This is a genomic window from Pseudomonas sp. 18-147 (assembly GCF_051048045.1).
In the GTDB taxonomy this organism is placed as follows: Bacteria; Pseudomonadota; Gammaproteobacteria; order Pseudomonadales; family Pseudomonadaceae; genus Pseudomonas; species Pseudomonas aeruginosa.
On the sequence record NZ_CP182296.1, the window covers coordinates 6,325,983 to 6,383,089 of the forward strand.

Annotated in this window: 46 protein-coding genes, 2 tRNA genes and 3 rRNA genes (2 of these 51 cut by a window edge); 16 read left to right on the forward strand and 35 right to left on the reverse strand. The window is 65.6% G+C overall.

What is annotated here, in order from left to right; translation table 11 throughout:
• The 3 genes in view from glcF to glcD are tightly spaced (at most 9 nt apart) and all read right to left on the reverse strand, a layout consistent with a single transcriptional unit that may run on beyond the window.
• Positions 1-916, reverse strand: partial view of a glycolate oxidase subunit GlcF gene (glcF, locus tag ACM0M4_RS29855; protein ID WP_016264032.1) — the 5' portion only. Its footprint begins 311 nt before the window's first position; 916 of the gene's 1,227 nt are visible here — the first part of the coding sequence; it begins with the start codon at positions 914-916; its stop codon lies off the left edge, out of view.
• A gap of 9 nt (positions 917-925) precedes the next feature.
• Positions 926-2,005 (reverse strand): glycolate oxidase subunit GlcE, encoded by a 1,080-nt coding sequence (glcE, locus tag ACM0M4_RS29860; RefSeq protein WP_221345457.1) that lies wholly within the window; start codon positions 2,003-2,005, stop codon positions 926-928.
• Positions 2,005-3,504, reverse strand: coding sequence for a glycolate oxidase subunit GlcD (glcD, locus tag ACM0M4_RS29865; protein WP_034001972.1), 1,500 nt, complete (start codon positions 3,502-3,504; stop codon positions 2,005-2,007). Before glcD ends, glcE begins: the two co-directional genes overlap by 1 nt.
• A 204-nt stretch (positions 3,505-3,708) precedes the next feature.
• On the opposite strand from glcD, the gene glcC reads away from it, so the two are divergent.
• From glcC to ubiA, 3 genes are all read left to right on the forward strand, one after another.
• Complete coding sequence (gene glcC / locus ACM0M4_RS29870; protein ID WP_003096643.1) at positions 3,709-4,464, forward strand: transcriptional regulator GlcC; 756 nt, start codon at positions 3,709-3,711, stop codon at positions 4,462-4,464.
• Positions 4,465-4,543: 79 nt separating this feature from the next.
• Positions 4,544-5,080, forward strand: coding sequence for a chorismate lyase (locus ACM0M4_RS29875; RefSeq protein ID WP_003114374.1), 537 nt, complete (start codon positions 4,544-4,546; stop codon positions 5,078-5,080).
• A gap of 26 nt (positions 5,081-5,106) precedes the next feature.
• Positions 5,107-5,997 (forward strand): 4-hydroxybenzoate octaprenyltransferase, encoded by an 891-nt coding sequence (gene ubiA / locus ACM0M4_RS29880; protein ID WP_003104612.1) that lies wholly within the window; start codon positions 5,107-5,109, stop codon positions 5,995-5,997.
• 23 nt (positions 5,998-6,020) lie between these two features.
• On the opposite strand, the gene ACM0M4_RS29885 is transcribed toward ubiA, so the two are convergent.
• Complete coding sequence (locus ACM0M4_RS29885) at positions 6,021-6,404, reverse strand: COG4315 family predicted lipoprotein (RefSeq protein ID WP_275234160.1); 384 nt, start codon at positions 6,402-6,404, stop codon at positions 6,021-6,023.
• 176 nt (positions 6,405-6,580) lie between these two features.
• Between ACM0M4_RS29885 and phoB the strand changes: the two genes are divergently transcribed.
• The 3 genes from phoB to ACM0M4_RS29900 all read left to right on the forward strand — a co-directional run bounded on the left by phoB (position 6,581) and on the right by ACM0M4_RS29900 (position 10,117).
• The gene (phoB, locus tag ACM0M4_RS29890) at positions 6,581-7,270 is read left to right on the forward strand and encodes a phosphate regulon transcriptional regulator PhoB (RefSeq protein ID WP_003096653.1); all 690 of its coding nucleotides are present in this window, start codon (positions 6,581-6,583) and stop codon (positions 7,268-7,270) included.
• Between the two features lie 72 nt (positions 7,271-7,342).
• On the forward strand, positions 7,343-8,674 hold the full coding sequence (gene phoR / locus ACM0M4_RS29895) for a phosphate regulon sensor histidine kinase PhoR (protein ID WP_003121316.1): 1,332 nt from the start codon (positions 7,343-7,345) through the stop codon (positions 8,672-8,674).
• 102 nt (positions 8,675-8,776) lie between these two features.
• Positions 8,777-10,117 carry a hemolysin family protein gene (locus ACM0M4_RS29900; RefSeq protein WP_003096655.1) on the forward strand — a complete coding sequence of 447 codons (1,341 nt, stop codon included), beginning with the start codon at positions 8,777-8,779 and terminating at the stop codon, positions 10,115-10,117.
• Between the two features lie 34 nt (positions 10,118-10,151).
• Here the strand turns inward: ACM0M4_RS29900 and ACM0M4_RS29905 are convergent, their stop codons facing one another.
• The 13 genes from ACM0M4_RS29905 to ACM0M4_RS29965 all read right to left on the reverse strand — a co-directional run bounded on the left by ACM0M4_RS29905 (position 10,152) and on the right by ACM0M4_RS29965 (position 26,427).
• Entirely contained in the window at positions 10,152-11,051 is a 900-nt protein-coding gene (locus tag ACM0M4_RS29905; RefSeq protein ID WP_003096656.1) for a peptidoglycan DD-metalloendopeptidase family protein, read from the reverse strand.
• Between the two features lie 115 nt (positions 11,052-11,166).
• Entirely contained in the window at positions 11,167-12,069 is a 903-nt protein-coding gene (locus ACM0M4_RS29910) for a response regulator (RefSeq protein WP_003096657.1), read from the reverse strand.
• 118 nt (positions 12,070-12,187) lie between these two features.
• On the reverse strand, positions 12,188-12,916 hold the full coding sequence (gene phoU, locus ACM0M4_RS29915; protein ID WP_003096661.1) for a phosphate signaling complex protein PhoU: 729 nt from the start codon (positions 12,914-12,916) through the stop codon (positions 12,188-12,190).
• Between the two features lie 95 nt (positions 12,917-13,011).
• Positions 13,012-13,845, reverse strand: a complete 834-nt coding sequence (gene pstB, locus ACM0M4_RS29920) for a phosphate ABC transporter ATP-binding protein PstB (protein ID WP_003096663.1) — start codon at positions 13,843-13,845, stop codon at positions 13,012-13,014.
• Positions 13,846-13,860: 15 nt separating this feature from the next.
• Positions 13,861-15,537, reverse strand: a complete 1,677-nt coding sequence (pstA, locus tag ACM0M4_RS29925) for a phosphate ABC transporter permease PstA (RefSeq protein WP_003096667.1) — start codon at positions 15,535-15,537, stop codon at positions 13,861-13,863.
• A gap of 19 nt (positions 15,538-15,556) precedes the next feature.
• On the reverse strand, positions 15,557-17,590 hold the full coding sequence (locus ACM0M4_RS29930; protein WP_003121319.1) for an ABC transporter permease subunit: 2,034 nt from the start codon (positions 17,588-17,590) through the stop codon (positions 15,557-15,559).
• Positions 17,591-18,012: 422 nt separating this feature from the next.
• Positions 18,013-18,984, reverse strand: a complete 972-nt coding sequence (gene pstS, locus ACM0M4_RS29935) for a phosphate ABC transporter substrate-binding protein PstS (RefSeq protein ID WP_003096673.1) — start codon at positions 18,982-18,984, stop codon at positions 18,013-18,015.
• A 403-nt stretch (positions 18,985-19,387) separates the two neighbouring features.
• Positions 19,388-19,503: ribosomal RNA gene (rrf, locus tag ACM0M4_RS29940) — 5S ribosomal RNA — on the reverse strand.
• A gap of 144 nt (positions 19,504-19,647) precedes the next feature.
• Positions 19,648-22,538: ribosomal RNA gene (locus tag ACM0M4_RS29945) — 23S ribosomal RNA — on the reverse strand.
• Between the two features lie 226 nt (positions 22,539-22,764).
• Positions 22,765-22,840 (reverse strand) — tRNA-Ala (locus ACM0M4_RS29950).
• Positions 22,841-22,868: 28 nt separating this feature from the next.
• Positions 22,869-22,945, reverse strand: a tRNA-Ile gene (locus ACM0M4_RS29955).
• A 64-nt stretch (positions 22,946-23,009) separates the two neighbouring features.
• Positions 23,010-24,545, reverse strand: a 16S ribosomal RNA gene (locus ACM0M4_RS29960).
• The 16S, 23S and 5S rRNA genes sit together here with 2 tRNA genes alongside, the layout of an rRNA operon.
• 565 nt (positions 24,546-25,110) lie before the next feature.
• Positions 25,111-26,427: an MFS transporter gene (locus tag ACM0M4_RS29965; protein WP_003104851.1), complete on the reverse strand. Its 1,317-nt coding sequence runs from the start codon at positions 26,425-26,427 to the stop codon at positions 25,111-25,113.
• Positions 26,428-26,714: 287 nt separating this feature from the next.
• Between ACM0M4_RS29965 and ACM0M4_RS29970 the strand changes: the two genes are divergently transcribed.
• A complete protein-coding gene (locus tag ACM0M4_RS29970) occupies positions 26,715-27,119 on the forward strand; it encodes an acyl-CoA thioesterase (RefSeq protein ID WP_003096677.1) in 405 nt (134 codons plus the stop codon).
• Positions 27,120-27,164: 45 nt separating this feature from the next.
• On the opposite strand, the gene betA is transcribed toward ACM0M4_RS29970, so the two are convergent.
• From betA to betI, 3 genes are all read right to left on the reverse strand, one after another.
• The gene (gene betA, locus ACM0M4_RS29975) at positions 27,165-28,850 is read right to left on the reverse strand and encodes a choline dehydrogenase (RefSeq protein WP_003136284.1); all 1,686 of its coding nucleotides are present in this window, start codon (positions 28,848-28,850) and stop codon (positions 27,165-27,167) included.
• Positions 28,851-28,985: 135 nt separating this feature from the next.
• The gene (betB, locus tag ACM0M4_RS29980) at positions 28,986-30,458 is read right to left on the reverse strand and encodes a betaine-aldehyde dehydrogenase (RefSeq protein ID WP_003104846.1); all 1,473 of its coding nucleotides are present in this window, start codon (positions 30,456-30,458) and stop codon (positions 28,986-28,988) included.
• Between the two features lie 60 nt (positions 30,459-30,518).
• Complete coding sequence (gene betI / locus ACM0M4_RS29985; protein ID WP_003096684.1) at positions 30,519-31,112, reverse strand: transcriptional regulator BetI; 594 nt, start codon at positions 31,110-31,112, stop codon at positions 30,519-30,521.
• Positions 31,113-31,444: 332 nt separating this feature from the next.
• Between betI and ACM0M4_RS29990 the strand changes: the two genes are divergently transcribed.
• On the forward strand, positions 31,445-32,995 hold the full coding sequence (locus tag ACM0M4_RS29990; RefSeq protein ID WP_003104844.1) for a BCCT family transporter: 1,551 nt from the start codon (positions 31,445-31,447) through the stop codon (positions 32,993-32,995).
• A 217-nt stretch (positions 32,996-33,212) separates the two neighbouring features.
• Here the strand turns inward: ACM0M4_RS29990 and choV are convergent, their stop codons facing one another.
• The 3 genes from choV to ACM0M4_RS30005 are packed head-to-tail and all read right to left on the reverse strand — an operon-like array spanning position 33,213 to position 36,214.
• Positions 33,213-34,391, reverse strand: coding sequence for a choline ABC transporter ATP-binding protein (choV, locus tag ACM0M4_RS29995; protein ID WP_003096690.1), 1,179 nt, complete (start codon positions 34,389-34,391; stop codon positions 33,213-33,215).
• Between the two features lie 3 nt (positions 34,392-34,394).
• Positions 34,395-35,234, reverse strand: coding sequence for a choline ABC transporter permease subunit (gene choW, locus ACM0M4_RS30000; protein WP_003096692.1), 840 nt, complete (start codon positions 35,232-35,234; stop codon positions 34,395-34,397).
• A 41-nt stretch (positions 35,235-35,275) separates the two neighbouring features.
• A complete protein-coding gene (locus ACM0M4_RS30005) occupies positions 35,276-36,214 on the reverse strand; it encodes a choline ABC transporter substrate-binding protein (protein WP_003104841.1) in 939 nt (312 codons plus the stop codon).
• 463 nt (positions 36,215-36,677) lie between these two features.
• On the opposite strand from ACM0M4_RS30005, the gene ACM0M4_RS30010 reads away from it, so the two are divergent.
• Both ACM0M4_RS30010 and ACM0M4_RS30015 read left to right on the forward strand, forming a co-directional pair.
• Complete coding sequence (locus tag ACM0M4_RS30010; protein ID WP_003111339.1) at positions 36,678-38,054, forward strand: L-serine ammonia-lyase; 1,377 nt, start codon at positions 36,678-36,680, stop codon at positions 38,052-38,054.
• Between the two features lie 419 nt (positions 38,055-38,473).
• On the forward strand, positions 38,474-39,577 hold the full coding sequence (locus tag ACM0M4_RS30015; RefSeq protein WP_003096699.1) for a GlxA family transcriptional regulator: 1,104 nt from the start codon (positions 38,474-38,476) through the stop codon (positions 39,575-39,577).
• Between the two features lie 46 nt (positions 39,578-39,623).
• Here ACM0M4_RS30015 and ACM0M4_RS30020 read toward each other — a convergent pair whose 3' ends face one another.
• Together ACM0M4_RS30020 and ACM0M4_RS30025 are read right to left on the reverse strand one after the other, a co-directional pair.
• Positions 39,624-39,872 carry a hypothetical protein gene (locus ACM0M4_RS30020; RefSeq protein ID WP_003096701.1) on the reverse strand — a complete coding sequence of 83 codons (249 nt, stop codon included), beginning with the start codon at positions 39,870-39,872 and terminating at the stop codon, positions 39,624-39,626.
• A gap of 268 nt (positions 39,873-40,140) precedes the next feature.
• Positions 40,141-41,034 carry a LysR family transcriptional regulator gene (locus ACM0M4_RS30025; RefSeq protein ID WP_003104838.1) on the reverse strand — a complete coding sequence of 298 codons (894 nt, stop codon included), beginning with the start codon at positions 41,032-41,034 and terminating at the stop codon, positions 40,141-40,143.
• Positions 41,035-41,141: 107 nt separating this feature from the next.
• On the opposite strand from ACM0M4_RS30025, the gene ACM0M4_RS30030 reads away from it, so the two are divergent.
• Positions 41,142-42,209, forward strand: a complete 1,068-nt coding sequence (locus tag ACM0M4_RS30030) for a YeiH family protein (protein ID WP_016562496.1) — start codon at positions 41,142-41,144, stop codon at positions 42,207-42,209.
• On the opposite strand, the gene ACM0M4_RS30035 is transcribed toward ACM0M4_RS30030, so the two are convergent.
• The 5 genes from ACM0M4_RS30035 to ACM0M4_RS30055 all read right to left on the reverse strand — a co-directional run bounded on the left by ACM0M4_RS30035 (position 42,153) and on the right by ACM0M4_RS30055 (position 46,595).
• Positions 42,153-43,148: an acylcarnitine hydrolase gene (locus ACM0M4_RS30035; protein WP_115288915.1), complete on the reverse strand. Its 996-nt coding sequence runs from the start codon at positions 43,146-43,148 to the stop codon at positions 42,153-42,155. The genes ACM0M4_RS30030 and ACM0M4_RS30035 overlap by 57 nt on opposite strands.
• A gap of 5 nt (positions 43,149-43,153) precedes the next feature.
• A complete protein-coding gene (locus ACM0M4_RS30040; protein WP_023116425.1) occupies positions 43,154-43,633 on the reverse strand; it encodes a thioesterase family protein in 480 nt (159 codons plus the stop codon).
• A 50-nt stretch (positions 43,634-43,683) separates the two neighbouring features.
• On the reverse strand, positions 43,684-44,649 hold the full coding sequence (locus tag ACM0M4_RS30045) for an L-carnitine dehydrogenase (RefSeq protein ID WP_003096713.1): 966 nt from the start codon (positions 44,647-44,649) through the stop codon (positions 43,684-43,686).
• 50 nt (positions 44,650-44,699) lie between these two features.
• The gene (locus ACM0M4_RS30050) at positions 44,700-45,584 is read right to left on the reverse strand and encodes a 3-keto-5-aminohexanoate cleavage protein (protein WP_003096716.1); all 885 of its coding nucleotides are present in this window, start codon (positions 45,582-45,584) and stop codon (positions 44,700-44,702) included.
• Positions 45,585-45,656: 72 nt separating this feature from the next.
• Positions 45,657-46,595: a choline ABC transporter substrate-binding protein gene (locus ACM0M4_RS30055; protein WP_003096718.1), complete on the reverse strand. Its 939-nt coding sequence runs from the start codon at positions 46,593-46,595 to the stop codon at positions 45,657-45,659.
• A gap of 210 nt (positions 46,596-46,805) precedes the next feature.
• Here ACM0M4_RS30055 and cdhR point away from each other — a divergent pair, with 210 nt between their 5' ends.
• A complete protein-coding gene (cdhR, locus tag ACM0M4_RS30060; RefSeq protein WP_003114442.1) occupies positions 46,806-47,816 on the forward strand; it encodes an HTH-type transcriptional regulator CdhR in 1,011 nt (336 codons plus the stop codon).
• On the opposite strand, the gene argE is transcribed toward cdhR, so the two are convergent.
• The 5 genes from argE to cls form a co-directional block, all read right to left on the reverse strand.
• Entirely contained in the window at positions 47,746-48,900 is a 1,155-nt protein-coding gene (argE, locus tag ACM0M4_RS30065) for an acetylornithine deacetylase (RefSeq protein ID WP_010793634.1), read from the reverse strand. The genes cdhR and argE overlap by 71 nt on opposite strands.
• Before the next feature lie 56 nt (positions 48,901-48,956).
• Positions 48,957-49,631, reverse strand: a complete 675-nt coding sequence (locus tag ACM0M4_RS30070; RefSeq protein ID WP_003106037.1) for a DUF1028 domain-containing protein — start codon at positions 49,629-49,631, stop codon at positions 48,957-48,959.
• Between the two features lie 13 nt (positions 49,632-49,644).
• Positions 49,645-50,067 (reverse strand): RidA family protein, encoded by a 423-nt coding sequence (locus ACM0M4_RS30075; RefSeq protein WP_003096732.1) that lies wholly within the window; start codon positions 50,065-50,067, stop codon positions 49,645-49,647.
• On the reverse strand, positions 50,067-51,419 hold the full coding sequence (locus ACM0M4_RS30080) for a flavin-containing monooxygenase (RefSeq protein WP_003122387.1): 1,353 nt from the start codon (positions 51,417-51,419) through the stop codon (positions 50,067-50,069). Before ACM0M4_RS30080 ends, ACM0M4_RS30075 begins: the two co-directional genes overlap by 1 nt.
• 293 nt (positions 51,420-51,712) lie before the next feature.
• Positions 51,713-53,185, reverse strand: coding sequence for a cardiolipin synthase (gene cls, locus ACM0M4_RS30085; RefSeq protein WP_003121332.1), 1,473 nt, complete (start codon positions 53,183-53,185; stop codon positions 51,713-51,715).
• A gap of 154 nt (positions 53,186-53,339) precedes the next feature.
• Between cls and ACM0M4_RS30090 the strand changes: the two genes are divergently transcribed.
• From ACM0M4_RS30090 to dgcA, 4 genes are all read left to right on the forward strand, one after another.
• A complete protein-coding gene (locus tag ACM0M4_RS30090; RefSeq protein WP_003106041.1) occupies positions 53,340-53,810 on the forward strand; it encodes a DUF1348 family protein in 471 nt (156 codons plus the stop codon).
• 221 nt (positions 53,811-54,031) lie between these two features.
• Positions 54,032-55,009: a dipeptidase gene (locus ACM0M4_RS30095; protein ID WP_003106042.1), complete on the forward strand. Its 978-nt coding sequence runs from the start codon at positions 54,032-54,034 to the stop codon at positions 55,007-55,009.
• Positions 55,010-55,135: 126 nt separating this feature from the next.
• Positions 55,136-55,666, forward strand: coding sequence for a DUF5943 domain-containing protein (locus ACM0M4_RS30100; RefSeq protein WP_003107282.1), 531 nt, complete (start codon positions 55,136-55,138; stop codon positions 55,664-55,666).
• A 15-nt stretch (positions 55,667-55,681) separates the two neighbouring features.
• Positions 55,682-57,107 carry the 5' portion of a dimethylglycine demethylation protein DgcA gene (gene dgcA / locus ACM0M4_RS30105; RefSeq protein ID WP_003107280.1) on the forward strand. It continues 635 nt past the right edge of the window, so 1,426 of the gene's 2,061 nt are visible here — the first part of the coding sequence; the start codon lies at positions 55,682-55,684; its stop codon lies off the right edge, out of view.

Sequence of the window (57,107 nt, forward strand, 5' to 3'; positions counted from 1 at the left end):
AGTGGAACGCCAGGCGCTGGTCGCAGCGCAGGCCGAGGGACTCCAGCGGCTCGTCGCGAAGCACTTCCACCAGGTCGCGGGCAGCGGCGGCGACCTCGTGCGCCTTGTCCGCGTACCGTGGGTCGTCGCGCAGCAGGTAGGCGTAGTCCTTGACGAAGGCGCCGCAGCCGCTGGCGGTCTGCACGATGGCCTCGGCACCCTCGCGCAGCAACGGCCACCAGGCGTCGATATTGCGCCGCGCGCGCTGGCGGCCGCGCTCCTGCGCATCCAGGTGGAAATCCAGCGCGCCGCAGCAGCCGGCCGCGGCCGCCGGCGTCACGCTGATTCCCAGGCGGTCCAGAACCCGCGCGGCGGCGGCGTTGGTGTTCGGCGACAGCGCCGGCTGCACGCAACCCTCGAGCAGCAGCACGCGCCGCGCATGCCGGGGCTGCGGCCGCCTGCCCGGCGCCGCGACCCGACGTGGCAGCTTGCCCTGCATCGCCTCAGGCAGCAGAGGCCTCAGCCGCCCGGCAGCGCCGGCCAGCGCGCCGAACAACCCCGGGCGCGGGGCCAGCAGGCGCAGCCCGTCGCGCAGCAGGCGTTGCCGGAAGCCGCGCGGCAGGCGTTCGGCGAGTAGGTCGCGGCCGATATCCAGCAGCTTGTGGTACTCGACTCCGGACGGGCAGGTGGTTTCGCAGTTGCGGCAGCTCAGGCAGCGATCGAGGTGCAGGCGGGTGCGCTCGCTGGCCTCGTCGCGCTCGAGGAACTGCTTGATCAGGTAGATCCGTCCGCGCGGGCCGTCGAGTTCGTCGCCCAGCTCCTGGTAGGTCGGGCAGGTGGCGTTGCAGAAACCGCAGTGCACGCAGCTGCGCAGGATGCGCTCGGCTTCGGCGGCCTCGGCGCGTTGCCGGGCGGAATCGCAGAGGTTGGTTTGCATCGCGCCTCCTCAGAGTTCGGCGTACATCCGCCCGGGATTGAAGATGCCCTGCGGGTCGAGCTGGCGTTTGAGTGCCCGGTGCAGGCCGAGCAGTCCAGGCGGTAGCGGCTGGAACGGCGCATCGAGATGGCCGGCGCGGTAGCAGGTGGCGTGACCGCCATGGGCGGCGGCCCACGCACGGATGTCCGCGGCCGGCGCGTCGCTTTTCAGCCAGCGCAGCGCCCCGCCCCAGTCCAGCAACTGACGACCGGGCAACGGCGTCTCCGGCGCCAGCGCCGGCAGCGACAGGCGCCAGAGCGGTCGCGGGTCGTCGAAGAACGGCAGGCGCTGCTCGAGCAGGTCGGCCCAGAAGCCGTCCTCGAGCGCTTCGCCACCGAGGCGGTCGCGCGCCGAGCGTACCGAGCCCTCGCCGCCCTCCAGGCGCAGGCGCAGGGCTTCGCCGTCGTGGCAGGCCGCACTGATCGGCAATGGCTGGCCTCCCCACTCGGCCAGCTTGCGCAACGCCGTCGCCACCGGCAGGTCCAGGCTCAGGCCGGCCTGGCAGCGCGGCATGGGTAGCACCTTGAAGGACACTTCGGTGACCACCCCGAGGCAACCGAAGCTGCCCGCCAGCAACCGCGACAGGTCGTAGCCGGCGACGTTCTTCATCACCTCGCCGCCGAAGCGCAGGTGGGTGCCCAGGCCACTGATCAGCCGCGTCCCGAGGACGAAATCGCGTACCGCTCCCGCCCAGGGCCGGCGCGGTCCGGACAGGCCGCTGGCGAGCACCCCGCCGACCGTCGCCCGGCCGCCGAAACCCGGCGCCTCGCAGGCAAGCATCTGCCCGCCGCGCGCCAGCACGGCCTGTAGCTCGTCCAGCGGCGTACCGGCACGGGCGGTGATCACCAGTTCGCAGGGATCGTAGGCGACGATCCCACGGTGTTCGGCGAGCGCCAGCGGTTCGCCCGCAACCGGCCTGCCGAGGAACGCCTTGCTATCGCCACCGACGATGCGCAGCGGCGCGCGCCGCGCCAGGGCGTCGCGGACCCGCTCGAGCAGCGCGCCGGCATGGTCGGCGCCAGCGTCCGGATCGAAATACGGCTGGCTCATCAGAAACGCTCCAGTTCGGGGAACGGCAGTCGACCGTGGCGGACGTGCATGGCGCCGAACTCGGCGCAGCGATGCAGGGTGGGCACGTTCTTGCCGGGATTGAGCAGCCCGGCCGGGTCGAACGCCGCCTTCACGGCGTGGAACAGGGTCAGCTCGTCGGCATTGAACTGAGCGCACATCTGGTTGATCTTCTCGCGGCCGACGCCATGTTCGCCGGTGATGCTGCCGCCTACCGCTACGCACAACTCGAGGATCCTGCCGCCCAGCGCTTCGGCGCGCTCCAGCTCGCCCGCCAGGTTGGCGTCGAAGAGGATCAGCGGGTGCATGTTGCCGTCGCCGGCGTGGAATACATTGGCCACCCGCAGGCCGTATTCGCGCGAAAGCTCGGCGATGCCATGCAGCACCCGCGGCAGCTCGCGGCGCGGGATGCTGCCGTCCATGCAGTAGTAATCGGGGGAAATCCGCCCGACCGCCGGAAACGCATTCTTGCGCCCGGCCCAGAAGCGCTGGCGCTCGGCCTCGTCTTGGGCCTGTCGCACCGAGGTGGCGCCAGCCGCCTCGAACAGCTCGCGGACCCGCTCGCAATCCTCGTGCACGTCGGCTTCCACGCCATCCAGTTCGCAGAGCAGGATCGCCGCCGCGTCGACCGGGTAACCGGCGTGGATGAAATCCTCGGCGGCGCGGATCGACAGGTTGTCCATCATTTCCAGCCCGGCCGGGACGATGCCGGCACCGATCAGGTCGGCCACCGCCCGCCCGGCGCTTTCCACATCGTCGAAGCTGGCCAGCAGGACCCTCGCCACCGGCGGGCGCGGCAACAGCCTGACGGTGACCTCCACCACCACGCCGAGCAGCCCTTCGGAGCCGGTGAACAGCGCCAGCAGGTCGAAGCCGGCGCTGTCCAGGGCGCTGGACCCCAGGCTCAGGCGCTCGCCTTCCAGGGTCACGATGTCCACCTGCAACAGGTTGTGCACGGTCAGGCCGTACTTCAGGCAATGCACGCCGCCGGCGTTCTCCGCGACGTTGCCGCCGATGGAGCAGGCGATCTGCGAGGACGGGTCCGGTGCGTAGTACAGACCATGAGGGGCAGCGGCCTGGGAGATCGCCAGGTTGCGCACGCCAGGCTGGACCCGGGCGAAACGACCCAGCGGATCGATCTCGAGGATCCGCCGGAAACGCGCCATCACCAGCAGCACGCCGTTCTCCAGCGGCAGCGCGCCGCCGGACAGGCCGGTGCCGGCACCGCGCGCCACGACCGGCACCTTCAGCCGATGGCAGAGGGCGAGCAGGCCCTGAACCTGTTCGATGCGTTCCGGCAATGCCACCAGCAACGGCGTGCAGCGATACGCCGAGAGTCCGTCGCACTCGTAGGGACGCAGGTCTTCCGCGGCGTGCAGCAGTTCGAGGTCGGGCAGGCGGAGGCGCAACTCGGCCAGCAGGCCATCCTTGTCCACCTGCGGCAGCGGACCGTCCAGACGCTCGTCGTAGAGGATGTTCATGGCGGCTGTCCTTGTTGTGGTTGTCGGCGGGATCAGCAAGCGTCCACAGCCTGTACCGCGCGGACGCCGGGGTCCAGCAGGCGTCTAACTGGTCCTACCAGTATCACCAGGAGCCATGGGCATGAGGCGCATGCTAGAAAGTCCCTGAGCTTCTATAGTGAGTAACGACAGCCAACTGGTCCTACCAGTGCAACGGGAGCTTCCATGCAGAAACAGCGGGTGGCCGACCAGGTCGCAGAGCGTATCGAGCGGCTGATCGTCGACGGCGTGCTCAAGGTCGGCCAGGCTCTGCCGTCCGAGCGGCGCCTGGTGGCCAAGCTCGGCTGCTCGCGCTCGGCCCTGCGCGAGGGCCTGCGGGCGCTGCGCGGGCGCGGCATCATCGACACCGAGCATGGCCGTGGGTCGTTCGTCGCCGACCTCGACCGCAACGCCGACGCCAGCCCGCTGATGCACCTGTTCGGCTCCCAGCCGCGCACCCTCTACGACCTGCTCGAAGTCCGCGCCCTGCTGGAGGGCGAGGCGGCCCGCCTGGCAGCGCTACGCGGCACCGAGGCAGACTTCGTCCTGCTCGCCCGGCGCTACGAAGAGATGCTCGCCAGCCACGAGGAAACCCAGCCGATCGATCCCCGCGAGCACGCCCGCCGCGACCACGCGTTCCACCGGGCGATCAGCGAGGCATCGCACAATCCGGTGCTGGTGCATACCCTGCAATCGCTCAACGAACTGCTGCTGAGCACGGTGTTCGCCTCAGTGAACAACCTCTACCACCGACCGCCGCAGAAACGCCAGATCGACCGCCAGCACGCGCGCCTCTACGCGGCCCTCCGCGAGCGCCAGCCGGACCAGGCGCAACGGGCGGCGCGCGAACATATCCACAGCATCCGCGACAACCTGCGGGAGATCGAGCAGGAAGAACAGCGCCTGGTCCGCGCCACCCTGCGCCTGAACGGCTGGGGCTGACGCGCCACCGCGTCACAGACCGGCCGCCGGCCGAACGTGCTACCCTCGCCGCCTTCTGCCGCCGTCTCGTAGTCCCGTCATGCCCAGCAATGCGCTCTGGCTTCGCGCCGACCAACTGTCCAGCGTCTCCCCCGCCGTCCTCGACTGGCTGTTCGACGAGGGGTCGCTGACCCGGCGCCTGACCGCCCTGGCCGACGGCGCGTTCCGCGTCGAACCCCTGCTGGAAGGCTGGCAGACCCTGCGCGACGACGAATGCCAGGGGCTCGACGTCCCTACCGGCAGTAGCGGCTGGGTCCGCGAGGTCTACCTGCATGGCCACGACCGTCCCTGGGTGTTCGCCCGCAGCGTGGCGGCGCGCAGCGCCCTGGAAGGCTCGGGCTTCGACCTGGCGCTGCTCGGCACCCGCTCGCTGGGCGAGTTGCTGTTCAGCGACAGCGCCTTCGAGCGCGGGCCCATCGAAGTCTGCCGCTATCCGGCGGCCGGTCTGCCCGCCGAGGTCCGCGCCGAGGGTCTCTGGGGCCGTCGCTCACGGTTTTCCCGCGGCGCGCTCGGGGTGCTGGTAGCGGAGGTGTACCTACCGCGCCTGTGGGACCAGGCGGGAATCGCCGACGTATAATCCCCCGGTCGACTCCGGAGGTCCCCATGTTCGTCACCCTGATCAAGCCGCTGGCCCGCCTGCACCCCCGCGCCTGGGACTTCGTCCAACTGGTGCGGCTGGACCGGCCGATCGGCATCTACCTGCTGCTCTGGCCGACCCTCTGGTCGCTGTGGATCGCCGCGGACGGCGTGCCGGAACTGAAGAACCTGCTGATCTTCGTCCTCGGCGTCATCCTGATGCGCGCCGCCGGCTGCGTGATCAACGATTTCGCCGACCGCAATTTCGACGGCCATGTCGCACGCACCAAGGCGCGCCCGCTGGCCACCGGCAAGATCAGCGTGCGCGAGGCCTGGATCACCTTCGCCGTCCTGGTCGCGCTGAGCTTCGGCCTGGTCCTGCTGACCAATGCAACGACCGTCTGGCTGTCGTTCGGCGCGGTAGCCGTGGCCTCGCTCTACCCCTTCATGAAGCGCTACACCTACTATCCGCAGGTGGTGCTGGGCGCCGCCTATTCTTGGGGCATCCTGATGGCCTTCACCGCCGAGCGCGGCGAATTGCCGGCCAGCGCCTGGCTGCTGTTCCTGGCCAACGTGCTGTGGACGGTCGCCTATGACTCCTACTACGCGATGACCGACCGCGAGGACGACCTGAAGATCGGCATCAAGTCCACCGCAATCCTCTTCGGCGATGCCGACCGCCTGATCATCGGCAGCCTGCAGGGCCTGACCCTGCTCCTGCTAGTGCTGGCCGGCAACCGCTTCGAACTGGGCCTGTGCTTCTACCTCGGCCTGGCGGTGGCGGCGGCCTGCTTCGTCTGGGAAGCCTGGTCGACCCGCGACCGCGACCCGCAGGCCTGCTTCCGCGCCTTCCTGCACAACCACTGGGCTGGCCTGGCGATCTTCCTCGGCACGGTCGCCGACTACGCGCTGCGTTGAGCGGCGCGCAGGCCGGCGACCATCTAGTCCATGTCCGGCTGGGCGACGTGCCAGGCGCCCATCTTGCCGTCACCGTTCTTGTCGCCAGGCTTCTTGTCCTGGATGAAGGTATAAAGGGACTTGCCGTAGTAGGCCCACTGCTGGGTGCCGTCCTCGCGAGCGACCAGGCTCCAGTCGCCGCTGGCCTGCGCTCCCTGGGCCGCTGCCAGCGGCGGCCAGTTCTTCGCGCACTGCCCGGAACAGGCGGATTGCCCTTCGCTGTCCTTGTCGTAGGTATAGAGCGTCATGCCCTTGCCATCGACCAGCACGCCGTCCTTCTCGGTGGCCGGCGCCACCGTTTCCTGGGCCAGCGCGGCGAACGCCGGCAGGGCCAGCGCCAGACCCAGCGCCAGGTGGATTCTGTTCATCGCGTCTCTCTCCTGTGTCTTCAGGTGGAGCGTTCGCCGCCCGCAGGGACGGCACCGTAACCTGTTGAGCATAGCCCCGCCGCGGGCAGTCGGCGGAAACTACGCCGTTGTGTCACATACCTGACACAATTTCGTTATCTAATGCGGCGCAAGACAGATCGACCCGAGGCAAGACCATGGTTGGCAAGACAATCCTCATCGTTGATGACGAAGCACCGATTCGCGAGATGATCGCCGTGGCCCTGGAGATGGCCGGCTACGAGTGCCTGGAGGCGGAAAATACCCAGCAGGCGCACGCGGTGATCGTCGACCGCAAGCCGGACCTGATCCTGCTCGACTGGATGCTCCCCGGCACTTCCGGCATCGAACTGGCGCGACGCCTGAAGCGTGACGAACTGACCGTCGACATCCCGATCATCATGCTCACCGCCAAGGGCGAGGAGGACAACAAGATCCAGGGCCTGGAGGTCGGCGCCGACGACTACATCACCAAGCCGTTCTCGCCCCGCGAGCTGGTCGCCCGCCTGAAGGCCGTGCTGCGCCGCACCGGGCCTGGCGACAGCGAGGCGCCGATCGAGGTCGGCGGCCTGCTGCTGGACCCGATCAGCCACCGCGTGACCATCGACGGCAAGCCGGCCGAGATGGGCCCCACCGAGTACCGCCTGCTGCAGTTCTTCATGACTCACCAGGAACGCGCCTATACCCGCGGCCAACTGCTGGACCAGGTCTGGGGCGGCAACGTCTATGTCGAGGAGCGCACCGTCGACGTGCATATCCGCCGCCTGCGCAAGGCGCTCGGCGAGGTCTACGAAAATCTGGTTCAGACTGTCCGCGGGACCGGCTATCGTTTCTCCACCAAGAGCTGACCCCGCTCCCGGCCGCCCAGCGGCCGGAGTCGTTTCCCCTGGACGGTCCGTGACGGACCGCCACTGGACAGGATGCAATCCGTCGTGAACCAAGACTGGCGTGGAGCGCTGATCCGCCACCTGCTTCTCGTGCTGGCCGCCAGCCTCGTGCTCGGCGTGGTCAGCGGCCATTACGGCTGGGCCCTGGCCCTCGGCCTGGCTCTCTACCTCGGCTGGACCCTCTGGCAGCTACTGCGCCTGCACCAGTGGCTGCGCAACCACCAGCCAGACGAGCCACCGCCGGACAGCTACGGCCTCTGGGGCGAAGTCTTCGACAATATCTACCACCTGCAACGCCGCAACCAGCGCGCCCGTGGCCGCCTGCAGGCGGTGATCGACCGGATCCAGGAGTCCACCGCGGCCCTGCGTGACGCGGTGATCATGCTCGACAGCGACGGCAACCTGGAATGGTGGAACCTCGCCGCGGAAAACCTGCTCGGCCTGAAGACCCCGCAGGACGGTGGCCAGCCGGTGAGCAACCTGATCCGCCATCCGCGCTTCAAGGAATACTTCGACCAGGAGGATTACCGCGAGCCGCTGGAAATCCCCTCGCCGATCAACGAGCGCCTGCGCCTGCAATTCCACATCACCCTCTACGGCAACCGCGAGCACCTGATGCTGGTCCGCGACGTCACCCGCGTCCACCAGCTGGAGCAGATGCGCAAGGATTTCGTGGCCAACGTCTCCCACGAGCTGCGCACGCCGCTGACGGTGATCGCCGGCTACCTGGAGACCCTCCTCGACAACGTCGAGGATGTGAACCCGCGCTGGCTGCGCGCCCTGCAGCAGATGCAGCAGCAGGCCGGACGCATGCAGAACCTGCTCAACGACCTGCTCCTGCTGGCCAAGCTGGAGGCCACCGACTACCCCGGCGACAACAAGCCGGTGGCGGTGGACGCTCTCCTCGCCAGCATCCGTAACGACGCCCAGGCCCTGTCCGCCGGGCGCAACCACCGCATCAGCCTGGACGCCGCACCCGCTGTGCAGCTCAAGGGCAGCGAGGCGGAACTGCGCAGCGCCTTCTCCAACCTGGTATTCAACGCGGTGAAGTACACCCCCGACGAAGGCGAGATCCGCATCCGCTGGTGGGCCGACGAACAGGGCGCGCACCTATCGGTGCAGGACACCGGTATCGGCGTCGACCCCAAGCACCTGCCGCGCCTGACCGAGCGCTTCTACCGGGTGGACTCCAGCCGCGCCTCCAACACCGGCGGCACCGGCCTCGGCCTGGCCATCGTCAAGCACGTGCTGATCCGCCACCGCGCGCGCCTGGAAATCAGCAGCGTGCCCGGCAAGGGCAGCACCTTCACCTGCCATTTCGCCCCGGCGCAGGTCGCCGAGGCCGAGCGCAAGGCGCCGAAGTGAACCTCGTCGCGGTGCCGCGCCGCCGGCGTCGGCACGGCCAAGGCTTGCAAGCGACGACACAGCCCCTCATTCTTAAGGGCCTTTTGGCTACCGCACACCCCCATGGACCCTTCTCCTAGTACCAGCATCGCCACCTATTTCGCCGATGCCGGCCTGATCCTCTTCGCGCTTTTCCTCGTCCTGCTCAATGGCTTCTTCGTCGCCGCCGAGTTCGCCATGGTCAAGCTCCGCGCCACCCGCGTGGAAACCATCGCCAAGCAGCACGGCTGGCGCGGCGCCATCCTGCGCAAGGTTCACAACCAGCTGGACGCCTACCTGTCCGCCTGCCAGCTGGGCATCACCCTGGCCTCCCTGGGCCTGGGCTGGGTCGGCGAGCCGGCCTTCGCCGAACTCCTGGAACCGCTGCTGGCGATGATCGGCGTGCATTCCGACGAACTGATCCGCGGGATCTCCTTCTTCACCGCGTTCTTCATCATTTCCTACCTGCACATCGTGGTCGGCGAGCTGGCGCCCAAGTCCTGGGCGATCCGCAAACCGGAACTGCTGTCGCTGTGGACGGCGGTGCCGCTGTACCTTTTCTACTGGCTGATGTACCCGGCGATCTGGCTGCTCAACGCCAGCGCCAACGCCATCCTCAAGATCGCCGGCCAGGGCGAGCCCGGCCCGCACCACGAGCATCACTACAGCCGCGACGAACTGAAGCTGATCCTCCACTCCAGCCGCGCCCAGGACCCCAGCGACCAGGGCATGCGCGTGCTGGCCTCGGCGGTGGAGCTGGGCGAACTGGAGGTGGTCGACTGGGCCAACTCCCGCGAAGACCTGGTCTACCTCGAGCACGACGCGCCGCTGGCGGACATCCTCGCGGTGATCCGCCGCCACAAGTACAGCCGCTACCCGGTCTGGGACAGCCACAAGGGCGAGTTCATCGGCCTGCTGCACATCAAGGACCTGCTGCTGGCGCTGTCCGCCCTGGACAGCCTGCCGGAGACCTTCGACCTCGACGAACTGGTGCGCCCGCTGGAGATCGTCACCAAGCACACCCCGCTGTCGCGCCTGCTGGAGCAGTTCCGCAAGGGCGGCGCGCACTTCGCCGTGGTGGAAGAGGCCGATCACAAGGTGGTCGGCTTCCTGACCATGGAGGACGTGCTGGAAGTGCTGGTCGGCGACATCCAGGACGAACACCGCAAGACCGAGCGCGGCATCCTCGCCTACCAGCCGGGCAAGCTGCTGGTGCGCGGCGACACACCGCTGTTCAAGCTCGAGCGCCTGCTCGGCATCGACCTCGATCATGTCGAGGCGGACACTCTCGCCGGGCTGGTCTACGACACCCTGAAGCGGGTGCCGGAGGAAGAGGAAGTCCTCGACACCGAGGGCCTGCGGATCATCGTGAAGAAGATGCGCGGTCCGAAGATCGTCCTGGCCAAGGTGGTCAAGCTCGACTGAGACGAGCCGGCGCCGCCACGGCGCCGGCGACTTTTCAAGGCTCGCGGACGATGGCGAAGTTCGGCAGGCTGTCGACCGGCTGGGCGAAGTCGTAGGGAATCGACTCCAGCGCCAGGCCGACGTTGCGCTGGATCACGAAGTGCAGGTGCGGCCCGCTGCTGTTGCCGGTGTTGCCGGAGCGCGCCAGCGGCGTGCCGACCTGGACCCGCTGGCCCTCGGCGACCAGTACCGAATGGCGCATCAGGTGCAGGTAGACGCCCATGGTGCCGTCGTCGTGCAGGATGCGGACGAAGTTGCCCGAGGGATTGTTGCCGCGCCCGCTCTGGTTGTTCTCGATCTTCACCACGGTGCCGCCGCGGGCAGCGATGATCGGCGTGCCCTCGGGCATGGCGATGTCCATCGCGTAGCGGCCCTTGGGGGTGAAGTGGCTGTACTTGCCATTGGCGCCCTGGGACAGGCGGAACGGCCCGCCGCGCCAGGGCAGCGGATAGCGATAGAGCAGCGGCTGCTGGCGCGGGTCGCCGAGCGCGTAACGCAGCTTCGGGGTGTAGCTCATCGGCTTGCCGGCCTTGCGCGGCGCCAGGGTCGCCAGGCGCACCTGGCTGCGCGCCGGGACCACCCAGCGAATCGGCCCGTCGGGCACCCCGACGGCATTGCGCGGGTTGCGGATCCGCAACTCGACCTCGACCGGCGCGTAGAGGTCGTTGCGCACCTGCAGGGTCTCGCCACCCGCGTGCTTCTTCGTCTCCAGCTTCACTTCCCGTTCCAGGTGCTCGACCATCCGGTCGCGGAAGACGAACACCTGCGCCCCGGCCACGGCGCGGTCGGAGTAGGTCACCACGCCATTGGCGTCGGTGTACTTGTAGATGGTCAGGGCCGCAGCCGGAGCTGCCGCGGCGAACAGGCCACAGAGAAGGAGAAGGCGCCCTAGCATGACTGCACGGATCGTGTCGTTCTGGTTATCCCGAATCGGCAAGACTAGCAGCGCTTTATTGCCAGGGCGAGACGACAGCGAGCGGGCTGTGAACGGATCGTCGGGAAAAAACCGCTCAGGCGCCGGGAACGTAGTGCTTCTGGGTACTTCCGCGGGCGATCAGGCGCGACAGGTAGTCGAGCTTCTGCGGGTCGCGGTCGACGAAACGCAGGGTCAACAGCAGCCAATCGCTATCCGGCTTCGGCTCCAGCGCGGCGATGGCGTGCAGGTAGCCGTTCAGGCGCGCCACGTCGCTGTTTTCCTCGAGGTCCAGCACCGCGCTTTCCAGCACCTGCGGCAACGGGTCGGCGCGCTTCACCACCAGTTGCGCTTCCTTCAGACTGACCGCCTTGATCACGCAGGGCATGCTGCTCTGCGGCAGGCGCAATTGCGCCTGCCCCAGCGGGTTGCCGCTGCCGGCGGGACGCGCGCTGGCCTGGGGAGCCGAAGCCGGCTTCGGCGCGGGGGCCGGTTTTGCCGGACTGGCGGCAGGCTTGATCACCTCGGCGCGACCACCGGTCAGGGCGGCCAGCGAATCGTTGGCCATGCCGCTGGCGATCTCCCGGCGCGGCGCGTGGGCCGCCAGGGCTTCCAGCTTGCCGCTGCGGCTCAGGGCCTTCTTGATCTTGGCCACCAGTTGGTCATTGGAGAATGGCTTGCCGATGTAGTCCGACACCCCGGCCTGGATCGCCTGGACCACGTTCTCCTTGTCGCCGCGACTGGTGACCATGATGAACGGGGTAGTCTTGAGGTTTTCCTGGGCACGGCACCAGGTCAGCAGTTCGAGGCCGGACATCTCCGGCATCTCCCAATCGCAGAGGATCAGGTCGACGTTCTGCCGACTGAGCAGTTGCTGGGCCTTGCGGCCGTTCACGGCCTCCTCGATATGAAGGCCGGGGAAGTTGTCGCGCAACCCTTTCTTCATCAGATCTCGGATGAAGGGGGCGTCATCCACCACTAGCGCGCTGACTTTGCTCATCGACTTCTCCTGGACAGGTCCGCCTAGGATAGCCTCCCCTGCTGGCAGGATGCCAAGCCTTGCTGCAGTCGCGCGAAGAAACAAGGCTCCAGGTCAAGGGAGCCTTGCCTGCGGAAGATCACTCGCCGCGGTTGTTCTCGACCTCTTCCTTCATGCGGGTCAGGCCGATGTGGCGAACGTCGGTGCCGCGAACCAGGTAGATCACCAGCTCGGCGATGTTGCGCGCATGGTCGCCGATGCGCTCCAGCGAGCGCAGGGCCCAGATGATGTTGAGCACGCGGGATATCGCCCGCGGGTCTTCCATCATGTAGGTGACCAGCTCGCGCAGGGCGGTCTTGTATTCGCGATCGACGGTCTTGTCGTACTGCGCCACGGACAGCGCCAGGTCGGCATCGAAGCGGGCGAAGGCGTCCAGTGCCTCCTGCACCATCTTCTGTACCTGGCTGCCGATGTGCCGAACCTCGACGTAGCCGCGCGGCGACTCGCCTTCCTCGCACAGCTGGATGGCGCGGCGGGCGACCTTGGAGGCCTCGTCGCCGATCCGCTCGAGGTCGATCACCGACTTCGAGATGCTGATGATCAGGCGCAGGTCGGAGGCCGCCGGCTGACGCCGGGCGAGGATACGCACGCACTCCTCGTCGATGTTGCGCTCCATCTGGTTGATCTGGTCGTCGATCTCGCGGACCTGCTGGGCGAGGCCGGAGTCGGCGTCGATCAGCGCGTTGACCGCGTCGTTGACCTGCTTTTCCACCAGCCCGCCCATGGCCAGGAGGTGGCTGCGCACATCCTCCAGCTCGGCGTTGAACTGCTGGGAGATGTGATGGGTGAGACTGTCTTTGTTGATCATGTGGGGAATCCTTCTGGAGCCGCTGCGACCGGTGACATCAACGAGCTACGGAGAGCGCCGGAGGCAGCGGTATCGCCGCGCCTCCGGACGCGCCGCTAGCCGTAGCGGCCGGTGATGTAGTCTTCGGTCTGCTTCTTCGCCGGGTTGGTGAACAGCGTATCGGTGTCGCCGAACTCGATCAGCTTGCCCATGTACATGAACGCCGTATAGTCGGAAACCCGCGCGGCCTGCTGCATGTTGTGGGTAACGATGACGATGGTGAACTTCGACTTCAACTCGTAGATCAGCTCTTCGATCTTCAGCGTGGAGATCGGGTCCAGCGCCGAGCACGGCTCGTCGAGCAGCAGCACTTCCGGTTCCACCGCGATGGTCCGGGCGATCACCAGGCGCTGCTGCTGGCCGCCGGACAGGCCGAGGGCGGACTCGTGCAGGCGATCCTTCACCTCCTCCCACAGCGCAGCCCCCTTCAGCGCCCACTCGACGGCCTCGTCAAGTACGCGCTTCTTGTTGATGCCCTGGATACGCAGGCCGTAGACCACGTTCTCGTAGATGCTCTTGGGGAACGGGTTGGGCTTCTGGAACACCATGCCGACGCGACGGCGCAGCTCGGCGACGTCGACGCCCTTGGCGAAGATGTTGTGGCCATCGAGGCGAATCTCGCCTTCGACGCGGCAGCCATCCACCAGGTCGTTCATCCGGTTGAAGCAGCGCAGCAGGGTCGACTTGCCGCAGCCGGACGGGCCGATGAAGGCGGTCACGCGCTGCTTCGGAATGTTCATCCGGACGTCGAACAGGGCCTGCTTGGCGCCGTAGAACAGGTTCAGCCCGGGCACTTCCAGTTCGACACTTTCGGAAGCCAGGTCGAGGCTCTGGCGGTCGCGGCCGAGCGCATCGAAGTTGATGCCGTGGCTGGCGGTCTCGTTTTGCATGGGAAGCTCCCTCAATCAGTTTTCCAGGGCCTTGTACTTCTCGCGCAGGCGATTGCGGATCGCGATGGCGGAGAAGTTCAGCAGGGCGATCACCACGACCAGCAGCAACGCCGTAGCGTATACCAGCGGCCGTGCGGCCTCGACGTTGGGGCTCTGGAAACCGACGTCGTAGATATGGAAACCGAGGTGCATGATCTTCTGGTCGAGATGCACGTACGGATAGTTACCGTCGACCGGCAGCGACGGTGCCAGTTTCACCACGCCGACCAGCATCAGCGGCGCCACTTCGCCGGCGGCACGGGCCACGGCGAGGATCAGGCCGGTCATCATCGCCGGGCTGGCCATCGGCAGGACGATCTTCCACAGCGTTTCCGCCTTGGTCGCGCCGAGCGCCAGGGAGCCTTCGCGGACCGCGCGCGGAATCCGCGCCAGGCCTTCCTCGGTGGCGACGATCACCACCGGCACGGCGAGGATCGCCAGGGTCAGCGAGGCCCAGAACAGCCCGGGGGTACCGAAGGTCGGCGCCGGCAGGGCCTCGGGGAAGAACAGCCGGTCGATGGAACCGCCCAGCACGTAGACGAAGAAACCCAGGCCGAACACGCCGTAGACGATCGCCGGTACGCCGGCGAGGTTGTTCACGGCGATGCGGATCACCCGGGTCAGCGGCCCCTGCTTGGCGTACTCGCGCAGGTAGACCGCAGCGATCACGCCGAACGGGGTGACGATCAGCGCCATCACCAGGGTCATCATCACGGTGCCGAAGATCGCCGGGAAGATACCGCCCTCGGTATTGGCCTCGCGCGGATCGTCGCTGAGGAACTCCCAGAGCTTCTTGAAGTACACCGTCATCTTGGTGCCCAGGCCCATGGCGTTGGGCTGGTAGGCATGCACCAGCTTGCCAAGGGTGATTTCGCTCTCGCGGCCGCTGGCGTCGCGCATTACCACGCTGTCGCGGTTGAACTCCTGGTGCAGGCCGTTGAGCTGCTCTTCCAGGACCTTGTAGCGCGCCTGCAACTCGCTGCGCTCGGCGGCCAGGTCGGCCTGGGCGGCGGCGTCCAGCTTGCCGTCCAACTGCAACTTGCGCTCTTTCAGGCGCAGGCGCTCGAGACCGTGGTTGATCCCGCCGATGTCGCCCTTCTCCAGCTTGTAGAGCTTGGCGTAGAGGTCATCCACCCGCTGCATGCGCTTCTGCAGTTCGCCTACCGCGGCGTCGCCTTCGGCGACCACCTGGCCGTTCTCCTTGACGCTCAGCAGGTAGCCGTAGAAGTTGCCCCACTCGCGGCGTTCGAGAACCATCAGCGCTTCGGGACGCTTGATGTCCTGCAGCCACTCGCCGACGACCCAGGAGAAATCGCTGCCGTAAAGCTCGCGGTTGCCCAGCTTGAGCAGCTCGCGGGTCATGAATTCGGGGCCGGCCTCCGGGACCGGCATGCCGGCGCTGCGCAGGCGCGCGCGCGGCACTTCCTCGGCCTGGACCACCTCGCCGATCACGGTCTTGGCGGCTTCGCCAGGGATCTGGTAAGTCGCCTCGATGACGTTCGCCGGCCAGAAGTGGCCGAGGCCGCGTACCGCGATCACCGCCAGCAGGCCGATGGTCATGATCACCGCGATCGACACCGCGCCGGCGTTCATCCACACCCAGGGCGAGCCGCTGCCGAACCAGGCTTTGACGGTTTCCTGTTTCTGTTTCACAGAGCTATACCTCCGCCGCTTACAACGACGCGTATTTCTTGCGCAGACGCTGACGGATCAGCTCTGCCAGGGTGTTCATCACGAAGGTGAACGTCAGCAGTACCAGCGCCGAGAGGAACAGCACGCGGTAGTGGCTGCCGCCGACCTCCGACTCGGGCATCTCCACCGCGACGTTGGCCGCCAGGGTGCGCATCCCCTCGAAGATATTCACTTCCATCACCGGGGTATTGCCGGTCGCCATCAGCACGATCATGGTCTCGCCGACGGCGCGGCCCATGCCGATCATCAGCGCCGAGAAGATGCCTGGACTGGCGGTCAGGATCACCACGCGGGTCAGCGTCTGCCAGGGCGTGGCGCCCAGTGCCAGGGAGCCGTAGGTGAGGCTGCGCGGCACGCTGAAGATGGCGTCCTCGGCGATCGAGAAGATATTCGGGATCACCGCGAAGCCCATTGCCAGCCCGACGATCAGGGCATTGCGCTGGTCGTAGGTGATGCCCAGGTCGTGGCTCAGCCAGAGGCGCATGTCGCCGCCGAAGAAGGTGGTCTCCAGGTGCGGGCTCAGCCACAGGGCGAAGGCGCCGACGGCAAGCACCACCGGGATCAGCAGCGCGGCTTCCCAGCCGGCCGGCAGGCTCAGACGGATACGCTCGGGCAGGCGGCTCCAGAGCAGGCCGGCAAGAAGGATGCCCAGCGGCGTCAGCAACAGCAGGCTGAACACACCCGGCAGGTGGCCTTCGACGTAGGGCGCCAGGAACAGGCCGGCGAAGAAGCCGAGGATCACCGTCGGCAGCGCCTCCATCAGCTCGATCACCGGCTTGACCTTGCGGCGCATCGCCGGAGCCATGAAATAGGCGGTGTAGACGGCGGCCGCGATGGCCAGCGGAGCTGCCAGGATCATCGCGTAGAAGGCGGCCTTGAGCGTGCCGAAGGTCAGCGGCGAGAGGCTCAGCTTCGGTTCGAAGTCGGTGGTCGCGGCGGTGGACTGCCAGACGTAGGCCGGCTTGTCGTAGCTCTCGTACCAGACCTTGCCCCAGAGCGCGCTCCAGGAGATTTCCGGGTGCGGGTTGCTCAGGGCGAAGCGGTGGATCTTGCCACCCTGCTCCAGCAGCAGGCGGTTGGCCCGCGGCGACAGGGTGATGACCCCGGAAGAGTCGGCGACCGGCTGGACCAGCAGGGTACGGTGCGCGGTGCTGTGGAAGACGCCGAGGTTGCCCTTCTCGTCCAGGGCGATGAAGCCCTTGCGCCGTTGTTCCGGAGCGATGGCGCTGATCGGCGCGCCATCCAGATTGAAGTCGCGAACGTGCGACAGGCGCGGTTCGCCGTCGGTATCGCGAGCCATGAACCACTGGGCGATGCCACCCTTGGAGTCGCCCACCAGCAGCGAGATGCCGCCCAGCAGCTGGGTGCTCGCGGTGACCTCGGCGTTGGGGTCTTCCAGCAGCTTGTAGCGACCGTTCAACTGGCGGCTGTGCAGGTCGAACACATCGGCGGTGGCACGTCCGTTGATCACGTACAGCCACTGCTTGCGCGGGTCGAGGTAGATGGCTTTCACCGGTTCGGCGATCTGCGGGAGTTCGATGCGCTCCTCGTCCAGCGTGCTTTCGCCGGTCAGCATGTTCTCTTCCCGAGTCATGCTCAACAGCAGCAGTTGCTTGTCGACGGAGCCAGCCAGCAGCAGGCTGTCGTCGCCGGCATTGATGCTCACATGCTCCAGCGGGCGGCCCTGCGGATCGAGACCGATCGGGGTCTCGCCGTAGGGGAAGGCGATCTCCGGGGTGATGGTCTTCTTGTTGTCCGGGTAGGTGACCTTGTAGGTGTGCTGGAACACCAGCACCTGTCCGTTGGACAGGCCCAGGGCGACCGTCGGGCTGCCCGGCTGGTCCTGGGCGATCGAGCGGATCTCGCTGCCCGCCGGAAGCGGCAGAGCGACACGCTTCAGTTCGACACCGGTCTTGGCGTTGAAGAAGAGAATCTCGCCCTGGCCGCCGACGCGCATGGCCACCTGGTTCTGCTCCTCGATGCTGAGCAGCAGGGGCACCTGCGCCTGCTGCATCCAGGCCGGAGTCAGCGCTTCGCGGGTCTCCAGGTCGGCGCCGCGGAACAGGGGGAGCACGACGTAGGCCAGGTAGAAGAAGATCAGGGTGATCGCCGCCAGCACGGCCAGGCCGCCGACCAGCACGTACCAGCGGGTCAGGCGGTCCTTGAGGGCACGGATGCGGCGCTTGCGTTGCAGGGCTGGCGTATTGAAGTCAATCCGCTCGGGAGCAAGGGAGGAGTTCATCGGGGAGTTGGCCATGTCGTTCATGGGGTGACACCCTAAAGGCTCTGTATGACAGACAGATGACAGCAACATGACGCAACAAAGCCCGCCAGCAGAGCCTCGCTGGCGGGAAAGGCCGGCGGATCCTAGCGCCCGCCGGCAGAGCCTTCATGCCTGGACGGCCCATCGCTGGGCCATCCGCTCAAGTCACTGGATTACAGGCCCAGTTCCTTGATCGCCTTCTCGGCCACCTTGGCCGGCAGCGGGATGTAGCCGTCCTTGACCACGACCTGCTGGCCGGTCTTGGACAGAACCAGCTTGAGGAACTGAGCCTCCAGCGGGTCCAGCGGCTTGTTCGGCGCCTTGTTCACGTAGACGTAGAGGAAGCGCGACAGCGGATAGGTGCCGTTCAGGGCGTTCTGCTCGTTGTCCTCGACGAAGGCAGCGCCTTCCTTCTTGGCCAGGGCCACGGTCTTCACGCTGGCGGTCTTGTAGCCGATACCGGAGTAGCCGATGCCGTTCAGCGACTGGCTGACCGACTGCACCACGGAAGCCGAACCCGGCTGCTCGTTGACGTTCGGACGGAAGTCGCCTTTGCACAGGGCTTCTTCCTTGAAGTAGCCGTAGGTGCCGGAAACCGAGTTGCGGCCGAACAGTTGCACCGGCTTCTTCGCCCAGTCACCGGTCAGGCCCAGGTCGCCCCAGGTCTTCACGTCCTGCTTGCTGCCGCACAGGCGGGTAGCGGAGAAGATCGCATCGACCTGCTGCATGGTCAGGCCTTTGATCGGGTTGTCCTTGTGCACGAAGATCGCCAGGGCGTCGACAGCGACCGGGACGGCGGTCGGCTTATAGCCGTACTTCTGCTCGAAAGCCTGCAGCTCGACGTCCTTCATCTTGCGGCTCATCGGGCCCAGGTTGGCGGTGCCTTCGGTCAGGGCCGGCGGCGCGGTGGAAGAACCGGCAGCCTGGATCTGGATGTTCACGTTCGGATAGAGGCGCTTGTACTCCTCGGCCCACATGGTCATCAGGTTGGCCAGAGTGTCGGAGCCGACGCTCGACAGGTTGCCCGACACACCGCTGGCTTTCTGATATTCCGGCAGCGCCGGGTCGATCGCGGCTACCGCGGAAGCGGCGCCTACGCCTGCGGCGACGAACGTCAGGGCCGCCATCAAACGCTTGAGTTTCATGCCTTGCTCCTTGGACAGGATGGGGTTGGATGGAACGGGGGCCAGTATCGTCAGGCCGCATGAAGACTCTATGAAAGGAATGTGACAGTTGGATGAAATGCCATCAGCCTTCCGACATTTTTCCGCAAGCCTTGGGAGAAGCCCTGCCACACCCCTAAAAGCCTGGAAACACAAGGGCTCCAGCCTTTCACGGAGGGGCCGGGGAGGCCCTCTGGAGCGCGTTTTCGATCCGCCTGGGGGAGGTAGCCGTCCATCCGTTTCATGCAGGATGGGTAGTTTCCAGGGCAATTGTGACAGTCGCCGCCGGCATTCGCAGTCGAGAAAAGAAGCGAGGAAGCACGCCTTTTTCCGCGCGCAAAAGCAAAACCCCCGGTCATCGCTGACCAGGGGTTTTGGGATAGGAGCTTGACGATGACCTACTCTCACATGGGGAGACCCCACACTACCATCGGCGATGCGTCGTTTCACTTCTGAGTTCGGGAAGGGATCAGGTGGTTCCAACGCTCTATGATCGTCAAGCAATTCGGTTGGATATCCGTTCGCTTGGGCTTACGTCTATCCGGATTCAGGTATGTGATTTCAAGGTGTTTTGCGGTTCATGCGAACTTTCGGTTCGTCGACTTCACCTTACAACACACAATCATCAGATTGTTTGGGTGTTATATGGTCAAGCCTCACGGGCAATTAGTACTGGTTAGCTCAACGCCTCACAACGCTTACACACCCAGCCTATCAACGTCGTAGTCTTCGACGGCCCTTCAGGGGAATCAAGTTCCCAGTGAGATCTCATCTTGAGGCAAGTTTCCCGCTTAGATGCTTTCAGCGGTTATCTTTTCCGAACATAGCTACCCGGCAATGCCACTGGCGTGACAACCGGAACACCAGAGGTTCGTCCACTCCGGTCCTCTCGTACTAGGAGCAGCCCCTCTCAAATCTCAAACGTCCACGGCAGATAGGGACCGAACTGTCTCACGACGTTCTAAACCCAGCTCGCGTACCACTTTAAATGGCGAACAGCCATACCCTTGGGACCGGCTTCAGCCCCAGGATGTGATGAGCCGACATCGAGGTGCCAAACACCGCCGTCGATATGAACTCTTGGGCGGTATCAGCCTGTTATCCCCGGAGTACCTTTTATCCGTTGAGCGATGGCCCTTCCATACAGAACCACCGGATCACTAAGACCTACTTTCGTACCTGCTCGACGTGTCTGTCTCGCAGTCAAGCGCGCTTTTGCCTTTATACTCTGCGACCGATTTCCGACCGGTCTGAGCGCACCTTCGTACTCCTCCGTTACTCTTTAGGAGGAGACCGCCCCAGTCAAACTGCCCACCATACACTGTCCTCGATCCGGATCACGGACCAGAGTTAGAACCTCAAGCATGCCAGGGTGGTATTTCAAGGATGGCTCCACGCGAACTGGCGTCCACGCTTCAAAGCCTCCCACCTATCCTACACAAGCAGGCTCAAAGTCCAGTGCAAAGCTACAGTAAAGGTTCACGGGGTCTTTCCGTCTAGCCGCGGATACACTGCATCTTCACAGCGATTTCAATTTCACTGAGTCTCGGGTGGAGACAGCGCCGCCATCGTTACGCCATTCGTGCAGGTCGGAACTTACCCGACAAGGAATTTCGCTACCTTAGGACCGTTATAGTTACGGCCGCCGTTTACCGGGGCTTCGATCAAGAGCTTCGCTTGCGCTAACCCCATCAATTAACCTTCCGGCACCGGGCAGGCGTCACACCCTATACGTCCACTTTCGTGTTTGCAGAGTGCTGTGTTTTTAATAAACAGTCGCAGCGGCCTGGTATCTTCGACCAGCCAGAGCTTACGGAGTAAATCCTTCACCCTAGCCGGCGCACCTTCTCCCGAAGTTACGGTGCCATTTTGCCTAGTTCCTTCACCCGAGTTCTCTCAAGCGCCTTGGTATTCTCTACCCGACCACCTGTGTCGGTTTGGGGTACGGTTCCTGGTTACCTGAAGCTTAGAAGCTTTTCTTGGAAGCATGGCATCAACCACTTCGTCATCTAAAAGACGACTCGTCATCAGCTCTCGGCCTTGAAACCCCGGATTTACCTAAGATTTCAGCCTACCACCTTAAACTTGGACAACCAACGCCAAGCTGGCCTAGCCTTCTCCGTCCCTCCATCGCAGTAACCAGAAGTACAGGAATATTAACCTGTTTCCCATCGACTACGCTTTTCAGCCTCGCCTTAGGAACCGACTAACCCTGCGTCGATTAACGTTGCGCAGGAACCCTTGGTCTTTCGGCGTGGGTGTTTTTCACACCCATTGTCGTTACTCATGTCAGCATTCGCACTTCTGATACCTCCAGCAAGCTTCTCAACTCACCTTCACAGGCTTACAGAACGCTCCTCTACCGCGTCACTTACGTGACACCCGCAGCTTCGGTGTGTGGTTTGAGCCCCGTTACATCTTCCGCGCAGGCCGACTCGACTAGTGAGCTATTACGCTTTCTTTAAAGGATGGCTGCTTCTAAGCCAACCTCCTAGCTGTCTAAGCCTTCCCACATCGTTTACCACTTAACCACAACTTTGGGACCTTAGCTGGCGGTCTGGGTTGTTTCCCTTTTCACGACGGACGTTAGCACCCGCCGTGTGTCTCCCATGCTCGGCACTTCTGGGTATTCGGAGTTTGCATCGGTTTGGTAAGTCGGGATGACCCCCTAGCCGAAACAGTGCTCTACCCCCCAGAGTGATACATGAGGCGCTACCTAAATAGCTTTCGAGGAGAACCAGCTATCTCCGAGCTTGATTAGCCTTTCACTCCGATCCACAAGTCATCCCCTACCTTTTCAACGGGAGTGGGTTCGGTCCTCCAGTCAGTGTTACCTAACCTTCAACCTGCTCATGGATAGATCGCCCGGTTTCGGGTCTATACCCAGCGACTAAACGCCCTATTAAGACTCGCTTTCGCTACGCCTACCCTATACGGTTAAGCTTGCCACTGAATATAAGTCGCTGACCCATTATACAAAAGGTACGCAGTCACCTAACAAGTAGGCTCCCACTGCTTGTACGCATACGGTTTCAGGTTCTATTTCACTCCCCTCTCCGGGGTTCTTTTCGCCTTTCCCTCACGGTACTGGTTCACTATCGGTCAGTCAGTAGTATTTAGCCTTGGAGGATGGTCCCCCCATGTTCAGACAAAGTTTCTCGTGCTCCGTCCTACTCGATTTCACTTCAAAGATCCTTTCGCGTACGGGGCTATCACCCACTATGGCCGCACTTTCCAGAGCGTTCCGCTAAAATCAATGAAGCTTAAGGGCTAATCCCCGTTCGCTCGCCACTACTAAGGGAATCTCGGTTGATTTCTTTTCCTCAGGGTACTTAGATGTTTCAGTTCCCCTGGTTCGCCTCTTGCACCTATGGATTCAGTACAAGATACCTAGGTTATCCTAGGTGGGTTCCCCCATTCAGAGATCTCCGGATCAAAGTCTGTTTGCCGACTCCCCGAAGCTTTTCGCAGGCTACCACGTCTTTCATCGCCTCTGACTGCCAAGGCATCCACCGTATGCGCTTCTTCACTTGACCATATAACCCCAAGCAATCTGGTTATACTGTGAAGACGACATTCGCCGAAAATTCGCGCTTGAACTCGCAAATTTTACCTTGACTTGAATGATCACCAGTGAAAGAGATCATTCAGTCTTACTTCTATCACATACCCGAATTTTTAAAGAACAGTTCTGGTGCAAAGACCAGAAATCAATGTTCATCCACGAACATTCATTTCTGAGCTTTCGACGATTGTTTTAGATGGTGGAGCCAAGGAGGATCGAACTCCTGACCTCCTGCGTGCAAAGCAGGCGCTCTCCCAGCTGAGCTATGGCCCCGTATCGGATCACGCAGCACACCAACAATTGGTGGGTCTGGGCAGATTCGAACTGCCGACCTCACCCTTATCAGGGGTGCGCTCTAACCAACTGAGCTACAGACCCAATCGTCTAACCAGTGAATCAAGCAATTCGTGTGGGAGCTTATGAAGAAGCTGAGATCTTCGATTAAGGAGGTGATCCAGCCGCAGGTTCCCCTACGGCTACCTTGTTACGACTTCACCCCAGTCATGAATCACTCCGTGGTAACCGTCCCCCTTGCGGTTAGACTAGCTACTTCTGGAGCAACCCACTCCCATGGTGTGACGGGCGGTGTGTACAAGGCCCGGGAACGTATTCACCGTGACATTCTGATTCACGATTACTAGCGATTCCGACTTCACGCAGTCGAGTTGCAGACTGCGATCCGGACTACGATCGGTTTTATGGGATTAGCTCCACCTCGCGGCTTGGCAACCCTTTGTACCGACCATTGTAGCACGTGTGTAGCCCTGGCCGTAAGGGCCATGATGACTTGACGTCATCCCCACCTTCCTCCGGTTTGTCACCGGCAGTCTCCTTAGAGTGCCCACCCGAGGTGCTGGTAACTAAGGACAAGGGTTGCGCTCGTTACGGGACTTAACCCAACATCTCACGACACGAGCTGACGACAGCCATGCAGCACCTGTGTCTGAGTTCCCGAAGGCACCAATCCATCTCTGGAAAGTTCTCAGCATGTCAAGGCCAGGTAAGGTTCTTCGCGTTGCTTCGAATTAAACCACATGCTCCACCGCTTGTGCGGGCCCCCGTCAATTCATTTGAGTTTTAACCTTGCGGCCGTACTCCCCAGGCGGTCGACTTATCGCGTTAGCTGCGCCACTAAGATCTCAAGGATCCCAACGGCTAGTCGACATCGTTTACGGCGTGGACTACCAGGGTATCTAATCCTGTTTGCTCCCCACGCTTTCGCACCTCAGTGTCAGTATCAGTCCAGGTGGTCGCCTTCGCCACTGGTGTTCCTTCCTATATCTACGCATTTCACCGCTACACAGGAAATTCCACCACCCTCTACCGTACTCTAGCTCAGTAGTTTTGGATGCAGTTCCCAGGTTGAGCCCGGGGATTTCACATCCAACTTGCTGAACCACCTACGCGCGCTTTACGCCCAGTAATTCCGATTAACGCTTGCACCCTTCGTATTACCGCGGCTGCTGGCACGAAGTTAGCCGGTGCTTATTCTGTTGGTAACGTCAAAACAGCAAGGTATTAACTTACTGCCCTTCCTCCCAACTTAAAGTGCTTTACAATCCGAAGACCTTCTTCACACACGCGGCATGGCTGGATCAGGCTTTCGCCCATTGTCCAATATTCCCCACTGCTGCCTCCCGTAGGAGTCTGGACCGTGTCTCAGTTCCAGTGTGACTGATCATCCTCTCAGACCAGTTACGGATCGTCGCCTTGGTAGGCCTTTACCCCACCAACTAGCTAATCCGACCTAGGCTCATCTGATAGCGTGAGGTCCGAAGATCCCCCACTTTCTCCCTCAGGACGTATGCGGTATTAGCGCCCGTTTCCGGACGTTATCCCCCACTACCAGGCAGATTCCTAGGCATTACTCACCCGTCCGCCGCTGAATCCAGGAGCAAGCTCCCTTCATCCGCTCGACTTGCATGTGTTAGGCCTGCCGCCAGCGTTCAATCTGAGCCATGATCAAACTCTTCAGTTCAATACTGCTTGGGTTTTGAGAAAACCCTAAACTTGGCTCAGCAATCGCATTCTCTTAAAAAGAGATAAAACTCTCGAATTCACGAGTGTTACTTGCGCTGCTGATAATCTTGCGATCACCAGTCTTACATCACAAGCACCCACACGAATTGCTTGATTCGACTTGTTAAAGAGCAGTTGGCCAAGGCTTTCGTCTCAACCGAGGCCGCGCATTCTACAGCAACCTCTCGTTCCGTCAAGCGTTATTTTCGAAAATTTTCTTTTCTACTCAACCGCTTGCGCCGACCTTCAAACCATCTTCCGATCAGCGGGAGGCGCATTCTACAGCGTTCAAATTCGCTGTCAAGCACCTCGATGAAGCTTCGTTTCGAGCCCCTTTCGGGACCGAACCGCTGCGGCGGACAACCTGCCGGAGCGCTTCACCACCCCTGGGAGAGAATCCGTAAATCCTTGATTTTCAAGCATTTACTCTTCGTCGTCGCCGGGAGTGGTGCGCATTATAGGGAGATAGAAACTGGCGTCAACGATTATTTCAAAAATAATTCAAATAACCGCCGGAAGCGCTTTCAGCCCACCGAAACCGCCTCGCCAGCCGGCTTTTTCTGCGCCAGCAGGTAGAGCCCGACGAGGAAGCCGACCAGGCACAGAGTGACCACGTAGTAAGCCGGCCCCATCGGGCTCTGCTTGAGCAGCAGGGCCACCGCCATCGGCGTCAGCCCACCGAAGATGGCGTAGGCCAGGTTGTAGGAAAAGGACAGGCCGGAGAAACGCACAACCGGTGGGAACGCATTGACCATCACGTAGGGAACGGCGCCGACGATGCCGACGAAGAAGCCGGTCAGTGCATATAAAGGAAAGAGCCAGTCCGGGTGGGCCTTGAGGTTGCCGTAGAAGCTCCAGGACACCAGCGCCAGCAGCACGCTACCGGCAACGAAAGTCAGTCCCGCGCCGTAACGATCCGCCATGCGCCCGGCGACGATGCAGCCAAGGGTCAGGCAGACGATCGCCAGGCTGTTGGCCTTGAGCGCCGTGGCGGCATCGAAGCCGTATACGCTCTGCAGCACGGTAGGGGTCATCAGGATGACCACCACGATCGCGGCCGACAGCACCCAGGTCAGCAGCATCGACACCAGGACGGCGCCACGATGATCGCGGACCACCGCTTTCAACGGCACTTCCTCTGCCAGCGCCTTGCGCTGCTGCAGCTCGGCGAATACCGGCGTCTCGTGCAGCCAGCGGCGCAGGTAGACCGAGAACAGGCCGAACACCCCGCCGAGCAGGAAGGGAATCCGCCAGGCGTAGTCCTGCACCTCTGTCGCGCTATAGAAGCTATTGATCGCAGTAGCCACCAGCGAGCCCAGCAGGATGCCCGCCGTCAGGCCGGAAGTCAGCGTCCCGCAGGCATAACCGACATGCCGTGCCGGTACATGCTCGGCGACGAAGACCCAAGCCCCCGGCACCTCCCCGCCAATCGCGGCGCCCTGGATCACCCTCAGCAGGAGCAGCGCCAGGGGCGCCCAGATGCCGATCTGCGCGTAGGTCGGAAGCAGGCCCATGATCAGGGTCGGCACCGCCATCATGAAGATGCTCAGGGTGAACATGCGCTTGCGCCCGAGCAGGTCGCCGAAGTGGGCCATGATCACGCCGCCCAGCGGCCGCGCCAGGTAGCCGGCGGCGAACAGGCCGAAGGTTTGCAGCTGACGCAGCCATTCCGGCATGTCCGCCGGGAAGAACAGCTTGCCGACCACGGTGGCGAAGAACACGAAGATGATGAAGTCGTAGAACTCCAGCGCTCCACCCAGGGCGGAGAGGGACAGGGTCTTGTAGTCGCTGCGGGTCAATGGACGCTGGGCCGGCGCCTCGGGAGCATTCGCGGATGGCATGTCGGGATTGTTCTCTTTATTCGTTCAGCAAGCATGAGCGGGGTTCGACCGGCAGGCGTGTCGACCTGCGACCCGGGGACGCAGGAGCGAAACCATAGCAAATCGACGAATGTCCACACAGTCGGTCGAAGAGAGAACCGGGCGGTCGTCGGCTGCCCTACTCCTCTATATAATGCCCGGGCGCCTCTGAAAGCTGTCCCAAGACCTTGCACCGGCAGGCGTTTTGGGAGAGTTTTCCCCTAAACCGCGCTTGAACAAGAAATCCGGGGGGCACGAGGCCCTTACCTATGATCGAGCTTGAACAAGAAGACCCCATTCCCCAGGGAGACCTGGCCTTGCAGATTACCGCGCTGCCGCGCGAAACCAACGGTTTCGGCGATATCTACGGCGGTTGGCTGGTATCCCAGATGGACCTGGCGGGAACCGCCATGGCCAGCAAGATCGCCGGCGGCCGTATCGCCACCGTCGCCATCGACCGCATGGCCTTCATGGTGCCGGTCGCGGTAGGTGCCCAGCTTTCCTTCTATACCCAGACCCTGGAAGTCGGCCGCAGCTCGATCCGCATGCTGGTCGAGGTGTGGAGCGACGACCCGCTGTCCAGCGAATGGCGCAAAGTCACCGAGGCGGTGTTCGTGTTCGTCGCCATCGATGGCAGCGGGCGCACCCGCCCGGTCCCGCCACGCCGGGGCTAGACGCAGGAACGCCGGCTATCGCCGGCGTTCTTGTTTGCGCGTTCCTCAGGCCCGCACGGGGTTGCCGCGTACCGGCGCATCCCCGGCCACGTAGTACTTCGCCGTGCTGCGCGGCAGCGGCTGGCGACCGCGGATCCTGTCGGCGATCTTCTCGGCCATCATGATGGTGGTGGCATTGAGGTTGCCGGTGATGATCAGCGGCATGATCGACGCATCCACCACTCGCAGTCCTTCCATGCCATGGACCCGTCCCTGGCCATCGACCACCGCCATGTCGTCGCTGCCCATCTTGCACGAACAGGATGGGTGGAAAGCGGTCTCAGCATGGTTGCGGATGAACTCGTCGAGTTCGGCGTCCGACTGCACGTTCACCCCTGGGCTCAACTCGCGGCCCCGATAGGGGTCCAGCGCCGGCTGGTTCATGATCTCGCGGGTCAGCCGGATGCCGTCGCGGAACTCCTGCCAGTCCTGCTCGTGGGACATGTAGTTGAACAGGATGCTCGGATGCTGGCGCGGGTCCCTGGACTTCAGGTGGATGCGCCCGCGGCTCGGCGAGCGCATCGAGCCCATGTGCGCCTGGAAGCCGTGCTCCTGCACGCCCTTGCTGCCATTGTAGTTGATCGCCACCGGGAGGAAATGGAACTGGATGTTCGGCCATTCGAACGCTTCGCGGGTTCGGATGAAGCCGCCGGCCTCGAACTGGTTGCTGGCGCCGAGGCCCTTGCCGAGGAACAGCCACTGGGCACCGATGGCCGGCTGGTTCCACCATTTGGTCGCCGGGTAGATCGACACCGGCTGCTTGCAGGCGTACTGCAGGTAGAGTTCCAGGTGATCCTGCAGGTTGGCGCCGACGCCCGGCAGGTCATGCACCACCGGGATGTCCAGGTCGCGCAGCAGGGCCGCCGGGCCGACGCCGGAGCGTTGCAGCAATTGCGGCGAGGCGATCGCGCCGCTGCACACCAATACTTCGCGGCGGGCGTGGGCGGTGACCGGGTTGTCGCCGTTGCCCACCAGGTAGGAGACGCCGATGGCGCGCTTGCCGCTGAACAGGATGCGGTCGCTCAGGGCGTGGGTGACGATGGTCAGGTTGGGCCGGCCGCGGGCCTGGTCCAGGTAGCCGCGCCCGGTGGCGGCGCGACGGCCCTCCGGGGTGACGGTCCGGTCCATGGGGCCGAAGCCTTCCTGCTGGTAGCCGTTGAGGTCATCGGTTCGCGGGTAGCCGGCCTGCACGCCGGCCTCGACCATCGCATGGAACAGCGGGTTGTTGCCGGCCTTCGGCGTGGTCACGCTGACCGGGCCGTCGCCGCCATGGTAGTCGTTGGGACCGATGTCCCGGGTTTCCGCCTTGCGGAAGTACGGCAGGCAGTCGAGGTAGCTCCAGTCCTCGAGGCCCGGCTCCTTGGCCCAGCCGTCGAAGTCCAGGGCGTTGCCGCGGATGTAGCACATGCCGTTGATCAGCGAGGAGCCGCCCAGGCCCTTGCCGCGACCGCACTCCATGCGGCGGTTGTTCATGTAGGGCTCGGGGTCGGTCTCGTAGGCCCAGTTGTAGCGCCGCCCCTGCAGCGGGAAGGCAAGGGCCGCCGGCATCTGGGTGCGGAAGTCGAAGCGGTAGTCGGGACCGCCGGCTTCGAGCAGCAGGACGCTGACGTCGGCATCTTCGGTGAGGCGGGTAGCGAGTACGTTACCGGCAGAGCCGGCTCCGATGATGATGTAGTCGAATTCCTGGGACATGCAGGCCTTCCTCTTTTCTCGGCATGACACCGGCCGCGACGCTGGCGCGCCGGTGTCTGGAAGTTCGGAATGGCCGGTGTCAGGGAGCGTTGCCTGGGACCGGCCTGGTTAGGGGTTCGAGCGCTGCGTCGAGGCTCAGAACACCGAGGCGTAGTCGCCCAGCTCCACTTGCACGGACTTGATGCGAGTGTAATGAGCCAGGGTGGTGAGACCGTTCTCGCGACCGACACCGGATTGCTTGTAACCGCCGACCGGCATTTCCGCCGGCGACTCGCCCCAGGTATTGATCCAGCAGATGCCGGCTTCCAGGCGATGGATGGCGCGGTGGGCGCGGGCCAGGTCCTGGGTCACGACGCCGGCGGCGAGGCCGTACTCGGTATCGTTGGCGCGGCGGATCGCCTCGTCTTCGTCGTCATAGACCAGGATGCTCATCACCGGGCCGAAGATTTCCTCGCGGACGATGGTCATGTCGTCGCTGCAATCGGTGAACACGGTCGGCGCGACGTAGGCGCCATTGCCGAACGCTCCATCGGTCACACGCTCGCCGCCGCACAGCAGGCGAGCCTTCTGCGCCTTGCCGGACTCGATGTAGCCGAGCACGCTTTCCATGTGCGGGAAGCTGACCAGCGGGCCGAAGTTGGTGTTCTCGTCCTGCGGGTCGCCGAGACGGATGCGCTGCACGCGCTCCAGTATCTTGGCTTCGAAGCGGGCCTGCTGGGAACGGTGGATGAACACCCGGGTGCCGTTGGTGCAGACCTGGCCGGAGCTGAAGAAGTTGGCCATGACGGCGATGTCGGCGGCGCGGTCGAGGTCTGCGTCGGGGAAGATGATCAGCGGGGACTTGCCGCCCAGCTCCATGGTCACTTCCTTCAGCGACGAGCTGGAAGCACTGGCCATGACTTTCTTGCCGGTGGAGGTGCCACCGGTGAAGGAGATCTTCTCGATCAGCGGGTGCTCGGTCAGCCACTGGCCGACTTCGCGTCCGCTGCCGGTGAGCACGTTGAACACGCCGTCCGGCACGCCGGCCTCGGTGTAGATCTCGGCCAGCTTGAGGGCCGTCAGCGGGGTGACTTCGCTGGGCTTGAAGATCATCGCGTTGCCGGCAGCGAGGGCCGGGGCGGATTTCCACAGGGCGATCTGCACCGGGTAGTTCCAGGCGCCAATGCCGGCGACCACGCCCAGCGGCTCGCGGCGGGTGTAGACGAAACTGGTTTCGCGCAGGGGAATCTGCTCGCCTTCGATGGCCGGGACCAGGCCGGCGTAGTACTCGAGCACGTCGGCGCCGGTGACGATGTCCACCGAGCGGGTTTCCGCCAGCGGCTTGCCGGTATCCAGGGTTTCCAGGGCAGCCAGTTCGTCGTTGCGCTCGCGGAGGATGTCGACGGCGCGACGGAGAATGCGCGAGCGCTGCATGGCGGTCATCGCCGCCCACACCTTCTGCCCCTCGACGGCGCTCTGCACGGCCCGCTCGACGTCTTCCCTGGAAGCCCGCTGGACCTTGGCGAGCACTTCGCCGTTGGCCGGGTTGATGGTCTCGAAGGTGGCGCCACTGCTGGCCTCCACGTAGCGACCGCCAATGTAGAGCTTCTGTTCTTCGAATCGGGCCATGTTGCAGTCCTCTCTTATCGGTATCGCAGGCGCAAGGCGGCGCCGCGGGGGTTTTCGTCCCTACCCCGACTGTTTTGCCAACTGCTGGTCGAGGTAGTCGTAAGCGATGTTCAGGGCCTCGTCGGTATCGAAGGCGTCGCCGGTCAGCGCGCCACGCAACCACAGGCCGTCGATCAGGGCCGCCAGGCCGCGTGCCGCGGCGCGGGCGTCGTCCGCCGAGAGCTGGCGGCGGAACTGGTAGCACAGGTTCGAATACAGGCGATGGTCGTTGACCCGCTGCAATCGACGCAGTGCCGGCTGGTGCATGCTGGTCGCCCAGAACGCCAGCCAGGTCTTCATCGCCGGACCATTGACCTGGCTGTCGTCGAAGTTGCCTTCGACGATGGCTCGCAGGTGCGCCCTCGGACTGTCGTCGTAGAGCGCCGCGCGGCGTTCGCGTACGGCCTTGCTCAAGGCGCTGAGCAGGTGCCGCATGGTCGCTTCCAGCAAGCCGTTCTTGTCCTGGAAGTAGTGGCTGATGATGCCGTTGGAAACACCAGCCAGGCGGGCTATCAGGGCGATGCTGGCGTCTCCCATGCCGACCTGATCGACCGCCTCCAGGGTGGCGTGAATCAGTTGCGAGCGGCGGATGGGCTGCATACCGACCTTGGGCATTGCTATCTCCTCTCGTCGATGGGTGCGTGCGGGCACCGACCGACGTCATTGGTGGCCAGTCTATTTTGTTTTTATTGAACGTTCAATCAACTAAGAATAAGCTCGGCGTCCATGAGCGGCTCCCAGCCTGCGTGCAACCTGGCCCGCGCCGTTCATCACCTCGTCGCCGAAGTCCGCCAAGGATCGCAGAATCCGGGCTTCAAGTGGGGTGGCAATGCTGTGTCTGTAGTCCGCGGCCATAAGCCGCCATGCTTTCACTGCCATGGGGTCATCCTCCAATGAGTACTGCTTCGCCAATAAAAACAAACGAGCAGGTACGTCTGAATCCGATCGTGTTCTTCGGCTCGACCGCACTGATCCTGGTTCTGACCGCCGCCCTCATCCTCTATCCCGACAGCGCCGGAGCCTTGCTCGGCCGCATCCAGGCGTGGCTGTCGCACAGCTTCGGCTGGTACTACATGCTGGCCATCGGCGCCTACCTGTTCTTCGTCGCCTGGGTGGCCTTCTCGCGCTTCGGCACCCTCAAGCTCGGCGAGGAGCATGAAAAGCCGGACTTCAGCTACGGCGCCTGGGCCGGCATGCTGTTCTCCTCCGGGATCGGCATCTCGCTGCTCTACTTCGCCGCATCCGAGCCGATCGACCACCTCTACCATCCACCCGAAGGCGTTCCCGGCAGCCCTCAGGCGGCGCGCCAGGCGCTGCAACTGACCTTCCTCCACTGGGGCCTGCACGGTTGGGCGATCTATGCCCTGGTCGGCCTCGCCGTCGGTTATTTCGCCTACCGCCATCGCCAGCCGCTGGCGTTGCGCTCGGCGCTCTATCCGATCCTCGGCGAGCGCTGGGTGAAAGGCGCCGCGGGCCATGCGGTGGATTGCTTCGGCATCTTCGTCACCCTTCTCGGGCTGGTGACCAACCTGGGCATCGGCGCCTTGCAGGTGTCGTCCGGTCTCGAGTACCTGACCGGCATGCCGCACAGCAAAGGCACCCTGCTGGCGGTGATCCTGGCGATGAGCCTGGTCGCCACCCTGGCGGCGGTCTCCGGTGTCGAGAAAGGCATCCGCCGGCTGTCCAACCTGAATATCGTGCTGTTCAGCTCGCTGCTGCTGTTCGTGCTGGTCTGCGGTTCGACCCTGGAACTGCTCAACGGCTTCGTACAGAACCTCGGCGACTATCTCGACGGCCTGGTGCTGAAGACCTTCGACCTCTACGTCTACACCGGTGCCGGCGCCGGCAAGAGCGAGGAATGGCTGGGCCTGTGGACCCTGTTCTACTGGGCCTGGTGGATTTCCTGGGCGCCCTTCGTCGGTATGTTCATCGCCCGCATCTCCCGCGGTCGCAGCGTGCGCGAACTGGTCTGCGGGGTGCTGCTGATCCCGCTGGGCTTCACCCTGGCCTGGCTGTCGGTATTCGGCAACAGCGCCCTGGACCTGGTGATGAACCACGGCGCGACCGACCTGGGCAAGGCCGCGCTGGAACAGCCGTCGATGTCGATCTACCTGCTGCTGGAACACTATCCGCTGTCGAAGATCGTCATCGGCCTGTCGATCTTCGTCGGCTTCGTGCTGTTCCTCACCCCGGCGGATTCCGGCTCGGTGATGCTGGCCAATCTCTCGCGCAGCGGCGGCGAGCTGGACGAGGACGCGCCGAACTGGCTGCGTATCCTCTGGTCGGCCGTCGTCACGCTAGTCACCATCGGCCTGCTGTTCGCCGGTAACTTCACGGCGATGCAAACCGTCGTGGTGCTCGCCGGGCTGCCGTTCTCGGCGGTGCTGATCCTGTTCATGTTCGGCCTGCACAAGGCCATGCGCGCCGACTACGAGGCCCAGGTCGGCGACCGCCGCACCTACCAGCCGGTGCCGGCGCCAACCCAGCCCCAGACCTGAACCCGGCGCCGCTAGGGCGCCCTCGCCAATCAGGTGCGTACTTGGCCCGGCGTTTCGCCGGGCCTTTCTTTTCTGCCACCCGGCGCCCGGCGCATGCCGCAGGAACCGACGCGCAGGAGTGTGGGACAGGAAGAGCAGGCGGAAAAAGCGCGGAGGGTAAACGCGAATGCCCGGCAGCGCCGGGCATTCGCAGCGGCCCCGAGCGGGCCGAGGGTGATCAGCCGAGGTTCTTGCCCAGCAACGCGTGATACAGCTCGCTGTCGCCGAGCACCCCGACCACCCTGTCCTGCTCCTGAAGGACCAGCTTGTGGCCGGTCTGGTAGCGAATCTGCAGGGCATCGCGCATACGGATGCTGACATCCACCAGGGTCGGTTCGCGGCGCAGCTTCTCCACCGGATCGCCCTGGCGCCAGCGTTGCAGGTCGATGACGTTGCTGCCCTGGCGCGCGCCCTTGAGCACGTCGCCTTCGCTGAGACCGATCCAGCAGTCGCGGCCCTGGTCGAAGCAGATCTCGTCGTTCTGCCGGATGCACTGGTCGAGGCCACGCATCAGGCTCTGGCCGCACAGCACGTTGAGCGGGTTGGTATGGGCGACGAAGGTACGCACGTAGTCGTCCGCGGGGCTCAGCACGATCTCTTCCGGCTTGCCGTGCTGGATGATCCGGCCGTCCTTCATGATCGCGATGCGGGTGCCGATCTTCAGCGCCTCGTCGAGGTCGTGGCTGACGAACACGATGGTCTTGTGCAGTTGCCGTTGCAGCACCAGCAGTTCGTCCTGCAATTGCTGGCGGATCAGCGGGTCGAGGGCCGAGAACGGTTCGTCCATCAGCAAGATGTCGCCATCCATCGCCAGCGCGCGAGCCAGGCCGACGCGCTGCTGCATGCCGCCGGAGAGCGAGTCGGGACGCTTGTCGCGCCACTGCGAGAGACCGACCAGCTCGAGCTTCTCGTCGATCAGCTTCTTCCGCTCGGCGGCCGGGCGGCCCTGCATCTCCAGGCCGAAGCCGACGTTCTCGGCCACCGTCAGCCAGGGCATCAGGGCGAACTTCTGGAACACCATGGCGATGCGCTTGGTACGCATGGCCTTGAGGGTCGCCGGCGAGCAGTTGGCGATGTCCACCTGCGAACCTTCGTGCTCGATCAGCAGCTTGCCGCGGCTGACCTTGTTCAGGCCGTTGATGCAGCGCAGCAGGCTCGACTTGCCGGAGCCGGAAAGTCCCATCAGCACGCAGATCTCGCCGCGGTTGACGTCCAGGCAGGCGTCCTCGACGCCGAGCACCTGGCCGGTGCGCTTGAGGATCTCGGCGCGGCCGAGGCCCTGGTCGAGGAGCTTCAGGGCTTCCTTGGTGTGGGTGCCGAAGATGACGTCCACATGGTCGAATCGGATCGCGGTCATGGCTTATTTCCCCTTCACGGCGCGCTGCTTGCACACCCGGTCGAGCAGGATGGCGAGCAGGACGATGGCCAGGCCGGCTTCGAAGCCGAGGGAGATGTCGGCGGTGTTCAGCGCGTTCACCACCGGCTTGCCGAGGCCATCGGCGCCGACCAGCGCGGCGATCACCACCATCGACAGGGAGAGCATGATGCATTGGGTGATGCCGGCGGCGATGCTCGGCATCGCGTGCGGCAGCTCGATGCGCGTCAGCAGTTGCCAGCGCGAGCAGCCGAAGGCCTTGCCGGCGTCGAGCAGCTCCGCCGGAACGTCCTGGATACCCAGGCAGGTCAGGCGGATCGGCGCGGCGACGGCGAAGATCACCGTGGAGATCAGGCCCGGCACCACGCCGAGACCGAACAGGGTCAGGGTCGGGATCAGGTAGACGAAGGTCGGTACCGTCTGCATCAGGTCCAGCAACGGCCGCAGCGCGGTGTAGAACCACGGCTTGTGCGCGGCGACGATGCCCAGCGGCACGCCCACGGCGATGCACACCAGGGTGGCGAATATCACCTGGGCGAGGGTTTCCATGGTCTCCTGCCAGTAGCCCAGGTTGAGGATCAGCAGCAACGAGGCCAGGGCGAACACGGTCAGCCCCCAGCTGCGCTGGATGAAATGCACCAGCCCTACCAGCAAGGCGATCAGCACCAACGGGTTGAACCAGAGCAAGCCGTTGGTGACGCCATGGATGAGGAACTCCAGGGTGTCGGAGATCTTGTCGAAGAACGATGCGCCATGCAGGGTCAGCCAGTCGACGAAACCGGCGATCTGCTCTCCCAGCGGGAGCTTGTGATCAGTCAGGAACATAATCAGGGTCCATCAAGAGCGGGAAATGAACGACCGGTCGCCTACTTGGCGAACGCCAGCTTGGCCGCGGCTGCGGCAGGCTGCCCGTCGCGCGTGGTGACACCGGCCAGCCAGGCATCCAGCTGTTCCGGGTGATCCTTCAACCAGGCCTTAGCGGCTTCCTCGGGTTTCTTGTTTTCGTTGAGTACCGCGTCCATCAGCTTGTTCTCCATCTCGAGGGTGAAGCTGAGGTTCTTCAGCAGTTGGCCGACGTTGGCACACTCCTGGGCGTAGCCCTTGCGCACGTTGGTGTAGATGGTCGCGCCGCCATAGTTGGGGCCGAAGAAGTCGTCGCCGCCTTCCAGGTACTTCATCTGGAAGCGGGTATTCATGGGGTGCGGCTCCCAGCCGAGGAACACCACCCACTGGTTGCGCCGGATGGCCCGCTGCACCTGCGAGAGCATGCCCGCCTCGCTGGATTCCACCAACTTGAACTTGCCCAGTTCGAAGGCGTTCTTGTCGATCATGCTCTGGGCGACGCGGTTGCCGTCGTTGCCCGGCTCGATGCCGTAGATCTTGTTGCCCAGCTTGTCGGAGAACTTCGCGATATCGGCGAAGCTGCGCAGGCCGCCGTCGTAGACGTACTGGGGAACCGCCAGGGTGTACTTGGCGCCCTCCAGGTTGGCGCGCAGTGTCTCGACCGTACCTTTCTCGGCGTACTGCTTGATGTCGTTGGTCATGGTGGGCATCCAGTTGCCCAGGAATACGTCGAGGTCGTTGTTGGCCAGGGAGCGGTAGGTCACCGGCACCGAGAGCAGATTGACCTTGGTCTTGTAGCCGAGGGACTCGAGGACCTGGCGGGTGACCGCAGTGGTCACTGTGATGTCGGTCCAGCCGACGTCGGCGAAACGCACCGACGCACAGGATTCGGGCTCCGCGGCCTGGGCTGCCAGCGGTGCGCACAGAGACACGGCCAGCAGCCAAGACTTGCAACCTTTCATAGCGAACTCCTCTGCAGGGTAAGGCGCCGGCGCTACCCCGAAGGGCGCGGCGGTCTGTCTGTATCGGGCCGACCGGTAGCGGCCCTCAGCGGGCAATTCGTGAACGATCATGAAACAGGACGCATCCGTCGCCTACAGGGTGGGTCGCAACCAGTGCAGGCGGGGTCGCATTCAGTACCCGCTGTGTCGCATTCAATCATAGTGGTCTTTGCCGGCGACCAGCGGATGCCGTTTTCGGAGCGGCGCGAGCCCGTTCTCATTCCGACGCCGTGCAGGTGCAGACGCCCCTCGGCCGCAGAGGTTCCCCGATCCGGGCGCGGACGCGGCGCTTTTGGACATGGCCGGGTCGGTGGCGGATGCGGCCCGCCCCGGGGAAAGCCCGATGATGCGCAGGAATCGCGGGCGGAGGAGCCGCCACCCCCACTACGCAGGCACGGATGCCGCGGCAATCCCGGAGGCCGGCATGGCTATCAGTGTGTTCGACCTTTTCAAGATCGGTATCGGCCCGTCCAGTTCGCATACCGTCGGCCCCATGCGCGCCGCCGCGCTGTTCACCGCTGCCCTGCGCCAGCGCCAGGCGCTGTCGGCGGTGCGGCGTCTCGAAGTGCGCCTGTATGGCTCGCTGTCCGCCACCGGCGTCGGCCACGGCACCGATCGCGCGGTGATCATGGGCCTGATGGGCGAATGGCCGGATCGTATCGACCCGACCCAGATCGCCCCACGCATGGCCGCCCTGCTCGATAGCGGCCTGCTGCAACTGGACGGCCGCGTGGCGGTACCGTTCGACTGGGTGCGCGACATGCGCCTGCTCGACGAGAACCTGCCCTACCACCCCAACGCCATGACCCTGGTCGCCTACGGCGAGCAAGGCGAACTGCACCAGGAGACCTACTACTCGGTGGGTGGCGGCTTCGTGGTCGATGCGGCACAGGCCGCCTCGGGACAGCTCGACCAGGACCACACGGTGCTGCCCTACGACTTCTCCAGCGCCGAGGAACTGTTGCTGCTGTGCAAGCGCCACAACCTGCGGGTATCCGAGCTGATGCTGGCCAACGAACGCATCTGGCGCAGCGAGACCGACATCCGCGAAGGCCTGCGGCGCATCTGGCAGGCGATGCGCGATTGCGTCGACAACGGGTTGCGCAACGAAGGCATCCTTCCCGGCGGGCTCAACGTGCAACGCCGCGCCGCGCGCCTGCACCGCAACCTGCAGGAGATCGGCAAGCCCAACGTGATCGGCTCGACCCTCAGCGCCATGGAATGGGTCAACCTGTTCGCCCTGGCGGTGAACGAGGAGAACGCCGCCGGCGGGCGCATGGTCACCGCGCCCACCAACGGCGCGGCGGGGATCATCCCGGCGGTGCTGCACTACTATATGAAGTTCAATCCCGACGCCCAGGACCGCGACGTCGTCGACTACCTGCTGGCCGCCGCCGCGGTGGGCATCCTGTGCAAGAAGAACGCCTCGATCTCCGGCGCCGAGGTCGGCTGCCAGGGCGAGGTCGGCTCGGCCTGCGCGATGGCCGCCGCCGGACTGGCGGAAGTCCTCGGCGCCACCCCGGCGCAGGTCGAGAACGCCGCCGAGATCGGCCTGGAGCACAACCTCGGGCTGACCTGCGACCCGGTCGGCGGGCTGGTCCAGGTGCCCTGTATCGAGCGCAACGCGATCGCCGCGGTGAAGGCCATCAACGCGGCGCAAATGGCCTTGCGCGGCGACGGCCAGCATTTCATCTCGCTGGACAAGGTGATCCGCACCATGCGCGACACCGGTGCCGACATGCACGACAAGTACAAGGAAACCTCGCGCGGGGGCCTGGCGGTGAACGCCATCGAGTGCTGAACCGGAATTGCTCACGAAACGATCGAGACGCCACTTTTTGGCGCATATGACGCGTGACCGGGCGGTCGTCATCCGTCACACTGCGGAGTAACGGCTCGCCGCCCGTCGTTACCTTTGTCGCCACGGCCGCTGCCCCGCCTTCTCGCCGGGGGCCGCCCTGGTGCTACCGAAATGCCCAGGCGCGCGGCGCGCCGCCAGCCGTCGCCCATGCTGTCGTTGTGCCAGGTCCGAGGGGAAATACCGGGCTAAAGCCTTCCGGCTTTTTTGATTGAACGCCCAATCAATATAGGCATGGCATTTGCCTTGCTCTGGTTACAAGCAACGCCGACGGCGTGGCCCAAGCAGCCACCCGGAAATTCCAACAATCATAAAAAAAGCCTCGTGAGAGGCCTGCTTGCTCAGCGTGAGGAGATACACCCATGACCACGTACGCGCCCGGAGTCCCACCACAGAACCGAAATCCGCAGTCCATCGGCTTCCTGCTGCTGGACAACTTCACCCTGATCTCCCTGGCCTCGGCGGTGGAACCGTTGCGCATGGCCAACCAGCTCTCGGGACGCGAACTCTACCGCTGGCATACGCTGAGCCTGGACGGCCGCCAGGTCTGGGCCAGCGACGGCCTGCAGATCACCCCCGACGCCGGTACCGACAACGCCCCGGCGGTGGATTGCGTGATCGTCTGCGGCGGCGTCGGCATCCAGCGCAGCGTCACCCGCGAGCACGTCACTTTCCTCCAGGCCCAGGCCCGCCAGGGTCGGCGCCTCGGCGCGGTGTGCACCGGCAGTTGGGCGCTGGCCCGCGCCGGCCTGCTCGACGGCTACGATTGCAGCGTGCACTGGGAATGCCTGGCGGCGATGCAGGAAGCCTTCCCCCGGGTGGCCATGAGCACCCGCCTGTTCTCCATCGACCGCAACCGCTTTACCTCTTCCGGCGGCACCGCGCCGATGGACATGATGCTGCACCTGATCGGCCGCGAGCATGGCCGCGAGCTGTCGGCGGCGATCTCCGAGATGTTCATCTACGAGCGCATCCGCAACGAGCAGGACCACCAGCGCGTGCCGCTCAAGCACATGCTCGGCACCAACCAGCCGAAGTTGCAGGAGATCGTCGCGCTGATGGAGGCCAACCTGGAGGAACCGATCGACCTCGACGAACTGGCGGTCTACGTCAACGTCTCGCGTCGCCAGCTCGAGCGGCTGTTCCAGAAGTACCTGCACTGCTCGCCGTCGCGCTACTACCTGAAGCTGCGCCTGATCCGCGCCCGCCAGTTGCTCAAGCAGACGTCCATGTCGATCATCGAGGTGGCCTCGGTCTGCGGCTTCGTCTCCACCCCGCACTTCTCCAAGTGCTACCGCGAGTACTTCGGCATCCCGCCGCGCGACGAGCGCCAGGGCCAGCCGCTGGGCCAGCCGGTGGTGCTGATGCCGATCCCGCAGGACCTGGCGTTGATGCCCAACTCCTCGGCGCTGTCGGCCCTGAGCCAGGCGCAGGGCGAGTCGACCTTCGCCAGCGTGCGGATCTGACGGCGCGTCCCTGCCCGCCCCGTCCACGGGAGCGGGCAGGGCCTTGTCAGCCCCGCGGCACCAGCGCCGGCAGCAATTGCCGGGAAATCGCCTCGCGCACCGCCGGGAGCAGCGTGGCGTGCCCGCCGAGCATGTCCTCCACCAGCCGCCGCAGCGCCTGGGCGCGCTCCGGGCTGAGGCCGCGCACGGCGTATTCGCAGGCCTGCTCCGGAGTCGAGTCCGGCGGCACGCTGAAGCCCAGCGCCTGCAGGCGTTCGCGGAAATCGTCCTGGTCGATCAGATCGGCGTGCATCATCGCGGCAGCTCCTTCGATGGGGATTGCCATCGATTCTGCTGAGCCCACGTCGCTCCCGGCAAGGGGGCTGTCCCGCCTGGACATGGGCAGGTCGTTTTCGGCTAATTCGACCGCCAGCGACACCGCCACAATCGCCTCCAGCGGCTTGCGGAATGCAGCGGACGGCTTCCGGAAAACGCCAGACTCACACTGAGGGCCGTTCCTGGCTCCTTTTTCATCCCCCTCCGCGCGTCGGGCGCGGCAGGGGGATTTTTTTGCCGGAAGCCAGCTAGCCGGCGCCGAGTCCCGCCCGACAGTGTTCCCAGAAACGCTCGAAGCCCGGCGAGAGGAACTTGTCGCGCTGGCGCAGCATGTAGAAGCGCCGGCGCAACGGCGGCAGGCTGCTGCGCAGTTCGACCAGCGCGCCGGAGGCCAACTGTTCCTCGACCACCCAGCGCGACAGGCAACTGATGCCCAGCCCGGCGGCGACGCTGTGCTTGATCGCCTCGGAGCTGCCCAGGTCCAGGCTGTCTTCCAGGTAATGCAGGTGGCCCAGCAGGGCGTGGCTGACCTCCTCGCGCGTGCCCGAGCCGGGCTCGCGCAGCAGCCAGCGCGCGCGGCGCAGGGCCTCGCGGGAGACCTGGGTGCGCGAGGCCAGCGGGTGGCCGGGCGCCGCCACCACGATCAGGCTGTCCTCGAGCCAGGGCTCCACCCGCAGGCCCGGCTCGTGGCAGGGGCCTTCGATGAGGCCGATGTCCGCCGCGAAGGTCACCACGTCCTGCACCGCCGAACCGGTGTTGCCGATGCTGGCGTTGACCCTCACGCCCGGCTGCTCCCGCTCGAAGGAGGCCAGCAGGCGCGGCAGCACGTAGTTGCCGATGGTGCTGCTGGCCGCCACCGTCAGGCTCGCCTGGGGCGCGGCGGAAACCGCGAACTGCTGCTCCAGTTGCGCCACCCCGTCGAGCAGGCGCAATGCCTGGGGCAGGAAGCGGCGGCCGACCTCGTTCAGTTGCAGGCGCTTGCCGACCCGGTCGAACAGGCGCGTGGAAAGCTGCGATTCCAGCTCGTTGAGCGCGGCGCTGGTGGCCGACTGCGACAGCGAGATGGATTCCGCCGCCGCCGTGGTACTGCCGCAGCGAGCCACCGCACAGAAGATCTGGAGCTGACGGAAACTGAGGGCCATGGACTCACCTACCTGTTTTTCAGGTATTTAATACAGAAACTATTCGTTTCACAAATTCATGCACGCTACCTAACCTGCGTCCCGTGACCTCACCTGAGGAGCGAAGGATGCACACCCTCCCCGTCAAGACCGGTACCAGACCCCTGGCCCAGGTCCAGAAACTCATCCCCGGCCTGCTGCTCAGCGCCGCCCTGGCCGGCGTGGCGATCCTCCTGGGTCGTTCGCAATGGTTGCAGCACAACGGCATCAGCGCGCTGACCCTGGCCATCGTGCTCGGCATCGTCGTCGGCAACACCCTGTACCCTCGGATCGCCGCCGGCAGCGCCGCCGGCGTCGGCTTCTCCAAGCAGATCCTGCTGCGCGCCGGGATCATCCTCTACGGCCTGCGCCTGACCTTCCAGGACATCGCCGGCGTCGGATTGCACGGCGTGCTGCTGGACGTCCTGATGCTCGCCAGCACCTTCGGCCTGGCGTGCCTGCTCGGCAACCGGCTGTTCGGCCTGGACCGCACCACCACCCTGCTGATCGGCGCCGGCAGTTCGATCTGCGGCGCCGCCGCGGTGATGGCCACCGAGCCGGTCGTGCGTGGCCGCGCCGAACAGGTCGCGGTGGCGGTTTCCACCGTGGTGGTGTTCGGCACCCTGGGCATCTTCCTCTATCCGGCGCTGTTCCAGCTCGACCAGGACTGGGGGCTGCTACCGCGCGACCCTGGCACCTGGGGCGTGTACATCGGTGCCACGGTGCACGAGGTGGCCCAGGTGGTCGCCGCGGGTCGCTCGATCGGCATCGAGGCAGCGGATACCGCAGTGATCGCCAAGATGGTCCGGGTAATGATGTTGGCGCCCTTCCTGATCCTGCTCTCGGCCTGGCTGGCACGCGACAAGGCGCACCGCCGGCAGCACAGCGGCGCGACCAAGATCACCATTCCCTGGTTCGCCGTCGGCTTCGTACTGGTCGCCGGGCTCAACTCACTGGTCAGCCTGCCGCCGGCGCTGGTCAGCCACGTCAACGACCTCGACACCTTCCTCCTGGCCATGGCAATGGCCGGCCTCGGCCTCGGCACGCACCTCTCGGCGATCCGCCGCGCCGGCCTCAAGCCGCTGCTGCTGGCCGCCCTGCTATTCGCCTGGCTGGTGCTCGGCGGTGGATTCCTCACCCGCCTGGCGCTCGCCTGAGTCCTCCGCCAGGAAGCCCTGCACGGCCCGCCGCAAGGCCTCGTGCAGGGCTTCCACCTCATCGATGCCGTGGCCGCGCAGGCAGCCATGGACCAGCCCGCTTCCCGGATAGAACCCTGCCTCGCCACCCGCCGCGCGTAGCGCTGCGCCATAGCGCTCGCCGTCGTCGCGCAGCGGATCGAATTCGGCAACCGCCACGAAGGCCGGCGGCAGGCCAGTGAAATCAGCGGCCTCCAGGGGTAGCGCCAGCGGCTGTCGGTGCAGCGCCGCCAGCGGCAGGTAGGCGTCCAGGCACGCCTGCACATCGCCGAGGCCGAGCAACGGCGCGTCGGCGCAGTCGATCCGCGAGGGCGATGGCGCAGCGGACAGCAAGGGATAAAGCAATATCTGCGCGGCCGGCGACGGCGCGCCGCTATCGCGCAGGGCCAGGCACAGCGCCGCCGCCAGGTTGCCGCCGGCGCTGTCGCCGGCCACCAGCAGGCGTCGCCCATCCAGCGCTTCGTCCAGCTCGCCCAGGCTCAGCGCCTGCCAGGCACGCAGGCAATCCTGCAATGCCGCCGGGAACGGATGCTCCGGCGCCAGTCGGTAATCCACCGCCAGCACCAGCAGGCCCAGGCGCGCCGCCAGGTCGGCGCAGATGAAATCGTGTGAATCGAGGCCGCCGAGCATCCAGCCGCCACCGTGCAGGTAGAGCAGCGCCGGCCAGCCACCGGGCGGTGCCGGGCGGTCGGGGCGATAGCGGCGCACGCGCACCGGCGGCGCGGCCGGCAAGCAGGAGTCGAGCACCCGCAAACCGGCCGGGCGCGGCGGCGCGAACGCCTGGCACATCCGCGCGTAGGCCGCACGTTGCGCATCCAGGCGCGGACTGTCGCTGGCGAACGCCCGGCTGTGCTCGACGAAGCGCCACATCGCCGGAGACAGCGGATACTTCGCAGCCATCGCGCTCAGCGCACCGGCGGCAGGCCGATCACCCGACCGACGCCTTCCGGCACGGGGAGCGCGCGATGTGCCTCGGCGAGCGCCTCGACCCGCGCCAGCACCTCGCCTTCGAACGGTACCGAGCGCGGGCCGTCGAGGCTGACGTGGAGCAGCATCTGCTCGCTCAGCGCCAGCGCCTGCCCGCTGCCAGGCAGGTACAGGGCATGGTGGATATGCAGGCGCTTGCGATCGTGACCGAGCAGTTGCGTACGCACCTCGACCCTGGCGCCCTCCTTCACCTCATGGAGGAAGTTCAGGTGGCATTCCAGGGTGAACAGCGAGTGTCCGCTGGCGTCGCGGTTCTGGCTGTCCAGGCCGATATGCGCCATCAGCGCATCGGTGGCGTAGCTGAACACCAGCAGGTAGAAGGCATCGCGCAAGTGGCCGTTGTAGTCCACCCACTCGGGCAGGACCGGCGTCTCGTAGGTCGTCAGGGCTTGGCTCATGGCAGGCTCCGTGGTTGCGCTACGCCCGGCGGGGCGGAAGGCGCGTCATGTCACTCGGCGAAGGCGAAGCCGTGCCGGGCCTTGGTTTCCCTGATCGCCCCGAGCACCGCCAGCAGGCAGTCGTCGCGGTAGCGCTCGAGCTCGGCGATGCTGCGCGCGCCCTGCTGCTCGGCGGTGCCCTCCACCACCCGGTCGATCAGGGCTTCGGTGAGTTCCGGCGCCGGCAGGTAGGTCCAGGGCAATTGCAGCGCCGGGCCGAACTGCGCCATGAAGTGGCGCATGCCGGCGTTGCCACCGGCCAGGGTGTAGGTCAGGAAGGTGCCCATGAACGACCAGCGCAGGCCGGCGCCGAAGCGGATCGCATCGTCGATCTCGCCGGTCGTGGCCACGCCGTCGTTGACCAGGTGCAGCGCCTCGCGCCAGAGCGCCTCGAGCAAGCGGTCGGCGATGAAGCCGGGCACTTCCTTGCGTACGTGCAGCGGACGCATGCCCAGCGATTCGTAGACCCGCATCGCCGCCCGCACGGCCTCGGCAGCGGTGCGTTCACCGCCGACCACCTCCACCAGCGGCAGCAGGTAGACCGGGTTGAACGGGTGGCCGACCAGGCAGCGCTCGGGGTGGCTCGCCTCGGCGTAGAACTCGCTGGGCAGCAGGCCCGAGGTGGAGGAACCGATCAGCACGTCGGGCCGCGCCGCGGCGCTGATCCTGGCGTGCAGGTCGAGCTTCAGGTCGAGCCGCTCGGGGGCGCTCTCCTGGATGAAATCGGCGTCGCCCACGCATTCCTCGATGCTCGCGACGAAGCGCAGGCGCTCCTGCGCCGCGCCGGGCGCCAGGCCCTGTTTCCGCAAGGCCGGCCAGGCATTGGCGACGCGCGCGCGCAACGCCGCTTCGGCGCCCGGCGCCGGATCCCAGGCGACGACGTCGAGGCCGTGGGCCAGGGCGCGGGCGATCCAGCCGCTGCCGATGACGCCGCTACCGAGGGCGGCGAAGGTCTTGATCTCGGTGACGAAGGACATGAACATCTCCAGAAGTTGTTCCCGCCCCCGACGGGGCGGGGAGGAAGAAATCAGCGCGGCTTCAGGTTCATCCTGCGGCGCCCTTCCGCCGGGCTCAGGGCGCGCCCGCCGAGGCGCTCGATGATCTCGATGGCGCGCTCCACCAGGCTGCCGTTGCTCGCCGGCACGCCCTTGTCCAGCCAGATGTTGTCCTCCAGGCCGACCCGCACGTTGCCGCCCAGCAACATGGCCTGGGCGACCATCGGCATCTGCGTGCGGCCGATGCCGAAGCCGGCCCAGGTCGCCCCCGGCGGCAGGTTGTCGGCCATCGCCTTCATGGTCGTGGTATCGGCCGGCGCGCCCCAGGGAATGCCCAGGCAGATCTGGAACAGCGGATCCTCCAGCAGCCCTTCCTTGAGCATCTGCTTGGCGAACCAGAGGTGGCCGGTATCGAAGATTTCCAGCTCGGCCTTGACCCCCAGCTCGGTGATGCGCCGGGCGCCGGCGCGCAGTTGCGCAGGGGTGGAGACGTAGATGTAGTCGCCGTCGCCGAAATTGAGGGTGCCGCAGTCCAGGGTGCAGATTTCCGGCAGCAGCTCCTCGACATGCCTGAGCCGCTCCAGCGGGCCGACCAGGTCGGTGCCGGCACCGAACTCCAGGGGCTGCTCGCCCTTGCCGATCTCCAGGTCGCCGCCCATGCCGGCGGTGAGGTTGATGATCACGTCGGTGTCGCTTTCGCGGATACGCTCGACCACTTCACGGTACAGTGCCACGTCGCGGCTGGGCTTGCCGGTGGCGGGGTCGCGGACATGGCAGTGGGCGACGGTGGCGCCGGCCCTGGCCGCCTCGATGGCGGCCTCGGCAATCTGTTTCGGAGTGACCGGGATCGCCGGATGCCGGCCGACGGTATCGCCGGCGCCGGTCACCGCGCAGGTGACGATGACTTCATGGTTCACGGTGGTAGCTTCCTGTATTCGGGGTGTACGAAGCCCCGCCCGGCCGCGCCGGGCGGAACGGATAGGTGCGGGTTACTTCAGCGAGGCCTGGAGCGCGGCCAGGCCGTCCTTGCCGTCGAAGGTGCTCACGCCATCCAGCCAGGCCTTCAGCGGCTCGGGGTTGGCCTTCAGCCACTGCCGCGCGGCGTCGAGGGGCTGGGTGCGATCGAGGATCGGCGCCATCACCTGGCTGACCTGGGCGCTGCTGAAGCGCAGGTTGTGCAGCAGCCGGGCGACATTGCCGCACTGCGCCTGGTAGCCGGCGGCGGTCATGGTGGAGACGGTGGCCGCGCCTTCGTCGGGACCGAACACATCCTCGCTGCCGGTGAGGTAGGTCATGTCGATCTGCAGGTTCATCGGATGCGGCTTCCAGCCGAAGAACACCACCCACTGCTTGCGCTTGATCGCCCGCTTCACCGCCGTGAGCATCCCGGCCTCGCTGGACTCCACCAGCTGGAAGCCCTTCAGGCCGAAACGGTTGTCGTCGATCATCTTCCGGGTGATGCGGTTCGAGCCGCTGCCCGGCTCGATAGCGTAGATGCGGCCGCCAAGCTTGTCCTTGAAGCGGGCGATGTCGGCGAAGGTCTTCAGCCCGCCCTCGGCGACGTAGCTCGGCACCGCATAGGTGGACTGCGCGTCGGCCAGGGTCGGCGGCTCGATCACTTCGATCCGGCCTTTGTCCAGGTAAGGCCTGGCGACCGGCTGCATGGTCGGTTGCCAGTAGCCGAGGAACAGGTCCAGCTGCTTGTCGGCCAGGCCGGCCAGGACGATCTGTTGCGAGGCGCTGGTCTGCTTCACCTGGTAGCCCAGGCCGTCGAGCAAGGCCTCGGCCACGGCGCTGCTGGCGACCACGTCGGTCCAGTTCACCGTGCCCAGGCGCACCGTGCGGCACTGCTCGGGTTCGGCGGCCAGGGCGGCGCCACTGGCCAGGATCAGCAGGGCGCAGCCCAGCTGGCGAATCGTCGTCTTCATCGGTCTCCCCTCGTGCGGCTATTGATTGTTTTTCTGCGAGGTGGGCGCCGGCCCCTTGCGAGACCGACCCTGGCGACCAAGGTACGCAGCCGGGACGGCGGCGAAGCGCACTGCGGCGACCAGCTCTTGCACTGCAGCGACCTGGCCATTGCCAAGCGCGGCGGGCCTGCGCTACACACAGGCTGCGCAACCTCAACCCCGGAGCGCCCCATGTCCCAGGACTTCTGGTTTCTCCTGCTGCCCGGCTTCTCGGTAATGGGCTTCGTTTCCGCCGTGGAGCCACTGCGAGTGGCCAACCGCTTCCACGCCGACCTCTACCGCTGGCACGTGCTCAGCGCCGACGGCGGTCCGGTGCTGGCCAGCAATGGCATGTCGGTGAACAGCGACGGCGCGCTGGAGCCGTTGAAGAAAGGCGACCTGCTGTTCGTGGTGGCCGGTTTCGAGCCGCTGCGGGCGGTCACCCCGGCACTGGTGCAGTGGCTGCGCAAGCTCGATCGCAACGGCGTGACCCTCGGTGGCATCGATACCGGCAGCGTGGTGCTGGCCGAGGCCGGTCTGCTCGACGGGCGCCGCGCGACCCTGCACTGGGAAGCCATCGACGCCTTCCAGGAGTCCTACCCGCAACTGAGCGTGACCCAGGAGCTGTTCGAGATCGACGGTCCGCGCATCACCTCGGCCGGCGGCACCGCCTCCATCGACCTGATGCTCGACCTGATCGCCCAGGCCCACGGTCCGCAACTGGCGGTGCAGGTTTCCGAGCAGTTCGTGCTCGGCCGCATCCGCCCGCGCCAGGACCACCAGCGCCTGCAGGTGGCGACCCGCTATGGCGTGAGCAACCGCAAGCTGGTGCAGGTGATCGGCGAGATGGAGCGGCATACCGAGCCGCCACTGACCACCCTGGAGCTGGCCGAGCGCATCCAGGTCACCCGCCGCCAGCTGGAACGGCTGTTCCGCGTGCACCTGGACGACACGCCCTCGAACTTCTACCTCGGCCTGCGCCTGGACAAGGCCCGCCAGTTGCTGCGCCAGACCGACCTCAGCGTGCTACAGGTGAGCCTGGCCTGCGGCTTCGAGTCGCCGTCGTACTTCTCCCGCAGCTACCGCGCGCGCTTCGCCGCCAGTCCCAGCCAGGATCGCGCGGTGCTGCCGCTCAAGGCTCCCGCAGCCACGCCGCCAGGCGCGCCAGCAGGGCATCGCACGCCTCGAGCTGAGCGAGGCTGACGAACTCGTCCGGCTTGTGGCCCTGGTCCATGCTGCCGGGACCGCAGATCACCGCCGGGATACCGGCCTGCTGGAACAGCCCGCCCTCGGTGCCGAAGGCCACGGTGGAGAAATCCGTCGAACCGCTGAGCAGGCCGATCAGCTCCGCCGCCTGGCTGTCGTCTGCGGTGAGCAGGCCGGGATAGGCCGATAGCGGCGTGAAGCGGATATCGGTACTTCGCTCCACCGCGCGCATCCGCGGCAGCAGTTCGCTTTCGGCATAGTCGCGGAGTTCCTCGGCGACCTGCCGCGGGTCGTCCGCCGGCAGCGCGCGGACCTCGAAGTCGAAGCGGCACTCGGCGGGCACGATGTTCAGCGCCCGGCCGCCCTGGATCAGTCCGGTCTGCACCGTCGAGTAGGGCGGGTCGAAACGCCGGTCGTGGCGCTCCGGCACCGCCAGGCGCGCGCCGATCTCGCCGAGGCGGCCGATCAGCCGCGCGGCGTATTCGATGGCATTCACCCCCTGCGGCGCGTAGGCCGAATGGCAGGCCGCGCCGTGCACCTCGCAGCGCATGGCCAGCTTGCCCTTGTGGCCGAGCACCGGCTTCAGCTCGGTGGGCTCGCCGATGATGCACAGCAACGGCTTGTGCGGACGCCGCTCCAGCGCCGCGAGCAGCGAACGGACGCCCAGGCAGCCGACTTCCTCGTCGTAGGAGAACGCCAGGTGCACCGGCAGGCGCAACGGCGCGGCGAGGAACGCCGGGACGGCCGCCAGCACGCAGGCCAGGTAGCCCTTCATGTCCGCCGTGCCACGCCCGTAGAGGCGGCCATCGCGCTCGCTGAGCCGGAACGGCGGCACGCTCCAGGCCTGGCCGTCCGCCGGCACCACGTCGGTATGCCCGGAAAGGCAGACGCCGCCACGGTCGCTGGGGCCGATGGTGGCATAGAGATTGGCCTTGCGGCCGTCGGCGTCGAAGAACAGTTCGCTGTCGACGCCGAAACCCGCCAGGTAGTCGCGGACGTAGTCGATCAGCGCCAGGTTGGACTCGCGGCTGACGGTGTCGAAGGCCACCAGGTCGGCGAGGATGTCGCGGCTGCCGGGCATGTCGGGCTCCAGGGCGCAGGTCTCGCGCTGCGCCGTCGAGGAAGGGAACGACCCGCTCACTCGTCGCCGGGCACGCCGTAGCTCGGCGCACGGGTCGGGTCGAGGGCGCGGGTCACATAGTCCTGCATCTGCGGCTTGTAGGCGAGCCACAGTCGCTCGAGCTGGCCGATGGGGTCGTGCTCGGCCCAGTCGACGCGCAGGTCGACCACCGGCCAGAGCAGGTCGCCGACCACCGACAGCGCCGCCGAATGCACCGGCCCGGCTTCGCCACCAGCGGCCAGCGCGGCACGCATCGCCGCCAGCAGGCGCTCGGCGAGCAGGCCTTCGGCGTTCTCGAAGGCATCCACCATCGCCTCGATCACTTCCGGCGCGGCCAGCAGGTTGCCGGCCGCCACGCATTGTTCGCCGGCCCGCGCATGGTGGACGCCGAGCGCCTCGCGGCCGGTGAACAACGCGGTGCGGCCGTGCTGGTCGATCACCGTGACCTGGCGATACTGGCCATAGCCGTTGCTGCTCAGCGCCTGGTCCAGCGCTTCGCCAGGGGCCAGGCCCTGGTCGAGGCGGTCGAGGATCTGCGGGCCGAGCGCCGGCAGGGTGATGTTCTGCGTAGCCACCGCGCCGGTGCCGGCGCGCAGCCAGGGACAACGGGCGCCGACGGCGATGCTCGACGAGCTGATGGCGATGCCCAGCTGGCCGGTTTCGGCGCAGCGGCCGACGATGGAAAAGGTCATGGCGCGCGCCTCCTCATTGCTGCCAGTCGTCGGGAATCACCGCGATCACGTCGATCTCCATCAGCCACTGCGGCTGGCCGAGGGCCGAGACCACCAGTCCGGTGGAGATCGGGAACACCCCTTTGAGCCACTTGCCGACCTCGCGATAGACCGGCTCGCGGTAGCGCGGATCGATCAGGTAGGTGGTGGTCTTGACGATGTGCGAGAGGTCGCTGCCGGCTTCCTCAAGCAGTTGCTTGACGTTCTTCATCGCCTGCTCGGCCTGGGCGCGCGGGTCGCCGAGGCCGACCAGGTTGCCGTCGAAGTCGGTGCCGACCTGGCCGCGCACGTACACCGTGTTGCCGGCGCGCACGGCCTGGCAGAGATCGTTGTCCAGGGACTGGTTGGGGTAGGTGTCCTTGGTGTTGAACATGCGAATGCGGGTATGGGTAGGCATCAGCTGACTTCCTGGAGGCTGGTTTGCGGAGCTTGCGAGGCGCGGTCCTGTTCCTGGCGCTGGGCGGCGTCGCGGTATGCGAGGTACTTGCGCTGGATGGCGATGTGGTCGGCGACATGGCGCGCGTCGTGCCAGACGCCCCAGATGAACGAGGAGCCGCGCCGCGACAGCCAGGGCAGGCCGATGAAATACACGCCGGGTTCGCTGGACACGCCACGCTGGTGGCGCGGCTTGCCGTCGCGGTCGAAGGCATCGACCTGCAGCCAGCCGAAGTCGACGGCATAGCCGGTGGCCCAGATGATGCTGCCCACCCCGGCCTCGGCCAGGTCCAGTTCGAGGATCGGATCGGTCACGCACTGCGGGTCCGGCAGCCGGCGGCGCGCCTCGGGCTCTTCCGGCAGGTCAAGGCCGTTGCGGGCGATATAGGCGTCGGCGGCGTCGAGCAACGCCAGGTAGTTCTCGTCGCCGCGCGCCAGGTTCTCCGCCAGGTCCGGCCGGAAGGTCGCGACGCCGTCGACGAAGGATTCGGTCAGTCCGACCAGGGTCACGCCCTGATGCGCCAGGGCGCGGAAGTCCACGGTATGTCCGCCGCGGGCACCGCTCACGGCGATGGTCACATGCTCGCGCCCGGGCTTGGCGACTTCCGCATCCCATTCGCCGAGCACGCCCAGCCACCAGCAGAAGTCGCGGTTGCGGTAGGAACGCGGCGGACGGTCATGAGCGCCCACCGAGAGGTAGACCTGGCGCCCGGCACGTTGCAGCTCGTCGGCGATCTGTACCCCCGACGAACCGGCGCCGACCACCAGTACCGCACCTTCGGGCAGCTGCTGCGGGTTGTAGTAGTGGGCCGAGTGGATCTGCCGGATACGCTCGTCGCGCGGCGCGATCGGCGGGATCACCGGACGCTGGAACGGGCCAGTGGCGGCGACCACGCGGTTGGCCTCGATGGTCCCTGCGGAGGTGTCCACGGTGAAGCCGGGGCGACCGACATTGCGCACCACCTTCCTCACCTCGACGCCGGTACGGATCGGCGCGTCGAATTTCTTCGCGTAGGCCTCGAAATAGGCCGCCACCTGGTCCTTGCCGGGGAAACCGTCGGGATCGATGTCGAATTCCATTCCCGGGAAGCGGTCGTGCCAGGCCGGGCCGTTGGCCACCAGCGAATCCCAGCGTCCGCTGCGCCAGGCCTCGGCGATGCGGTTGCGCTCCAGGACTAGGTGCGGCACGCCGAGCCGGCTCAGGTGCTCGCTCATCGCCACGCCGGCCTGGCCGGCGCCGACGACGAGGGTGTCGGTCTTTTCCACGGTCCCGTCCGTGCGCGAGGGCAAGGCGGTGCGATTCAGGTCGGTCATGGCTCGGTTCCTCGGACTCTGGTCGTTCTTGTTCTGCGGTTGCGTGATGGCCGCATTCTGTTCAGAGCCGGGGAATAGCGAAATTATGATTTTTGTAGTCGCTGGCTAGGGAAAAGCTGCACGCCCGCGCGGTCGGCGGGCGGCAGAGGCGTCGCTCAGGACCTGCCGACGAACTGGCGAGCTGGAGAAACCGGGCGAAAACGAACGGGGAAGCGGAGTCCCCGAACGGCAACCGAGCTTTCCGAAGCCGTTTCCAACGCGGTTTTGCCGACGTACAGAGTTCGCGAAGGTTTTCAGAGGATCGGCGAGACCAGCCGCGCCACGCGCATCCCCAGTTGCTGCAGGCGGCGCACGCTGCGGCGGTCTTCCGGAGTGAATTCGAGCGACTCGGCGAAGTCCGCCTCGAGCATCGCCTCCACCTCGCCGGCGAAGCCCTCGTCGACGGTCACCACCATCACCTCGAAATTCAGCCGGAACGAACGGTTGTCCAGGTTGGCGCTGCCGACGGCGGCGGTGTCGCGGTCCACCAGCACCACCTTCTGGTGGAGGAAGCCGGGCTGGTAGCGGAACACCTTGACCCCGGCACGGATCGCCTCCAGCGCGTAGAGGCTGGACGCGGCATACACCGTGCGGTGGTCCGGGCGCGAGGGTATCAGCAGGCGCACGTCGACGCCGCGCAGCACCGCCAGGCGCAGGGCGGCCATCACCGCTTCGTCGGGAACGAAATACGGCGAGGTGATCCAGACCCGCTCGTGGGCGGCGTTGATCATCTCGACGAAGAACAGCGAGCAGGTTTCCTGGGCATCCGCCGGACCGCTGGCGACTACCTGGCAGAGCGCGCCCTCGCTGTCGTACTGCGGCGGCAGGATCAGCGGCGGCAGGCTGTGGGTCGCCCAGTACCAGTCCTCGGCGAAGCTTTCCTGCAGGCACGCCACCGCCGGCCCGCGCAGTTCCATGTGGGTGTCGCGCCAGGGCGCCAGCGGCGGCTTCTCGCCGAGGTACTCGACGCCGACGTTGTGCCCGCCGACGAAACCGCACTCGCCATCCACCACCACGACCTTGCGGTGGTTGCGGAAATTCACCTGGAAGCGGTTGAGCATGCCGCTGCCGGTGCTGAAGCCATGCATCTGCACGCCGCCCTGGCGCAGCCGCTCGACATAGCGGTGCGGCAGCGCGTGGCTGCCGATGGCGTCATAGAGGAAGAACACCTCGACGCCGTTGGCCGCACGTTCCAGCAGCAGTTGCTGGAGGCGCTGGCCGAGGGCGTCGTCGCGGACGATGAAGAACTGCACCAGGATCACCTGGCGGGCGGCGGAAATCGCCTTGAACATCGCCTCGAAGCTGGCCTCGCCGTTGACCAGCAGGCGCACCCGGTTGTTCGCCAGGGTCGGCGTGCGGGTCATCCGCACCAGCGCCTTGAGCCCCTTGTAGCCGCTGACCTGGCGGGCCGCCAGGGCCTCCTCGACCCAGGGACGCCAGTCCAGCTCGGCGGCCGCCAGGTGCATCTCGCGGTTGGCCTGGCGCCGCGCCTCGATGTAGGCGTCGAAACGGCTGCGACCGAACACCAGGTACGGCAGCAGGGTCAGGTACGGCATGAATACCAACGAGGTGGCCCAGGCGATCGCGCCCTGGGCGGTGCGCACGGTGAGCACGGCATGGATGGCGGCGACGAAGCCGAGTACCTGGATACCGACCAGCAGCAGGCCGAGGTAGGTGGTGGAGGTCATTGCGCGAGGTCGATCCTTGTCCACTCCGGTGGCGGCCATCATAGCCCTCTCCGGGGTAGGTCTGGCCAGCCTGGCAAACAGCCAGGGGGGCGAGGCGGGATTGGCAGGATCCGTGGGATCGACGTCATTCGGCCGCGCTCGCCCTGCCCTACGCTGTTCCCATCGAAAACCACCGCAGACCGAGGAGCCCGCCATGAGCGACGTCCGTCCCCCGCTTCCCCCCTTCACCGCCGAAACCGCCGCGCAGAAGGTCCGCGCCGCCGAGGACGGCTGGAACAGCCGCGACCCGCAGCGCGTCTCGCTGGCCTACAGTCCCGACAGCGTCTGGCGCAATCGCTCGACCTTCGTCCGCGGCCGCGAGCGGATCGTCGAATTCCTCAGCGGCAAGTGGCAGCGCGAGCAGGAGTACCGGCTGATCAAGGAACTCTGGGCGTTTACCGGCAACCGCATCGCCGTGCGCTTCGCCTATGAATGGCACGACGACTCGGGCAACTGGTTCCGCTCCTACGGCAACGAGAACTGGGCGTTCGACGAGCAGGGATTGATGTACGAACGTCACGCCAGCATCAACGACCTGCCGATCCGCGAGGACCAGCGGCTGTTCCGCTGGCCGCTGGGGCGCCGACCGGACAACCATCCGTCGCTCGGCGAACTCGGCCTCTGAACCCGCGCCGGCAGGGGCGCGCGCACTCCCCGTTGCCGGCCCCGGGCGGCCAGCGCCTGTTCCATCCGCGACATTGCCCTCCGTCGTTGCGGTCGCACGCTTGACGCTTTCGGCACGACCCTGGTCGTTTTCGGGCCGGGTCGCGCCGGGCCCCGACGATATGCTGCCCCCAAAGCGTCGGCACAAGTCCCGGCGCGCCCAGCCTGAAAGGGGTATGCCAGATGAGCCCAGCCGAATTGCACGCCGACAGCATCGTCATCGACGGTCTGATCATCGCCAAGTGGAACCGCGAACTGTTCGAGGACATGCGCAAGGGCGGCCTGACCGCCGCCAATTGCACCGTATCGGTATGGGAAGGCTTCCAGGCGACGGTGAACAATATCGTCGCCAGCAACAAGCTGATCCGCGACAACAGCGACCTGGTGATCCCGGTGCGCAGCACCGCGGACATCCGCAAGGCCAAGGAGCAGGGCAAGACCGGCATCCTCTACGGTTTCCAGAATGCCCACGCATTCGAGGACCAGATCGGCTACGTCGAGGTGTTCAAGCAGCTCGGCGTGGGCATCGTGCAGATGTGCTACAACACCCAGAACCTGGTCGGCACCGGCTGCTACGAGCGTGACGGCGGGCTCTCCGGCTTCGGTCGGGAGATCGTCGCGGAGATGAACCGGGTCGGCATCATGTGCGACCTCTCCCACGTCGGCAGCAAGACTTCCGAAGAGGTCATCCTCGAATCGAAGAAGCCGGTCTGCTACTCCCACTGCCTGCCGTCCGGCCTCAAGGAACACCCGCGCAACAAGTCCGACGAGGAGCTGAAGTTCATCGCCGATCATGGCGGCTTCGTCGGTGTGACCATGTTCGCGCCGTTCCTCAAGAAAGGCATCGACTCGACCATCGACGACTACGCCGAGGCCATCGAGTACGTGATGAACATCGTCGGCGAGGACGCCATCGGCATCGGCACCGATTTCACCCAGGGCCACGGCCACGACTTCTTCGAGTGGCTGACCCACGACAAGGGCTACGCCCGGCGCCTGACCAACTTCGGCAAGATCGTCAACCCGCTGGGCATCCGCACCGTCGGCGAATTCCCCAACCTCACCGAGACCCTGCTCGAGCGCGGCATGCCCGAGCGCGTGGTGCGCAAGGTGATGGGCGAGAACTGGGTAAGGGTCCTGCGCGACGTCTGGGGCGAGTAACTCCCGGCCCACTCCCGACTCGTCGCCTCTTCCTCCAGGGAGGGGCATTGCATCGCACCCATCTTCCCTCTCCCCGCCTCTCTCCCTGAAGGGAGAGAGGGAGTCAAAAGAATCGGAGCTTACACCATGGCCAAACATGCCCCCCAACTGCCCATCGAGGTCGACAGCGAGACCGGCGTCTGGACCACTGACGCCCTGCCGATGCTCTACGTACCGCGACATTTCTTCGTCAACAACCACATGGGCATCGAGGAAGTGCTGGGCGCCGACGCCTACGCCGAGATCCTCTACAAGGCCGGCTACAAGTCCGCCTGGCACTGGTGCGAGAAGGAAGCCGAATGTCACGGCCTGGAGGGCGTGGCGGTGTTCGAGCACTACATGAAGCGCCTGTCCCAGCGCGGCTGGGGCCTGTTCGAGATCGAGCGGATCAACCTCGAGGAAGGCACCGCCGAGGTCCGCCTGCGGCACTCCGCCTTCGTCTACGTCTACGGCAAGGTCAATCGCAAGGTCGATTACATGTTCACCGGCTGGTTCGCCGGCGCCATGGACCAGATCCTCGCCGCCCGTGGCAGCAGCCTGCGCACCGTGGCCGAACAGGTCTACAGCGGCGCCGAGGACGGTCACGAAGACGGCCTGTTCGTCGTCAAACCCCTGTAAGCCGAGGAAAGGGTCATGGCCTTCGAAGCAATGTTCCAGCCGATCCAGATCGGCAAGCTGACCATCCGCAACCGCGTGCTCTCCACCGCCCACGCCGAGGTCTACGCCACCGACGGCGGGATGACCACCGAGCGCTACGTGAAGTACTACGAGGAAAAGGCCAAGGGCGGCATCGGCCTGGCCATCTGTGGCGGCTCCTCGGTGGTCGCCATCGACAGCCCGCAGCAGTGGTGGAGTTCGGTGAACCTGTCCACCGACCGGATCATCCCGCACTTCCAGAACCTGGCGGACGCCATGCACAAGCACGGCGCCAAGATCATGATCCAGATTACCCACATGGGGCGCCGTTCGCGCTGGGACGGCTACCACTGGCCGACCCTGATGTCGCCGTCGGGTATCCGCGAGCCGGTGCACCGCGCCACCTGCAAGACCATCGAGGTGGAGGAGATCTGGCGGGTCATCGGCAACTACGCGCAGGCCGCCCGCCGCGCCAAGGAAGGCGGCCTGGACGGCGTCGAGCTGTCCGCCGTGCACCAGCACATGATCGACCAGTTCTGGAGCCCACGGGTCAACAAGCGCACCGACGAATGGGGCGGTAGCTTCGAGGGGCGCATGAAGTTCGGCCTCGAGGTGCTCAAGGCGGTGCGCGCCGAGGTCGGCGAGGACTTCTGCGTCGGCATGCGCATCTGCGGCGACGAGTTCCACCCGGACGGCCTGTCCCACGAGGACATGAAGCAGATCGCCAAGTACTACAGCGATACCGGCATGCTTGACTTCATCGGCGTGGTCGGCTCCGGCTGCGACACCCACAATACCCTGGCCAACGTCATCCCCAACATGACCTTCCCGCCGGAGCCGTTCCTGCACCTGGCGGCCGGCATCAAGGAAGTGGTCGACGTGCCGGTGCTACACGCGCAGAACATCAAGGACCCGAACCAGGCCACGCGCATCCTCGAAGGCGGCTACGTGGACATGGTCGGCATGACTCGCGCGCACATCGCCGACCCGCACCTGATCGCCAAGATCAAGATGGGCCAGGTCGACCAGATCAAGCAGTGCGTCGGCGCCAACTACTGCATCGACCGCCAGTACCAGGGCCTGGACGTGCTGTGCATCCAGAACGCCGCGACCTCCCGCGAATACATGGGCGTGCCGCACATCATCGAGAAGTCCGCCGGACCGAAGCGCAAGGTGGTGGTGGTCGGCGGCGGGCCGGCCGGGATGGAAGCGGCCCGCGTGGCGGCCGAGCGTGGCCACGACGTGACCCTGTTCGAGAAGAAGGAGCAGCTCGGCGGCCAGATCACCACCGCCGCCAAGGCGCCGCAACGCGACCAGATCGCCGGCATCACCCGTTGGTACCAGCTGGAGCTGGCGCGCCTGGGCATCGACCTGCGCCTGGGCACCGCGGCCGACCCCGAGACCATCCTCGACCTGCGCCCGG

Bases quoted from the DNA above. Each gene is read 5' to 3' on its own strand.
- ACM0M4_RS30055 (WP_003096718.1), bottom strand. From the start codon at position 46,595: ATGAAGACGACGATTCGCCAGCTGGGCTGCGCCCTGCTGATCCTGGCC.
- ACM0M4_RS30025 (WP_003104838.1), bottom strand. From the start codon at position 41,034: ATGGCCCTCAGTTTCCGTCAGCTCCAGATCTTCTGTGCGGTGGCTCGC.
- phoR (WP_003121316.1), top strand. From the start codon at position 7,343: ATGCAATCCGTCGTGAACCAAGACTGGCGTGGAGCGCTGATCCGCCAC.
- ACM0M4_RS30100 (WP_003107282.1), top strand. From the start codon at position 55,136: ATGGCCAAACATGCCCCCCAACTGCCCATCGAGGTCGACAGCGAGACC.
- ACM0M4_RS30070 (WP_003106037.1), bottom strand. From the start codon at position 49,631: ATGACCTTTTCCATCGTCGGCCGCTGCGCCGAAACCGGCCAGCTGGGC.
- ACM0M4_RS29885 (WP_275234160.1), bottom strand. From the start codon at position 6,404: ATGAACAGAATCCACCTGGCGCTGGGTCTGGCGCTGGCCCTGCCGGCG.
- ACM0M4_RS30010 (WP_003111339.1), top strand. From the start codon at position 36,678: ATGGCTATCAGTGTGTTCGACCTTTTCAAGATCGGTATCGGCCCGTCC.
- choW (WP_003096692.1), bottom strand. From the start codon at position 35,234: ATGTTCCTGACTGATCACAAGCTCCCGCTGGGAGAGCAGATCGCCGGT.
- cdhR (WP_003114442.1), top strand. From the start codon at position 46,806: ATGTCCCAGGACTTCTGGTTTCTCCTGCTGCCCGGCTTCTCGGTAATG.
- ACM0M4_RS29970 (WP_003096677.1), top strand. From the start codon at position 26,715: ATGATCGAGCTTGAACAAGAAGACCCCATTCCCCAGGGAGACCTGGCC.
- betB (WP_003104846.1), bottom strand. From the start codon at position 30,458: ATGGCCCGATTCGAAGAACAGAAGCTCTACATTGGCGGTCGCTACGTG.
- phoB (WP_003096653.1), top strand. From the start codon at position 6,581: ATGGTTGGCAAGACAATCCTCATCGTTGATGACGAAGCACCGATTCGC.
- ACM0M4_RS30035 (WP_115288915.1), bottom strand. From the start codon at position 43,148: ATGGCTGCGAAGTATCCGCTGTCTCCGGCGATGTGGCGCTTCGTCGAG.
- ACM0M4_RS30015 (WP_003096699.1), top strand. From the start codon at position 38,474: ATGACCACGTACGCGCCCGGAGTCCCACCACAGAACCGAAATCCGCAG.
- argE (WP_010793634.1), bottom strand. From the start codon at position 48,900: ATGCCCGGCAGCCGCGACATCCTCGCCGACCTGGTGGCCTTCGACACC.
- ACM0M4_RS30020 (WP_003096701.1), bottom strand. From the start codon at position 39,872: ATGATGCACGCCGATCTGATCGACCAGGACGATTTCCGCGAACGCCTG.
- ACM0M4_RS29910 (WP_003096657.1), bottom strand. From the start codon at position 12,069: ATGAGCAAAGTCAGCGCGCTAGTGGTGGATGACGCCCCCTTCATCCGA.
- pstB (WP_003096663.1), bottom strand. From the start codon at position 13,845: ATGCAAAACGAGACCGCCAGCCACGGCATCAACTTCGATGCGCTCGGC.
- cls (WP_003121332.1), bottom strand. From the start codon at position 53,185: ATGGCCGCCACCGGAGTGGACAAGGATCGACCTCGCGCAATGACCTCC.
- ACM0M4_RS29965 (WP_003104851.1), bottom strand. From the start codon at position 26,427: ATGCCATCCGCGAATGCTCCCGAGGCGCCGGCCCAGCGTCCATTGACC.
- ACM0M4_RS29875 (WP_003114374.1), top strand. From the start codon at position 4,544: ATGCCCAGCAATGCGCTCTGGCTTCGCGCCGACCAACTGTCCAGCGTC.
- ACM0M4_RS30005 (WP_003104841.1), bottom strand. From the start codon at position 36,214: ATGAAAGGTTGCAAGTCTTGGCTGCTGGCCGTGTCTCTGTGCGCACCG.
- glcC (WP_003096643.1), top strand. From the start codon at position 3,709: ATGCAGAAACAGCGGGTGGCCGACCAGGTCGCAGAGCGTATCGAGCGG.
- choV (WP_003096690.1), bottom strand. From the start codon at position 34,391: ATGACCGCGATCCGATTCGACCATGTGGACGTCATCTTCGGCACCCAC.
- glcD (WP_034001972.1), bottom strand. From the start codon at position 3,504: ATGAACATCCTCTACGACGAGCGTCTGGACGGTCCGCTGCCGCAGGTG.
- ACM0M4_RS30080 (WP_003122387.1), bottom strand. From the start codon at position 51,419: ATGACCGACCTGAATCGCACCGCCTTGCCCTCGCGCACGGACGGGACC.
- pstS (WP_003096673.1), bottom strand. From the start codon at position 18,984: ATGAAACTCAAGCGTTTGATGGCGGCCCTGACGTTCGTCGCCGCAGGC.
- ACM0M4_RS30095 (WP_003106042.1), top strand. From the start codon at position 54,032: ATGAGCCCAGCCGAATTGCACGCCGACAGCATCGTCATCGACGGTCTG.
- ACM0M4_RS30090 (WP_003106041.1), top strand. From the start codon at position 53,340: ATGAGCGACGTCCGTCCCCCGCTTCCCCCCTTCACCGCCGAAACCGCC.
- ubiA (WP_003104612.1), top strand. From the start codon at position 5,107: ATGTTCGTCACCCTGATCAAGCCGCTGGCCCGCCTGCACCCCCGCGCC.
- glcE (WP_221345457.1), bottom strand. From the start codon at position 2,005: ATGAGCCAGCCGTATTTCGATCCGGACGCTGGCGCCGACCATGCCGGC.
- ACM0M4_RS30040 (WP_023116425.1), bottom strand. From the start codon at position 43,633: ATGAGCCAAGCCCTGACGACCTACGAGACGCCGGTCCTGCCCGAGTGG.
- ACM0M4_RS29930 (WP_003121319.1), bottom strand. From the start codon at position 17,590: ATGCAGCAGGCGCAGGTGCCCCTGCTGCTCAGCATCGAGGAGCAGAAC.
- phoU (WP_003096661.1), bottom strand. From the start codon at position 12,916: ATGATCAACAAAGACAGTCTCACCCATCACATCTCCCAGCAGTTCAAC.
- betI (WP_003096684.1), bottom strand. From the start codon at position 31,112: ATGCCCAAGGTCGGTATGCAGCCCATCCGCCGCTCGCAACTGATTCAC.
- ACM0M4_RS30075 (WP_003096732.1), bottom strand. From the start codon at position 50,067: ATGCCTACCCATACCCGCATTCGCATGTTCAACACCAAGGACACCTAC.
- betA (WP_003136284.1), bottom strand. From the start codon at position 28,850: ATGTCCCAGGAATTCGACTACATCATCATCGGAGCCGGCTCTGCCGGT.
- ACM0M4_RS30045 (WP_003096713.1), bottom strand. From the start codon at position 44,649: ATGTCCTTCGTCACCGAGATCAAGACCTTCGCCGCCCTCGGTAGCGGC.
- ACM0M4_RS30030 (WP_016562496.1), top strand. From the start codon at position 41,142: ATGCACACCCTCCCCGTCAAGACCGGTACCAGACCCCTGGCCCAGGTC.
- ACM0M4_RS29905 (WP_003096656.1), bottom strand. From the start codon at position 11,051: ATGCTAGGGCGCCTTCTCCTTCTCTGTGGCCTGTTCGCCGCGGCAGCT.
- ACM0M4_RS29900 (WP_003096655.1), top strand. From the start codon at position 8,777: ATGGACCCTTCTCCTAGTACCAGCATCGCCACCTATTTCGCCGATGCC.